This is a genomic window from Pseudoalteromonas sp. BSi20439, from assembly GCF_000241165.1.
In the GTDB taxonomy this organism is placed as follows: Bacteria; Pseudomonadota; Gammaproteobacteria; order Enterobacterales; family Alteromonadaceae; genus Pseudoalteromonas.
The window spans coordinates 115,344-155,876 of sequence record NZ_BADW01000099.1; the positions used below are offsets into that span (position 1 = coordinate 115,344).

37 protein-coding genes and 2 pseudogenes (1 of these 39 cut by a window edge) are annotated in these 40,533 nt (G+C 40.9%); 23 read left to right on the top strand and 16 right to left on the bottom strand.

Annotated features, from left to right (window positions below; all coding sequences use genetic code 11):
* Positions 1–1,290: pseudogene (gpmM, locus tag P20439_RS09445) on the bottom strand (2,3-bisphosphoglycerate-independent phosphoglycerate mutase); it reaches 254 nt to the left of the window's first position.
* A 188-nt stretch (positions 1,291–1,478) separates the two neighbouring features.
* Positions 1,479–1,676 (bottom strand): hypothetical protein, encoded by a 198-nt coding sequence (locus P20439_RS18500; RefSeq protein ID WP_131691717.1) that lies wholly within the window; start codon positions 1,674–1,676, stop codon positions 1,479–1,481.
* 323 nt (positions 1,677–1,999) lie between these two features.
* Here P20439_RS18500 and P20439_RS09455 point away from each other — a divergent pair, with 323 nt between their 5' ends.
* From P20439_RS09455 to gpsA, 4 genes are read left to right on the top strand one after another with little or no spacing between them, the layout of a single operon-like run.
* Positions 2,000–2,431 carry a rhodanese-like domain-containing protein gene (locus tag P20439_RS09455; protein ID WP_008114901.1) on the top strand — a complete coding sequence of 144 codons (432 nt, stop codon included), beginning with the start codon at positions 2,000–2,002 and terminating at the stop codon, positions 2,429–2,431.
* A gap of 33 nt (positions 2,432–2,464) precedes the next feature.
* The gene (gene grxC / locus P20439_RS09460; protein WP_008114903.1) at positions 2,465–2,722 is read left to right on the top strand and encodes a glutaredoxin 3; all 258 of its coding nucleotides are present in this window, start codon (positions 2,465–2,467) and stop codon (positions 2,720–2,722) included.
* Positions 2,723–2,760: 38 nt separating this feature from the next.
* A complete protein-coding gene (gene secB / locus P20439_RS09465; protein ID WP_008114905.1) occupies positions 2,761–3,249 on the top strand; it encodes a protein-export chaperone SecB in 489 nt (162 codons plus the stop codon).
* A gap of 3 nt (positions 3,250–3,252) precedes the next feature.
* Positions 3,253–4,260, top strand: a complete 1,008-nt coding sequence (gene gpsA, locus P20439_RS09470; protein ID WP_008114906.1) for an NAD(P)H-dependent glycerol-3-phosphate dehydrogenase — start codon at positions 3,253–3,255, stop codon at positions 4,258–4,260.
* A gap of 56 nt (positions 4,261–4,316) precedes the next feature.
* Here the strand turns inward: gpsA and trmL are convergent, their stop codons facing one another.
* Entirely contained in the window at positions 4,317–4,781 is a 465-nt protein-coding gene (gene trmL / locus P20439_RS09475) for a tRNA (uridine(34)/cytosine(34)/5-carboxymethylaminomethyluridine(34)-2'-O)-methyltransferase TrmL (RefSeq protein WP_008466410.1), read from the bottom strand.
* Positions 4,782–4,937: 156 nt separating this feature from the next.
* On the opposite strand from trmL, the gene P20439_RS09480 reads away from it, so the two are divergent.
* Complete coding sequence (locus tag P20439_RS09480) at positions 4,938–5,768, top strand: cation diffusion facilitator family transporter (protein WP_083834484.1); 831 nt, start codon at positions 4,938–4,940, stop codon at positions 5,766–5,768.
* A gap of 17 nt (positions 5,769–5,785) precedes the next feature.
* Here P20439_RS09480 and P20439_RS09485 read toward each other — a convergent pair.
* The 3 genes and pseudogenes from P20439_RS09485 to P20439_RS09495 all read right to left on the bottom strand — a co-directional run bounded on the left by P20439_RS09485 (position 5,786) and on the right by P20439_RS09495 (position 8,810).
* A pseudogene (locus P20439_RS09485) lies at positions 5,786–6,729 on the bottom strand (alpha/beta fold hydrolase).
* Positions 6,719–8,146, bottom strand: a complete 1,428-nt coding sequence (locus tag P20439_RS09490; RefSeq protein ID WP_036933442.1) for an ATP-binding protein — start codon at positions 8,144–8,146, stop codon at positions 6,719–6,721. The pseudogene P20439_RS09485 and the gene P20439_RS09490 overlap by 11 nt, the downstream one beginning before the upstream one ends.
* Positions 8,124–8,810 (bottom strand): response regulator, encoded by a 687-nt coding sequence (locus P20439_RS09495; RefSeq protein ID WP_008466417.1) that lies wholly within the window; start codon positions 8,808–8,810, stop codon positions 8,124–8,126. Before P20439_RS09495 ends, P20439_RS09490 begins: the two co-directional genes overlap by 23 nt.
* Before the next feature lie 160 nt (positions 8,811–8,970).
* Between P20439_RS09495 and P20439_RS09500 the strand changes: the two genes are divergently transcribed.
* A complete protein-coding gene (locus P20439_RS09500) occupies positions 8,971–9,435 on the top strand; it encodes a periplasmic heavy metal sensor (RefSeq protein WP_008466419.1) in 465 nt (154 codons plus the stop codon).
* A 315-nt stretch (positions 9,436–9,750) separates the two neighbouring features.
* On the opposite strand, the gene yacG is transcribed toward P20439_RS09500, so the two are convergent.
* From yacG to nadC, 8 genes are all read right to left on the bottom strand, one after another.
* Positions 9,751–9,981, bottom strand: coding sequence for a DNA gyrase inhibitor YacG (yacG, locus tag P20439_RS09505; protein ID WP_008466423.1), 231 nt, complete (start codon positions 9,979–9,981; stop codon positions 9,751–9,753).
* Between the two features lie 65 nt (positions 9,982–10,046).
* A complete protein-coding gene (gene pilB, locus P20439_RS09510) occupies positions 10,047–11,723 on the bottom strand; it encodes a type IV-A pilus assembly ATPase PilB (protein ID WP_008466425.1) in 1,677 nt (558 codons plus the stop codon).
* A 144-nt stretch (positions 11,724–11,867) separates the two neighbouring features.
* Positions 11,868–12,497: a dephospho-CoA kinase gene (gene coaE / locus P20439_RS09515; protein WP_008466428.1), complete on the bottom strand. Its 630-nt coding sequence runs from the start codon at positions 12,495–12,497 to the stop codon at positions 11,868–11,870.
* A 2-nt stretch (positions 12,498–12,499) separates the two neighbouring features.
* Positions 12,500–13,411, bottom strand: coding sequence for an A24 family peptidase (locus tag P20439_RS09520; RefSeq protein ID WP_008466430.1), 912 nt, complete (start codon positions 13,409–13,411; stop codon positions 12,500–12,502).
* Between the two features lie 272 nt (positions 13,412–13,683).
* Entirely contained in the window at positions 13,684–14,913 is a 1,230-nt protein-coding gene (locus P20439_RS09525) for a type II secretion system F family protein (RefSeq protein ID WP_008466432.1), read from the bottom strand.
* 2 nt (positions 14,914–14,915) lie between these two features.
* Positions 14,916–16,238, bottom strand: coding sequence for an O-antigen ligase (locus P20439_RS09530; RefSeq protein ID WP_008466433.1), 1,323 nt, complete (start codon positions 16,236–16,238; stop codon positions 14,916–14,918).
* 51 nt (positions 16,239–16,289) lie between these two features.
* Entirely contained in the window at positions 16,290–16,742 is a 453-nt protein-coding gene (locus tag P20439_RS09535) for a pilin (RefSeq protein WP_008466435.1), read from the bottom strand.
* A 508-nt stretch (positions 16,743–17,250) separates the two neighbouring features.
* Positions 17,251–18,096: a carboxylating nicotinate-nucleotide diphosphorylase gene (nadC, locus tag P20439_RS09540; RefSeq protein ID WP_008466437.1), complete on the bottom strand. Its 846-nt coding sequence runs from the start codon at positions 18,094–18,096 to the stop codon at positions 17,251–17,253.
* Between the two features lie 274 nt (positions 18,097–18,370).
* Here nadC and ampD point away from each other — a divergent pair, with 274 nt between their 5' ends.
* The 11 genes from ampD (at position 18,371) to P20439_RS09600 (ending at position 34,468) form a co-directional block, all read left to right on the top strand.
* Positions 18,371–18,916: a 1,6-anhydro-N-acetylmuramyl-L-alanine amidase AmpD gene (gene ampD, locus P20439_RS09545; RefSeq protein ID WP_008466438.1), complete on the top strand. Its 546-nt coding sequence runs from the start codon at positions 18,371–18,373 to the stop codon at positions 18,914–18,916.
* A gap of 287 nt (positions 18,917–19,203) precedes the next feature.
* Positions 19,204–20,055: a beta-lactamase regulator AmpE gene (gene ampE, locus P20439_RS09550; RefSeq protein ID WP_008466440.1), complete on the top strand. Its 852-nt coding sequence runs from the start codon at positions 19,204–19,206 to the stop codon at positions 20,053–20,055.
* Positions 20,056–20,918: 863 nt separating this feature from the next.
* Positions 20,919–21,668: a pyruvate dehydrogenase complex transcriptional repressor PdhR gene (gene pdhR, locus P20439_RS09560; RefSeq protein WP_008114937.1), complete on the top strand. Its 750-nt coding sequence runs from the start codon at positions 20,919–20,921 to the stop codon at positions 21,666–21,668.
* A gap of 83 nt (positions 21,669–21,751) precedes the next feature.
* The gene (gene aceE, locus P20439_RS09565; protein WP_008466442.1) at positions 21,752–24,418 is read left to right on the top strand and encodes a pyruvate dehydrogenase (acetyl-transferring), homodimeric type; all 2,667 of its coding nucleotides are present in this window, start codon (positions 21,752–21,754) and stop codon (positions 24,416–24,418) included.
* A gap of 10 nt (positions 24,419–24,428) precedes the next feature.
* Positions 24,429–26,345: a pyruvate dehydrogenase complex dihydrolipoyllysine-residue acetyltransferase gene (aceF, locus tag P20439_RS09570; protein WP_008466444.1), complete on the top strand. Its 1,917-nt coding sequence runs from the start codon at positions 24,429–24,431 to the stop codon at positions 26,343–26,345.
* Between the two features lie 163 nt (positions 26,346–26,508).
* Positions 26,509–27,936 (top strand): dihydrolipoyl dehydrogenase, encoded by a 1,428-nt coding sequence (gene lpdA / locus P20439_RS09575; RefSeq protein ID WP_008466446.1) that lies wholly within the window; start codon positions 26,509–26,511, stop codon positions 27,934–27,936.
* A 374-nt stretch (positions 27,937–28,310) separates the two neighbouring features.
* Positions 28,311–28,997 carry a tRNA-uridine aminocarboxypropyltransferase gene (locus P20439_RS09580; RefSeq protein ID WP_008466449.1) on the top strand — a complete coding sequence of 229 codons (687 nt, stop codon included), beginning with the start codon at positions 28,311–28,313 and terminating at the stop codon, positions 28,995–28,997.
* Positions 28,998–29,840: 843 nt separating this feature from the next.
* Positions 29,841–30,845, top strand: a complete 1,005-nt coding sequence (locus P20439_RS09585) for a Fe(3+) ABC transporter substrate-binding protein (protein ID WP_008466451.1) — start codon at positions 29,841–29,843, stop codon at positions 30,843–30,845.
* Entirely contained in the window at positions 30,845–32,476 is a 1,632-nt protein-coding gene (locus P20439_RS09590; RefSeq protein ID WP_036933451.1) for an iron ABC transporter permease, read from the top strand. The genes P20439_RS09585 and P20439_RS09590 overlap by 1 nt, the downstream gene beginning before the upstream one ends.
* Positions 32,477–33,529: an ABC transporter ATP-binding protein gene (locus P20439_RS09595; protein ID WP_008466455.1), complete on the top strand. Its 1,053-nt coding sequence runs from the start codon at positions 32,477–32,479 to the stop codon at positions 33,527–33,529.
* 39 nt (positions 33,530–33,568) lie between these two features.
* The gene (locus P20439_RS09600; protein ID WP_008466458.1) at positions 33,569–34,468 is read left to right on the top strand and encodes a Dyp-type peroxidase; all 900 of its coding nucleotides are present in this window, start codon (positions 33,569–33,571) and stop codon (positions 34,466–34,468) included.
* 55 nt (positions 34,469–34,523) lie between these two features.
* Here P20439_RS09600 and argR read toward each other — a convergent pair whose 3' ends face one another.
* Complete coding sequence (argR, locus tag P20439_RS09605; RefSeq protein ID WP_008466460.1) at positions 34,524–34,991, bottom strand: transcriptional regulator ArgR; 468 nt, start codon at positions 34,989–34,991, stop codon at positions 34,524–34,526.
* Between the two features lie 225 nt (positions 34,992–35,216).
* Between argR and mdh the strand changes: the two genes are divergently transcribed.
* Positions 35,217–36,149 carry a malate dehydrogenase gene (gene mdh, locus P20439_RS09610; protein WP_008466462.1) on the top strand — a complete coding sequence of 311 codons (933 nt, stop codon included), beginning with the start codon at positions 35,217–35,219 and terminating at the stop codon, positions 36,147–36,149.
* Between the two features lie 77 nt (positions 36,150–36,226).
* Here the strand turns inward: mdh and ispB are convergent, their stop codons facing one another.
* Positions 36,227–37,198, bottom strand: coding sequence for an octaprenyl diphosphate synthase (gene ispB / locus P20439_RS09615; RefSeq protein ID WP_008114958.1), 972 nt, complete (start codon positions 37,196–37,198; stop codon positions 36,227–36,229).
* A gap of 423 nt (positions 37,199–37,621) precedes the next feature.
* Between ispB and rplU the strand changes: the two genes are divergently transcribed.
* From rplU to P20439_RS09640, 5 genes are all read left to right on the top strand, one after another.
* The gene (gene rplU / locus P20439_RS09620; RefSeq protein ID WP_004587921.1) at positions 37,622–37,933 is read left to right on the top strand and encodes a 50S ribosomal protein L21; all 312 of its coding nucleotides are present in this window, start codon (positions 37,622–37,624) and stop codon (positions 37,931–37,933) included.
* 16 nt (positions 37,934–37,949) lie between these two features.
* A complete protein-coding gene (gene rpmA, locus P20439_RS09625) occupies positions 37,950–38,207 on the top strand; it encodes a 50S ribosomal protein L27 (protein ID WP_008114963.1) in 258 nt (85 codons plus the stop codon).
* 139 nt (positions 38,208–38,346) lie between these two features.
* Positions 38,347–39,498: an Obg family GTPase CgtA gene (cgtA, locus tag P20439_RS09630; RefSeq protein ID WP_008114965.1), complete on the top strand. Its 1,152-nt coding sequence runs from the start codon at positions 38,347–38,349 to the stop codon at positions 39,496–39,498.
* Positions 39,499–39,572: 74 nt separating this feature from the next.
* The gene (gene folA / locus P20439_RS09635; protein ID WP_008466466.1) at positions 39,573–40,064 is read left to right on the top strand and encodes a type 3 dihydrofolate reductase; all 492 of its coding nucleotides are present in this window, start codon (positions 39,573–39,575) and stop codon (positions 40,062–40,064) included.
* Between the two features lie 82 nt (positions 40,065–40,146).
* Positions 40,147–40,521 (top strand): DUF3718 domain-containing protein, encoded by a 375-nt coding sequence (locus P20439_RS09640; RefSeq protein ID WP_008466467.1) that lies wholly within the window; start codon positions 40,147–40,149, stop codon positions 40,519–40,521.
* Positions 40,522–40,533: the final 12 nt, after the last annotated feature.

A 40,533-nucleotide genomic window follows, 5' to 3' on the forward strand; every position in this document is an offset into this window, starting at 1 on the left:
CAACTACACGACCAATGCAGCTATCTACTGCTTCACAGGCTTTAACTGCCGCTTCAAATACACCTGAGTGGCCGACCATATCGCCATTAGGGTAGTTACAAATAATGGCATCATACTTTCCACTTTTTATTGCTGCAACGAGTTTATCGGTAAGCATTTTTGAGTTCATTTCTGGCTGTAAATCATACGTTGCTACTTGAGGAGATGGGATCAGCTCGCGAGTTTCGCCGTCAAACTCATTTTCGCGTCCGCCACTAAAGAAAAGGTAACGTGGGCATATTTTTCAGTTTCAGATATACGTAGCTGAGTTTTACCTTGTTTTTCAAACCATTCGCCAAGTACGTTATTAAGTGGTGTCGGGCCAAAAGCCACTGGCGCATCAATATCGGCGGCATATTCGGTCATCATCACAAAGGCACTAAGCTCAGGCGATTTTTTCTTATTAAAACCGTCAAAACCAGGTTCGACAAAGGCGCGAGTGATTTCACGTGCACGGTCTGCTCTAAAGTTGGCAAATATAATGGTATCACCATCATTTACTTGCACAGGGCTACAGCCTTTAGGAGTAATTGTGCTGGCTGCTACAAATTCGTCATTTTCATCGCGCTCGTAGGCAGCATTGAGTGCGCTTAAGCCATTTTCATAATCAAAGTCGCCTTCACTTAGGGTGATTAAATTATACGCTTTTTCAACACGGTTCCAGCGGTTGTCTCTGTCCATGGCATAATAGCGACCAACTAATGAGGCTAAACGGCCACATTTAAGTTCGCTAAATAAAGCTTCAATTCGCTCAATAGATGCTTTGGCACTTCGTGGTGGTGTATCTCTGCCATCTAAAAAGGCATGAAAGTACACCTCTTTAGCGCCGCGTTTTGCAGCCAGTTGTATACTGGCAACAATATGGTCTTCGTGGCTATGCACGCCACCAGGGCTTAGCAGTCCCATAATATGAACGGCTTTGTTGGCATGAACAGCTTTATCAATGTTTTCAACCAGTGCGGGGGTTGAGTCAAATTCGCCATCATCAATGGCTTTTGTGATGCGGGTAAAGTCTTGATAAACAATACGACCGGCACCTAAGTTAACATGACCAACCTCAGAATTACCCATTTGACCATCAGGAAGACCCACATCTAAACCCGATGCTGAAATTAATGTATGAGGACGCGTTGCCCAAAGCTCATCTAACACAGGGGTATTAGCAGCTAAAATGGCATTGCTTTGCTCATCTTCTCTGTATCCCCAGCCATCTAAAATCATTAATACCAGTGGTTTTTTATGTTCTGTCATAGTCACTCCTATTAGGGTCTGTTGACCTTTGCGGATTAAAATTTGTTCAAACTAGGGGCGGTTTAATCGCGGCGCGAGGTTTGTAACCTAGTGGGCTAAGTCAAAACCGAGCAACAAAGAGTAAATCGCCCCTAGGCAGAACCCTTCGGGCAGCACCTGTTTGGCATTGATGCTGCGTTATCGCCTATTTATGGGGAATAACCACACCACATAGGCTCTGCCTTGCCTAAATACCAAACAGGCTGCTGCAAATTTAACCTTGAAAGATCAACAGACCCTAGCGTTGCTAAAATACACGCTAACATTAATGCCAACATGCCAAGCCTAAGCATACCGTGTTTTATAGCTAGGATCAGCAATGAAAAGAAGATATTAAAAATTTTCAATGAGCTTCCTCTCTCAATTGAATATTTTAAAGGGTTAGGTTATTTTTCAGTTAAAAAGAGCAGGGCATTGTGGCTTTCAAGCGTGCTTAAACTCGCATTTTTAGCTGATTTGGGTATACTTGCGCGGCTAATCCCTATTTTATTCAAGTATTGAATAGGCTTGTGGGGTAAGTTAAGCCTCTGTGTAGGTAAAATTCAGAGTAGCCTAACAGTACTCTAAATTGATTTACTGATGAGTGACTGCTCATTATGTAAGTACAATAAATATGAATTAAATATCTAAAACACCCTGTTTTAGCATGTAACTTTATAGTGGAAGTCGAATGGATCAATATATTGAATTTGTCTCAAATCATCCAATTCTAAGCCTAGCTTGGGTTGCGATTGCGTTTCTTATTGTTAGTGGCGCAATAAAAAGTAAATTTTCAGCAATTCGTCAGATCAATCCTCAGCAGTTAACGTTACTTATTAACCGCGAAGACGGTCAGGTTGTTGATATGCGTGGGCAAAAAGAGTTTAAAACCGGCCATATTGCCGGTGCTGTGCATTTAAACCCTGAAAAAGCCAAAGAATCTGATTTTTCAACCCTTGAAAAGTACAAGAGCAAACCCATTATAGTGGTATGTGCTGCAGGTATGACTGCCTCAGGCGTTGCAACAGCAATGCATAAAGCAGGATTTGAACAGGTTTCTGTTTTGTCTGGCGGTATGGGTGCGTGGCAATCAGCAAGCTTGCCAACAACAACCGGTCGCTAATACGCCTTAGCTAAACCGATTAAGGATTATATTATGAGTAACGTTGTTTTATACACCAAAGGATATTGTCCTTTTTGTCATCGCGCATTAGCGTTGTTAGACAGCAAAAGTGTAAAATACACAAATATTGATATTGGCGTACAGCCAGAGCTTCGCGATGAAATGATCGCCAAAGCCGGTGGCGCAAGCACGGTTCCACAAATTTTTATTAACGATGAACACATCGGTGGCTGTGACGATATGATGGCACTAGAAGCACAAGGTAACCTTGATGCTAAGCTGAGTGCTTAATTTAATTAATTATAATAAATAACAGGTTAGGAATAACAATGAACGAACAAAATCAAAACGCAGCAGCAGAAGCTGATGCAGGCGCACAGTTTACTATTCAACGTATTTACACTAAAGATGTGTCGTTTGAAACGCCAAATTCACCCGCTATTTTTCAAAAAGAGTGGGCTCCAGAAGTAAAATTAGATTTAGATACACGCTCTAATAAGCTTGATGAAGGTGTTTACGAAGTTGTTTTAGCGTTAACTGTGACGGCATCTATCGGTGAAGAAACTGCGTTTTTATGTGAAATTCAACAAGCAGGTATTTTTACTATTGCTGATGTTGAAGAAATGCAATTAGCACATATGCTAGGTGCATTCTGCCCTAACGTGTTATTCCCGTATGCACGTGAAGCGGTATCGAACTTAGTAAACCGTGGTACGTTCCCACAGCTTAACCTTGCACCGGTTAACTTTGATGCATTATTTGCACAATACATGCAGCAACGCACAGCGCAAGCTGAGCAGGCTTCAGCAGACGCATAATTTATGAATACAGCAACATCAGCTGTTACTGTTTTAGGGGCGGGGTCTTATGGCACCGCCCTTGCTATTTGTTTAGCCCGAAATGGTCACAATGTGACTTTATGGGGGCGCAATAGCCAAGACGTTGCGACGCTTGCAGCTGAGCGAAAAAATCAACGTTACTTACCTGACATTCCTTTTCCTGACACCTTAACCCTTGAAGCCGATTTGCAGCAAGCAACAGCAGCTAGCGATATTGTACTGGTTGTTGTGCCAAGCCACGCATTTGCCGACACGCTAAAGCAAATTAAACCGGCTTTGCGGCCAAATGCAAAAATAGCCTGGGCTACTAAAGGGCTTGAGCCAGATACTGGGCGCTTATTGCAAGAAGTGGCAGTGCAAGAGCTCGGTGAAGAAGTACCATTAGCGGTGCTTTCTGGGCCAACCTTTGCAAAAGAAATGGCGATGGGTTCACCGACTGCTATTTCGGTGTCATCAACTTCATCAGCATTTGCGAAACAAATTGCCGATCTACTCCATTGCGGCCGCTCGTTTCGGGTGTACAACAATGACGACTTTATTGGCATACAGCTTGGTGGTGCGGTTAAAAACGTAATTGCTATTGGTGCAGGGATTTCTGATGGTGTCGGCTTTGGTGCAAATGCACGTACCGCGCTTATTACCCGTGGTTTAGCAGAGTTATCGCGTTTGGGTTGTGCCCTGGGTGCAAAACCAGAAACCTTTATGGGTATGGCTGGTTTAGGCGATTTAATTTTAACCTGTACCGATAACCAATCGCGCAACCGCCGTTTTGGTTTAGCGTTAGGTAAAGGTGAAAGTGTTGATGATGCGATTGCATCAATTGGCCAAGTCGTTGAAGGCTTTAGAAACACCAAAGAAGTGTATTTACTCGCGCAGCGTGCGGGTGTTGAAATGCCAATCACTGAGCAAATATACAAAGTACTTTATGAAAATAAAGACATGAAAGCAGCTGCTATGGCCTTATTAGGTCGTGAACAGAAATCAGAATAAAACGAACTGCTAGGTTTTAGGTAACAGGTATTTTTGTTTACCTAAAACCTAAAACCTTACTGGGCGTTTGGAAAACCAAGCTGGCGCCAAGACTCATACACAAACACAGCTACCGCATTAGATAGATTCATACTACGGCTGTCGGCTTGCATAGGAATACGTACTCGTTGCTCGTTTGGTAATGCTTGGATCATGTCATCAGGTAGGCCTCGGGTCTCAGGGCCGAATACTAAGCAGTCACCCGCTTCATATTGTGCTTGATGGTGAAACTGACTGCCTTTAGTGGTGCACGCATACACTTTTTTAGGCTGACACTTTTCTAAGTAAGCTTCAAATGAAGCATGGCGTTGCACATGGCTAAATTCATGATAATCAAGGCCAGCGCGTTTTACACGTTTGTCATCCCATTCAAACCCTAACGGTTCAATTAAATGCAGTGAATAGCCTGTATTGGCACATAAACGAATGATATTCCCGGTGTTAGGCGGAATTTCAGGTTGGTATAAAACAATATCCAGCACAATAAGCCCTATAAAATCTTTAATTTGACGGGGTCAGTATACACGAACAATGAATAAAAAATGATATACTGAAAACATTAAATACAGCTTACAACGGAAAGATACGTGCATAATCGCAGTTATGAATTTTGGGTCAAGGCCTCCAGCATAGTGACCATGATTATGGTGAGCCTAATGATTGCGACCAAAGCATGGGCGTGGCTTGCGTCGGGTTCGGCGTCAATGCTTGGCTCATTAACCGACTCATTAATGGATATAACAGCAACACTAATGAGCTTTTTGGTTTTATCGTATGCACTGCGTCCTGCGGATGACGACCACCGATTTGGCCACGGTAAAGCCGAGGCACTTGCAGGGCTTGGGCAGGCCGCTTTTATTGCAGGCTCAGGTTGTTTATTGGCGTTTCACGGTATTGAGCGTCTCATTAACCCCGTAGAGCTGACACATTCATTATTAGGTGTGTGGGTCAGTATTTTTGCTATAGCGTGTACTTTAGTCATTGTATTTGTGCAAAATAAAGTAGTGAAGCATACAGAATCAATCGCCATCAAGGCTGATTCTGTTCACTATAAAGGCGATTTAATTTTAAACGCGGCGGTACTAATTGCTATTTTACTTGCTTATTATGGGGTGCTGTATGCTGATCCTTTGTTTGCCATTGGTGTAGCGGGTTACTTACTTTATAACAGCTGGGATATAGCGACTGAGAGTGCCTCACACTTAATGGATAAAGAGCTGCCAGATGAAGAAAAGCAAAGTATTTTTGAAATAGCGCATGCCCATATTGATGTTTATGGGGTACACGGAATTCGTACTCGACAAGGCGGTAAAGTTAAGTTTATCCAACTGCATTTAGAGCTTGATGATCATTTACCGCTTATTCGTGCCCATAAGGTAGCCGACGAAGTTGAGCTGATGATCATTCAGCAATTTGAATCGGAAGTGGATATATTGATTCACCTAGATCCATTATCGCTTGGTCGTTAACCTAACCAGAATTTAGGTTAACTTAGCGACTCACAAAATTTATATAGGCTTGTTAGTAGTGGTTGGCGAATTTCATCACGCTCAAAAAATAGCTCGTGCTTAGCCCCTTTAAACTGCTTGATTAGCGTATTTTTATGCCGGCTTGCAAGCTTGTATTGGGCTTGATTATCAACCACTTCATCATTTTCTGCGCTAGCTATAAATAATGGGGTGGTTATGGATAGTTTATCAAGCGCTTTAATAAACGAAAAAACAGTATTCAGCCAGCCATAAGTCACGCCACCTAATTGTAATAGTGGGGTTTGCTGATAAGTTGCCCTAAATTGCTCGTAACGTATTTGGCTACTGGTTAAAGTATTAAGCGCAAACTCTTCAGGTGAGTAATCGTTTTGTCCTAGTGCATAACATCCTGAGAGCCCTAATAATGAGGCACTTGCAGCGATAAACTGTGCAATCGGCTTGGGTATTCCTTTGGTATGAATATCAAACATGGGCGCCGATAAAAATGCCCCACTAAAATCATGTGAATAACGTGCTAAGTAATCAAACGCAATGGCGCCGCCCATTGAATGACTAAGCAGTAACTTTTTACCTTGCCAGTGCTGCTGCACCACTTTTTCATTAAACTGGTTAAGATCGTGACTGTAATCTTCAAATTGTTTTACGTAGCCTTTATGGGGGTTTTTTAGTAACCGATAAGAGCGACCTTGGCCTTGGTGATCAACAATAAACACTGCAAAATTATTACAATAAAGCTCCCAAAGTAGCTCTTTGTATTTATCCAGTCCTTCAATACGCCCTGAACTAATAACAATGGCAGTATGAGCATCGTTAGGCTTGGCACAAGCATAAAATAATTCTCCTGCCGCTGTGTTTAAATACGCTTTTTTAGCGTATTAGTATAAAACTCATTTATTGCAGGCTGATTCTTTTCAAGCTCACTTTCAGTACTATAAAACATGATCTCTCTTTTGTATTGGTAAGCTTACCTCAACGCACAACCCGCCAGCGTCTTTATTTGATAAAGCTAAATTTCCACCATGCGCGATCACCGCATTTTTTGCAATGGCTAACCCTAACCCCGTACCACCGCTGAGGCGGTCGCGGGCATCTGATTGCCTGAAAAACGGTTCACACAACTTATCAAGTTGCGCCTTAGGTACGCCAGGGCCATCGTCACATATTTGTATGTATATGGTATCACTGTGTTTTAAGCTGATGCTAATAGTATGTTGTGCATATTTAATGGCATTGCGCAGAATGTTCTCTAAGGCACTGGCAATCAACATTTCGTCACATTCTATATTTACTTCAACATTACCGTGTACAAGTAAGGTTTTATTGTGCTGTTTCGCTTCAAACTGAGCATCGTTAATCACATGGTCAACAATCACTTGCAACGACTGTGCTTGCAGCGATAAAGGTTGGCTATTGGCTTCTAAGCGCGATACCTGCAATACATCGGCTATCATTTTATCCAGCTGATTAGCTTCTTTTTCAATACGCAATAAATACGATTGGCTTGCTTCACTTGCTTGCATTTGCGCCAGCCCCGTAGCCATTTTTAAACGAGTTAGCGGAGAGCGTAATTCATGGGATATATCGGCTAATAAGCGCTTTTGAGCGCTAAGTAGCTGCTCTAGTTGATCGGCCATGCGGTTAAAGTCGCGTCCTAAAACTCCAAGTTCATCTTTTCGCTGACTATTTATTGCCGCACGCGCACTTAAATCGCCGTTTGAGAGCTTGATTGCTGCTTGTTTTAAACTATTTATAGGGGCAATTAAGTTACGACTAAATAAAAAACTTAATGTAAGTGAGGCGATAATCGCGATGGAAATTTTTAACCATACAGGTAGTAACCTTAAACGAATAAAGAGCGGCCGCTGCTGATTTATATCGATTTCATATAACTCAAATTCCCCTTCAGGAACACGAATACGTATGGGGCCAAAAGCTTGATAGTATTCAGTAAAAATAACCTGTGGAGGCATCCCCTTGCTAAAGTTAAGTAAGCTTAAATCAATATTGTTCTCAACATCTTTACTGATCAAAACCTCATCGCTGTTTTGTGAATTTAAATAAAGTAATTTACGTTTAGTTAAACGCGGATGAGTAATAATGTCATTAATAGATCGCTTGTGTTTATGTGCGCTGCGCTCGATAGCTCGTGCTAGGTATTCTAGGTTTTTCTGCATTGGTCCTTGCAGTGGGTCATGGCTAATGGCATTTATTAGTGAAATATTACTCAAGAAAAAGAGCGCTGTAAAAGTGCCAATAATCGTCAGCCAAAACCACGTAAAGACCTTAAAAAATAAATAATGTCGTGGGTGGCGTAGCCAACTAAAACGGTGAGGTTTATTCTCCTTGGATGAAGACATACCCTGTTCCCCTCATTGTTTTAATTTTATCACCGTCTATGTGCTCGGCTATTTTTTTACGGATATTACTCACATGCATATCTATAGAGCGGTCAAAAGACGCTAACCGCCTGCCTAATACATCTTCGCTTATTTGCTCTTTGCTAATTACATTCGGGGCGTGCTTTATCAATAAGGCAAGTATCTCGTATTCGGTGCCCGTTAGTGTGAGGGAGTTGTTATTAATACTAGCTTCTCGCGTAGCAAAATTAACAGTAATACCGTTTGAAGATATTTTTTTATTACTATTAGACACACTATTAATGTGTTCAATACGCCGAGTAATGGCTTTAACCCGGGCAAGGAGCTCACGGTGATTAAATGGTTTTGCAATATAATCATCCGCGCCGAGCTCTAAACCAAAAATACGGTCAAAGTCTTCACCTTTAGCGGTCAGCATAATCACAGGGGTTAATTTACTTTGCCTGAGTTGTTTTAGCACTTCAAAGCCATCTATAGAGGGCAGCATAACGTCAAGTAATATAAGCGCGTAATCGTTCTGCAAGGCAAGCTCTAAGCCTTGTTGGCCATCGTGTGCGGTTTGAATGCTAAACCCTTGTGCGCTTAGGTACTCGCTCAATAACTCGCATAAACCGGTGTCATCATCAATCATTAATAGTTTCATATATAAAGCCTTACGCGCTGTTTATGGTTTTATTTTACGCGCTAAATTCATCAAAAGTTAGTCTTTACATAACCTTTACACTGCTTTGCGTTACTTTGTATTGAGTTAGTTATAGTAAACATTAGCAACCAACAACCAACCCAATATAAAGGTGATGATTATGACTAAAGTAAACACGTTATCGAAATTAGTACTAATATGTGGCTTAACAGCAGCAACGCTCAGTGCGGGCAGTGCACTTGCAAAAGGTGATGGCCATAAACAAGGCCACTCTCAAGCGCGCTTTTTACTTTCTGAGCGAGCAGCAGACAAGCTGGCGCTTACGCAAGAGCAACAAACACAATTAAAAGCGATTTTTACAGCGCAAAAAACGCAAATTAAAGCACTAAGAAGCCAAAATAAAGACGCGCGTAAGGCACAGCGCCAAGTTTATAAAGCGCAGATGGATGCGTTATTGTCAGCGCCAAACTTTGACGAAAATGCAGCGAAAGAGTTATTAACCGCACGCCAAGATAAGAAGCAGCAATTGGGGTTAATTAAATTAAAAACCCAGCATCAAGTAATGCAACTGCTTAACGCTGAGCAAAAAGAAAAGTTAGCTAAAATAGAGCAGCGCCGCAGGTAGAAGGGCTAGGTGCGAGGTTCGAGGGGCGAAGCTCGTCGCCCGAAGCCCCGCCTTGTATCTACAGAATATTTTGAACCACAGAGGGAGCAGAGGCGCTTCGCGCCCCACAGAGAGAAGATCATTTATTGTTACTTTCTCTGTGTGCTCTGCACCTCTGTGGTAGATAAATTACCTAAAACCTAAAACCTAAAACCTAAAACTAACGCGGGGTAAACCCGCTGCCACAGGTATAAAAAAACCTTGCGATTTTAACCGCAAGGTTTTTAAATTTCTCGAACCTCGAACCTCGAACCTCGAACCTCGAACCTTTAAAGGTTACTTAAAAAAGTCATCTTCATTTTTTGCCATCATTGCTTCAATGTCTTCAATCATGTCTTGATTGAACTCATCTGCAGCTGTAATCGGCGCGGAAATTTTATTATTTTCAAACGACCATTCACCTAAATCAATAAGTTGGCAACGCTTTGAACAAAAAGGGCGGTGCGGACTTTGTGCTGACCATTCTACTTGTGCTTTGCAGTTTGGGCAGTTAACCATAGTTGGCATAATTTACTCTCAAATTAACATAGGCTTAGCCGCTCAATTTATTGTTAAGCAACTAAGCACTTTATTTAAAAACTAGTGACACGGTTTATCTCAAGGAGTGAGGTCACGCCCTCTGCGGCTTTTCGAAGACCTGATAAGCGTATGTTATTAAACCCTGCTTTAAGTGATACCTCAGCAATTTCTAATGAGTTACCACCGCGCATTATAATTTGCGCTATTTCTGGGGTAACTTTCATGACTTCGTAAATACCAACACGGCCTTTATAGCCATCGGTACAGCTTTCACAGCCTTTCGGTGCGTATAAAATCATGTCCTGTATTTGTTGTTCATTAAAGCCTTGGCGAATAAGCTCTTCACGGGGTAAAGGCTCTGGTACTTTACATTTAGAGCACAATCGGCGCGCTAAGCGCTGGGCTATAATTAAACTAATTGAACTGGCTACATTATACGCGGGTACACCCATATTTAACAAACGGGTAATCGTTTCTGGCGCGGAGTTAGTGTGAAGCGTTGATAGCACCAAGTGACCGGTTTGCGCCGCTTTAATTGATATTTCAGCGGTTTCTAAATCACGTATTTCACCCACCATGACAACATCGGGATCTTGACGTAAGAACGCCCGTAAAGCATTAGCAAAGGTCATGTCGGCTTTAATATTTATTTGTACTTGGTTAACCCCTTCGAGGTTAATTTCTACTGGATCTTCGGCGGTACTAATATTTCGTTCCGGCTGATTAAGTATATTTAAACCCGTATACAAGGATACGGTTTTACCCGAGCCGGTTGGGCCGGTAACCAAAATCATCCCTTGTGGTTGTTCTAGTGCATCTAGGTAGAGTTTTTTCTGTTCGGTTTCATAACCTAATACATCAATGCCTAGCATAGCACTGGATGAATCTAGAATACGCATTACCACTTTTTCACCCCATAGGGTTGGCATGGTACTAACACGAAAATCAATACTTTTACGCTCAGTAATTTTAAGCTTGATACGGCCATCTTGTGGTTTACGTTTTTCAGCGATATCAAGGCGTGACATAACCTTTATACGCGCCGAAAGCTTGGTTGCTAAACTATTCGGTGGACTAGCTACCTCATGTAAAATACCATCAATACGAAAGCGAATACGGTATTTGTGCTCATAGGGTTCAAAGTGAAGATCGGAAGCACCTTTTTTTATTGCATCCATTAAAATTTTATTAATGTAGACAATAATAGGGGCATCGTCTTTGTCATCATCTTTAGGGGTGTTATCTCTTTGAGGCTCAGAGTCTAGTTCAGCAAACTCTTTAAATTCATCTTCACTTAAATTTAAGCTACCTGTGGCATCAAGTAATTGCTCAATTTTATGGTCGAGCTGTAGGTAGTCAACCACCACCACTTCGCATGATAAACCGGTGCTAAATTCAAAGTTTTCAAAAGCGCCGTAATCGGTAGGATCAGAGGCAGCAATGTATACTTTTCTGCCTTTTTGTACCAAAGGTAAAATATGGTGCTTGCGGATCAGCTTTTCTTTAACCAGCTCGGCAGATATTTGTGCAACATTAAAATCTTTTAAATCAAAAAAAGGCACTCTAAACAAATCAATACATTGCTGCGCTAAATCTTGGCTGTCTATTTTGCCACATTTAGAAATAAGCTCAGCAGTTGACGCAAACTCTTGTTGTTTTGCTTTTACGGTATCGGTATCAACCCGGCCGAGGGTAATAAATTTTCTTAATAACGGTGAGTTAATATTCATTGCGCACCTGATTTAATCCTTCATTTGTCAGCAATTTATCAGAAAAAAGAAAGGAATACATTAATCGTACCAATGCAGCAGGTATTTTTACTGATAAAAAATGCGCTGTTGCATGGTTTACTATCTAGCATTTAGCTTATCCAGTTATATTGTAGACTTAGCTTGCTGTAAATAATACTTATGCAGCTCAAGTAAGTCTTGTTTTACATCGTTTAAGTTGCGGTTATTATTTAAAATATCATCCGCTTTATGTTGTTTTTGCTCACGAGACATTTGTGCGTCAATAATTTGCTCGGCCTGTTCAATGCTTATATTGTCGCGCTGTGTAGTACGTGCTATTTGCACCTCTTTGGGGACATCTATTAGCAAAGTACGATGACAGTAGCCATCAAGCTCATTTTCAAATAACAACGGCGCAACTAACACCACGTAGTCGCTTTGCGCGTTTGTTAAATCAGTGATCAGTTTAGTGCGTATTAAAGGATGTAGCAGCGCATTCAGCCATGCTTTTTGCTCAGCGTTACTAAAAATACGCGCTCTTAGTTCGCTTCGGTTTAATGCGCCATGTTCATTAAGTATGTCAGTACCAAAATGCTTAACAATAGCATTAAGCCCTTCAGTGCCAGGCTCAACTACTTGGCGAGCAATAATATCAGCATCAACAATAGTAATGCCTAGTTCTGCCAGCATATTGCTTACGGCGGTTTTACCACAGCCAATGCCGCCGGTTAGTCCCAATACCCAGTTGTTTTTATGATGTTGTGTATTGTTCATAGTTAGTAGCCAATAAAATTAAAATAGCTGTTTTGCAGTTGCGTTCCCCATAGCATAGTGATCCAACCGGCTATTGCTAAGTAAGGGCCAAAAGGAATAGGCGTTGCTTTGTCTTTACCTTGAATACTCAGTAGGGCAATGCCAATAACAGCGCCAACTACGCTTGAGAGTAAAATAATGGTCAATAACGATTGCCAACCCAGCAAGGCTCCAAACACCGCCAGTAATTTAAAGTCGCCATAGCCCATGCCTTCTTTACCGGTTATTAATTTAAATAACCAAAACACACTCCATAAGCTTAAATAGCCACATGCTGCGCCAATAATGGCATCGCTAGGGGCAATGGTATAACCCATAACAGAGGCGATTAACGCTAACCATAAAAGTGGCAAAGTAAGCTGGTCCGGCAGTAGCATGTGATCAATATCAATAAAAGTCAGTGCTACCAACGCCCAAGTAACTACAATGTACAATAAAGCCTGCTCTGTTGCGCCAAAGGTGTAGGCAACCACTAAACTTAAAATAGCCGTAATGGCTTCAACGAGAGGGTAACGCACTGATATTGGGTTGTTACAGGTTGCGCATTTACCTTTTAATAATAACCAGCTAACAATGGGGATATTTTGCCACGGTTTAATGGCCGCTTTGCACTTAGGGCAGCATGAGTTGGGTTTAATTAAGTTAAACGTACCAGTAGTTTGTGCGTTGATTTGTTTCGCTTTAGCGCTGGTTAGTTCATCTGCTAATAATAAGCGGCATTCAGTTTGCCATTCTTTTTGCATCATTAGCGGCAAGCGGTATATCACTACATTTAAAAAGCTACCAACAGATAAGCTCACTAGGCCAACCGTGGTCAAATAAAACCATAAATGGGCCTGCATCGCGCTGGTGATATCAATAAAAAAACTTTGCATTTATTCTACCTAAAACTAAATTCTGTTATTGATAATACAGTGGTTTTACATAAGTGCAAAGTTAGGGTTTAGGATGTTAGGTTCGAGCGACGGGCGACGGGCGACGGGCAACGGGCGACGGGGAATCGCCGCGCTTTAATTGTTCTGTAGGCGGAGCTTTTTGCCGCGCAAGGTCATTATTCACAAAGAGGTTAAGAGACGCTTCGCTTTTAGAGGTATTTAAGGTTACGGGCGGCGAGCTGCGGGCCTCGAACCTCGCGCCTAAAACCTGTCTAAATAACTGAACCTAGTTGGAATATAGGTAAGTACATGGCCACGATTAAGCCACCGACTAGTACGCCGAGTACCGCCATTATTAATGGCTCTAATAGGCTAGATAAGCCATCTACGGCGTCATCCACTTCTTGCTCATAAATAGTAGCCACTTTTGCCAGCATGCCATCAAGCGATCCTGACTCTTCACCAATGGCGACCATTTGTACCACCATATCAGGAAATATTTTAGAGTTACGCATTGCCCAGTTCATTTGGTTACCTGAGCTTACCTCGGCTTTTATTTCCAAAATAGCATAACGGTAAACTGCATTACCTGAGGCACCAGCAGCAGAATCCAGCGCATCTACTAGCGGTACACCGGCAGCAAAGGTGGTCGATAGGGTGCGGGCATAACGTGCTACCGCGGCTTTATTAAGTATCATGCCTATAATGGGCAGTTTAAGTATGGCGCGGTCGGTTGCATCACGCAGTTTTAAACTTCTTAAATGCGCTTCTTTAAATATATAGCCAAATGCCATTACTGCTATTAGCGCCATCCACCAGTACTCTTGCATAAATTCAGAAATAGCAATTACAAATAGGGTAAAAGCAGGCAGCTCTGCGCCAAAGCCATTAAAAATATCTTGAAATTGTGGTACCACAAAAATCAATAATATGGAGGTTACAATCAGCGCCACCACTAATACCGCAATCGGGTAAAACATGGCTTTTTTAATTTTTGATTTTAGCGCTTCTGATTTTTCTTTATAGAGCGCAACGCGGTCGAATATTTTATCCAATGCGCCAGATTGCTCACCCGATGCCACTAAGTCACAATATAAATCATCAAAATAGCGGGGGTGTTTTCTCAGCGCAGTTGATAAGGGCTGGCCAGCTTTTACTTCATCGCCAATGGTGCCCATCAGTTTGGTAACACTTTTATTGGTCGAGCCTGAGCCTATCATTTCAATCGATTGAATTAGCGGTACACCCGCCATCAGCATAGTAGCTATTTGCCTAGTAACTAAGGCTATATCTTTTGGGGTAATTTTTTGTACGCTTTGAATACCAAACAAAGGTTTGGCTTTTCGTTTAACTTTTGAGGGCGTTATGCCTTGCTTACGAAGTTGGGCTTTAACTAGAGCAATGCTTGCACCAGTCATTTCACCTTCAAGGCGTTTCCCGCGAGCACTTACGCCTACCCATTCAAAGGTATCAAATCCTTTTTTGTCTGGTTGTTTTGCCATTATTAATCCTCGAAGTAAGTAAGCTTACAATTTTCAAAAGATAATTGCCCGTTAGACCAAAAGCTAGGACCGTGTGGTTTAGGGTCTAAACAGTTGTAGCTCAGTATGACTAATGCCGCGTAAAGTAAAGATGTTGTAAATGTAATAATTTGTGCTACTTTTTTATGTGTTTTGCTTTTTCTTTCAACTAAATTATAACCTAAATATCCAAGTAAAATCCCAACTAAAATAAATAAAAAGGTCTGCGGAATTGGCATGACTATTACGCCACTGACTAGTGAGTAAATCAGTAAGCTTACAAATGAAGTAAAACAGGTTAAAAACTCATTGTTATCTTTGTTTTTTTTAATGAAGGTAAGTGATTGAGTAATTAATTTATATATAAACCAAACAACAATAGATAAAACAATTGCTCCCCAGTTGTTCAGAATTTGAAGGATACTATTATGGGGATGGCCAAAATCGAAAACTTCAGATTTATATCCACCAGGGCCATTACCAAAAAGTAGTGTTTTAAGGTGTATATTATTGATGATTTCTAGCCATATCTCGTACCTTTTTGAGCTATCAGTTCTTATTGTATACTCGGCTGAGTGGTAAAAGCTAAGATAAAAATAATGAAGTGAAAATAATAAAATAGCAGCCAATAGACAAAAGAGTATCTCTTTTATCATACTTCTATTTATGAAATAGCAGTAAACTAATGTTGTCACCAATATTGCTATTGAAGCTCCTCGGGCACTACTGAAAAGTAACAAAAAGAAATTTAAAGTCAGAGTGACTTTTGCAACTCGATGTAAATTTGGGTGTAAAAGAAAATAGATAACAAAAGGTATGCTTAGGACTTGAAATTGATTAAAAAATCGAATGTTATAAAAACCATACAAAACACCATCAGGTAGTGGAAGTTCACTTGATAAAATAAAAAAAGAATAATTAAGTAATGAATAAGATACTAAAAATATGTTAGAGAATAGTATTGTATAAAATAAAATAGAGTTATCACTTTTTATTTTATACCCTAAAAAAACAAGGCTTATTAGCATTGTAGCGTGAAGATAGCTCAAGCTTGAATGTAATAGGTTGTTACTTAATAATGTGCTGATTAAACCAAGGAGTAGCACTAAAGTTAAAGTCAGATTTGCTTTTTTTTCTAACTTGAGTGAGGGAAAATAAAATAAGGCGCACATACTTAGAAGTATTGATTGGAAAGCTCTTTTTTCATTAAATAGACCAAAGAAGTATTCATCAATAAATGGAGTTAAACAAGCAATTAAGAATATAGAGAGGGCTATATGGTGGCTGTGAGATTTGATAAATTGCATGTAAAGAAAAGCTCTTATGTATAAGAGCTTCTACATTTGTTGAAATAGGAATTAACTACCATTTCTACAGTTTTGTGGAACATACTTATTTAAAGTTGCAGCGCTTATTTCACAAGTCCAGCTAATGTTTGTTGCATTTGTTGTGTTTGGGGTTAAAGTTAATGTAGCTCCAGTTAAATCTGTATTGATAGCTTTGATTGTTGTCGTTATCTCTCCTGCTGTTCCAACTACCACACTAGTCACATATGGAGAGGAGATATTTTCATCTAACCCTACCGCTTTATTAGAAGCACAGCTAGCAGAGCTCCCAGTTGATATAATACATTCACTAACAGCTGTTTTAGCTGATGCTGTGAAAGTTATAACTTCACTCATTTTAGCGCGAGCCGTATAATCTTGGTAAGCAGGCAACGCTACTGCTGCCAAAATACCGATGATTGCTACTACAATCATTAATTCAATTAGGGTGAAACCCTTTTGGTTTTGTTGTGTCATTGTTTGCATGTTTCCTCTCCTAAAGGATAATGTTGTGGTAAGCCAAACGGGTATAAGTTTTTAAACTGTAACTTATGTGTTTACTTAACCTGTTACTACAAAAATAAAATCATTTTGCCAAATTTAGTGTTGTGTTTAAACGGTAAAATATTCCCCGCAAACACACGCACTGTGTGACGGTTATTCGTTACTCGTCCCTTATTTGAGTATAAGCCTAACTACTAAAAGTTAGTTATAATCCCCGTAAGTTACAAGTTAATAGTGAAATAAATGTTTTCATTTATCTCAAGTTTGTACGTTTTTGTATTTTCTCATTCTTTTAAACTAATTTAATGCTAAAAACTAGTTACTCGGTATGAGTCTAACACTGTTTATTGCGCTTTTGTATGTAAAAAACTGATAAAAAGCGCATTAATTTAATAACTTGTTATAAATAATCCTTTTGAATTATTTAATGCCCTTTTTTAAAGGTTGTCAATCAATTAGCGCGGGAATATATAAATAAATTTTACATTATTTACTCAAATCGCATCGATAAATCGATTGATTGTAAATTTTTTGTAAGCGCCCCGCTTGAAATAAAGTCAACCCCAGCTTGCGAGTATGCTTTTAGCGTTTCTAAGGTCATATTGCCTGATACTTCTAATTTAGCGCGCTTATTTGTAATGCTAACCGCTTGGCGTATTTGCTCTGGGTTAAAATTATCTAACATTATAATATCGGCGCCTGCGTTAATGGCTTGCTCTAACTCAGCAAACGATTCAACTTCAACCTCTATAGGTTTATCGGCATGATTTAGCTTAGCTTGAGCCACTGCGTTATTAATTCCTCCACAGGCTGCTATGTGGTTTTCTTTAATTAAAAACGCATCAAACAAACCAATTCGGTGGTTTGCACCGCCGCCACACTTAACTGCATATTTTTGCAATGCTCTTAGCCCCGGAATGGTTTTACGGGTATCGAGTAGTTGCGTGCTAGTGCCACTTAGCTCTTTTACATAGTGCGCTGTGGTGGTGGCTGTACCTGAAAGCGTTTGTACAAAATTAAGTGCAGTACGCTCTGCAGTTAAAATAGCGCGAGCAGAACCAGAGGCAGTAAATAAAGTACTATTGGCACTAACAAAGTCGCCATCGTTCACGCATATGTTTACAACCACACTTGGGTCGACTTGTTTGAATACTTCAATGATTAGGTCTTTGCCACAAAAAATGCAGTCTTCACGGGTGATCACTTTCGCATTGGCTTGCTCTGCTTGCGAAATAAGCTGTGCGGTAATATCGCCTTGTTCTGCGCTTTGGTAATTTAGGTCTTCATCTAGCGCTAAGGTAACAAGTTGGCTAATTAGGGTATGCGAAATAGACATGAAAAAGCTCATAATAGATAATAAATTAACTAAATTTTACTCTGTTTAATTACTAAATAGAAGCAGCTAACAACTAAACTAAAAAGCCAGCGCTTAATTAACACGTTAATCATATTTTATCGTTTGGTATTACGCTATCTTTATAGGCTTAAATCTATTAGCATCTTGATATACATCAATTTTGGTTGATTAACCTGAGCGCTGCGAGCTACGGGTAACGGGATGCGTGTAACGGGCTATGGGCAGCGGGCTACATAAGTTTTAAATAAATAGTATGAAAATAGATTCTTTAGGCGTTATAAATAATATTAGCCAGCGGGCGTGTAGCCACTTTGACGAGCGACCTGCTCACAGTGATATATCGCTGTTGGTTATTCATAATATTTCATTACCTGCAGGGCAGTTTAATACTCCCTATGTTGATGACTTATTTATGGGGAATATTGATTGCAATGCACACCCTAGCTTTACTGATTTAGCAGGGCTTAGAGTATCAGCGCATTGTTTTATTAAGCGCTGCGGCGAAATTATACAGTATGTACCTTTTGAAAAGCGTGCATGGCATGCGGGGCGTTCCTGCTTTGCTGGACAACAAAATTGTAATGATTTTAGTATAGGTATAGAGCTTGAGGGCACAGACACAACTAATTATACCAGTGCCCAATATCAAAGTTTAGCTGCATTGGCGCAGGCTATTATGCAGCGCTACCCAAAAATAATAGCCAGTAATATAGTTGGGCATTGCGATATAGCCCCTGGGCGAAAAACCGACCCTGGGGTTAGTTTTAACTGGCGTAAGTTTTTTAACCTAATTAAATAACTAGGGTCTGTTGACCTTTCAAGGTTAAATTTGCAGCAGTCTGTTTGGTATTTAGGCAAGGCAGCGCCTATGTGGTGTGGTTATTCCCCATAAATAGGCGATAACGTAGCATCAATGCCAAACAGGCGCTGCCCTTCGGGTTCTGCCTAGGGACGATTTACTCTTTGTTGCTCGGTTTTGACTTAGCCCACTAGGTTACAAACCTCGCGCCGCGATTAAATCGCCCCTAGTTTGAACAAATTATAATCCGCAAAGGTCAACAGACCCTAAATTAAGCGAGTAACAACATGATTTTAGTTTCAATAATAATTGCACTGATACTTGAGCGTTTAGGTGCTCGCTCTGCGCATTGGCAAATGAGTTATTACGCTAATGGCTACTTAACTCGCTCTGTTAATTTATTGACCAATAAAGGTTTATTTGGCACAGCAACAGGTTTTTTAATTTGGCTATTACTGCCTGTGATTGCTGTTGGGTGTGTGTATTTTTTATCTGACTTTGCACTTTGGCAACTTGTTTTTAATGTAGCGGTGTTATTAGTGTGCTTTGGTTGCGCTAAGCAACGCGCTTTGTATAAGTCGTATTTAAATGCACTGACTCGCGGTGATCAAACCGCTGCGTCTTTGTATGCTTTGCAATTAGGGCAAAAACGCACCCAAGATCAGCAAGGCGGCGAAACCGTTGGGCAAACATTAGCTTGGGTTAACTTTCGATTTTATTGCGCGGTTATATTTTGGTTTGTGGTATTGGGCGTTGCTGGTGCTGTTTTTTATGCATTAGTGCGTACTTTTGCCGACTTAGTGAGTGACAACCGTGATGAAGTCATTGCTAAGCATTTTAAGCTAATCCACCGTTTATTGTTTTGGCTAGATTGGCTCCCAGCGCGTATTACCAGTTTTGGCTATTTAGTGATTGGTAACTTTAATAAAGGGACTAGCTGTTGGCTGCATTACGTGTTTGACTTTTCAAGCCCTAATCGCAAGGTGGTTACTTATACGGCGCTAGCGGCTGAACAAGTTGAAGAGCGCTATTATGGTTGTACCTTTGAGGCCACCTGTATGATCAAACTGGTTAAGCGAAATGTACTTTTTTACTTAGTGTTAATTGCCTTGATGACTTTATTTGGTGGTTTAAGTTAAAGACTAGGGGTTAGGTAATAGGTAATAGGTATTAGGTAATAGGTATTAGGTATTAGGTGTTAGGTGTTAGGTGTTAGGTAGAAATTAAGCCAAGCACCGTGTTTAGCTTGGTGTTGGCGGGCTGCGCGAGCAACGGGGGGCGGGCTAAAACCTCTTTACCCCCATTATCTTCTCTTTGTGTAATAGCTTTTAAGTAATTTATTTACCACAGAGAATGCAGAGCACACAGAGAAAGTGACAATCAATGGTTGTTCCCTCTGTGGTTCAAAAAATAAATATATTTGGTGCCTAGAGTTTTAGGTTCTAGGCAGAGATTAAGCTAAGCATAGTGTTGGGTTAATCGTAGGCGGGGCTTTATGCCGCGCACTTTACTTTTTTGTGACGGGCTTCGAGTTGCGGGCTTAAAACCTTTAACCTAAACATGCGCGAGGTAAACTCCCGCCTACAATGTAAAAACATGTTTGCAAATTACTCTACATTTTATCCTATTGCGAACCCCGAACCCCGAACCCCGAACCCCGAACCCCGAACCCCGAACCCCGAACCCCGAACCCCGAACCCCGAACCCCGAACCCCGAAACCCGAACCCCGAAACCCGAAAATTAAAAACAGCTGGTCTGACCATTTGTTTTTCATCTTATTAACCTTTCTTTATCCTCTGCATTCTGTGTATTATTTGAACTTTGTTTAAATTACGTTACGCTGGCCTTAGGGCTTTAAAACTGCTGTAAATTGACAGTAATTACGGTTTTTGATAACGTATGGCAAAATTTGGTATGACCAATTTACCTTTTGGTCAGGTCATTCAGTTAAAAGCCTTATTTAATGGGCTGCTAGCACTTATACAACGCGGACGTTGATTGATGTCTTTAAAAATTAAAGCGGCAAAATTATCTGATGTTATTTTACAACAACTTGAGAACATGATTCTTGAGGGGTCGTTAGCACCAGGAGAAAAGTTACCACCGGAGCGTGAACTCGCTAAGCAATTTGAAGTGTCGCGTCCGTCGTTGCGTGAAGCCATTCAAAAGCTTGAGGCAAAAGGGCTTGTAACCCGTCGTCAAGGTGGTGGAACGTATGTAAAAAATCAATTGGAAGAGGGGCTGACTGATCCGTTGTTTGATTTGATCAGTAAACACCCCGAATCGCAATTTGATTTATTAGAATTTCGTCATGCGCTAGAGGGAATTGCGGCTTATTACGCAGCACTTCGCGGAACAAGCAACGATTTTGCAAAAGTAAAACAGAGCTTTGATCAGATTGCATTAGCTAAAGATGAATTAAAGCAAAAAGCCAAAGCGATTAATGACTTTCATTTTTGCATCGCTGAGGCGTCTCATAACGTAGTGTTACTGCATTTAGTAAGAGGGATGCAAAGCTTACTTGAGCAAAATGTTTTACAAAATTTAACAGTGTTACTTAAAAAGTCAGATATAAGCAGCCAATTAGCCGAACACCGGCGTTTATTAATGGATGCAGTGATTGACGGTAATCCTGAACAAGCTCGCTTAGCGAGTAATGCGCATTTAGCCTATATTGAAGAAGCATTGCTTGAAGCGGGTAAAGAGCATTCGCGAATTGAACGTAGTTTAAGACGCACCAAACAAAATTAAGCAAGTACATTCACTGTTAACTTGATTCAACAGTGAAGTATTCAATACATACATTAGTATTTTAAACATAAGGAAACCTCCATATGTCTGAAGTCAATAAAATTGACGTAGACGCGCTAGAAACACAAGAGTGGTTACAAGCTCTTGAATCGGTTGTGCGCGAAGAAGGTGTTGAACGAGCTCAGTTTTTACTTGAGCAAGTGTTAGAGCAAGCCCGTTTAGACGGTGTTGATATGCCAACAGGCATTAACACAAACTACGTTAATACGATTCCGGTTGATCAAGAACCTGCCTACCCTGGTGATGTAAATCTTGAGCGCCGTATTCGTTCAATTATTCGCTGGAACGCGATTATGATTGTATTGCGTGCATCGAAAAAAGATCTCGACTTAGGCGGCCATATGGCGTCTTACCAATCGTCTGCTGCATTTTATGAGGTGTGTTTTAACCACTTCTTTAAAGCGCCAAATGATGTTGATGGCGGCGATTTAGTATATTACCAAGGTCATATTTCTCCGGGCATTTATGCGCGTGCATTTGTTGAGGGGCGTTTAAGCGCCGAACAACTTGATAATTTCCGTCAGGAAGTAGATGGCAATGGCCTACCTTCTTACCCTCACCCTAAATTAATGCCTGAGTTTTGGCAGTTCCCAACGGTATCTATGGGTTTAGGTCCAATTTCTTCAATTTACCAAGCGCGTTTCTTAAAGTACTTAGATGGTCGTGGCTTAAAAGACACTAAAAACCAACGTGTATACGCGTTCTTAGGTGATGGTGAAATGGATGAGCCAGAATCACGTGGTGCTATCTCTTTTGCTGCGCGTGAGAAGCTAGATAACCTATGTTACTTAATTAACTGTAATCTACAGCGCTTAGATGGCCCTGTAATGGGTAATGGTAAAATCATTCAAGAGCTAGAAGGGCTATTTAAAGGCGCTGGCTGGAATGTTATTAAACTTGTTTGGGGTAGCGGTTGGGATATTCTGCTTGCTAAAGACACCACAGGTAAACTACTACAGCTAATGAACGAAACTGTTGATGGCGATTACCAAACATATAAAGCAAAAGATGGCGCGTACGTACGTGAGCATTTCTTTGGTCGTTACCCAGAAACAGCGGCACTTGTTGCTGATATGACCGATGACGAAATTTTTGCGCTTAAGCGTGGTGGTCATGAATCGTCAAAGCTTTATGCTGCATTCAAAAAAGCAGAAGAGACTAAAGACCGCCCAACAGTGATCCTTGCTAAAACAGTAAAAGGTTACGGCATGGGTGAAGCGGCTGAAGGTAAAAACATTGCGCACCAAGTTAAGAAAATGGATATGTCGCATGTGGCTCACTTACGCTCACGCTTGGGCTTAGATGATTTAGTATCAGAAGAGCAATTAAAAGAGCTGCCTTACTTAGAGCTTGAAAAAGATTCTCCAGAGTACAAGTACCTACATGCTCGTCGTGATGCGTTACAAGGTTACACGCCAACACGTATCGCTAAGTTCTCTGAAAAATTACAGTTGCCAGAAGTAGATGCGTTTAAGCCGTTACTTGAAGAGCAAAAACGTGATATTTCAACCACTATGGGCTTTGTACGTGCACTTAATATCTTATTAAAAGATAAAGGCATTGGTAAAAACATTGTGCCAATTATTGCCGATGAAGCACGTACTTTTGGTATGGAAGGTTTATTCCGTCAAATCGGTATTTATAATCCGCATGGCCAAAACTACACGCCTCAAGATCGTGATATTGTTTCTTACTACAAAGAAGCAACCTCAGGACAAGTACTACAAGAAGGTATTAACGAGCTAGGTGCAATGTCGTCATGGGTTGCTGCTGCAACATCTTACAGCACCAACGACTTACCGATGATCCCATTCTACATTTACTACTCTATGTTTGGTTTCCAACGTGTTGGTGACATGGCATGGATGGCAGGGGATCAACAAGCACGTGGTTTCTTATTAGGTGCTACAGCAGGTCGTACAACGCTAAATGGCGAAGGCTTACAGCATGAAGATGGCCACAGCCACATTCTTGCAAACACGGTACCTAACTGTATTTCTTACGATCCTACTTATGCATTTGAAGTAGCGGTTATTGTGCAAGACGGTATTCGTCGTATGTACGGTGAAGATCAAGAAAACATTTACTACTACCTTACGTTAATGAACGAGAACTACCATCAGCCAGCCATGCCAGAAGGCGCTGAAGAAGGCATTCGTAAAGGTATCTACAAGCTAGAAAGCTACGAAGGCAAAAAAGCCAATGTACAGCTATTAAGCTCAGGTACTATCATGACTGAAGTGCGTAAAGCAGCGACAATTTTAAGCGAAGAGTTTGGTATTGCGTCTGATGTTTACTCAGTAACTTCATTCAATGAACTTACCCGTGATGGACAAGATGTTGAGCGTTTCAACATGCTTAATCCAGAAAGCGAGCAAAAAACGCCGTACATTACTAGCGTATTAAACGACTCAGTAACCGTTGCTGCAACGGATTACATGAAAAACTACGCAGAACAAGCGCGTTCATTTATCCCAAGCAGTAACTACAAAGTATTGGGTACAGATGGTTACGGTCGTTCTGACAGCCGTGAAAATCTACGTCGTCACTTTGAAGTTAACGCAAGCTACGTGGTAGTTGCGACATTATCTGAACTTGCTAAACGTGGTGAAGTTGAAAAGTCAGTGGTTGTTGAAGCTATTAAAAAATTCAACATTGACACTAACAAACTAAATCCACTGTACGCATAAGAGGTTTGCAATGAGTATTGAAATTAAAGTACCTGATATCGGTGGCGATGAAGTAGAAGTAACCGAAATACTAGTGAGTGTTGGCGATAAAGTTGAAGTTGACCAGTCACTGTTAAGTGTTGAAGGTGATAAAGCTGCGATGGAAGTACCTGCTGAGCAAGCCGGTACGGTAAAAGAAATTAAAGTGAATGTGGGTGACACTGTTACCACAGGCACTTTAGTGTTCATCTTTGACGGTGAAGCGCAAAACTCTGCTGCTGACTCTAAAGAAGCTGAAAAAACCGAGGAAGCAGCACCTGCTGCGTCATCGGCTTCATCAACTAAAGAAGTCACTGTGCCAGATATTGGTGATGACGAAGTTGAAGTGACTGAAGTGATGGTTGCGGTTGGCGATAGCGTAGAAGAAGAGCAATCTATCTTAAACGTTGAAGGCGACAAAGCGGCAATGGAAGTACCAGCCCCCTTTGCCGGTACAGTAAAAGAAATTAAAGTAAATACTGGTGACAAAGTGAAAACGGGCTCATTAGTGTTTGTTTTTGAAGTCGCTGGTGGTGATAACCAAAGTGCCCCTGCAGCTGATTCAAAAGCACAAGAGAAGCCTGCTGAACAAACATCGGCATCAAGCACTAAAGAAGTTAGCGTGCCTGATATCGGTGATGACGAAGTTGAAGTAACAGAAGTTATGGTTGCGGTTGGCGATAGCGTAGAAGAAGAGCAATCTATCTTAAACGTTGAAGGCGACAAAGCAGCTATGGAAGTACCGGCGCCGTTTGCAGGTACTGTTAAAGAGATTAAAGTAGCGACTGGCGATAAAGTTAAAACGGGCTCATTGATTTTTGTATTTGAAGTGGCGGGTAGTGCACCAGCTGCAGCACCTGCAGAAAAATCAGCACCAGCGCCTAAAACAGAATCTAAGCCGGCAGCTCAGGCTGAGTCAAAACCAGCATCATCATCTGCTAAAGCAAGCTCTGAAAGCTTTGAAAACAACAGCGCTTATGCTCATGCATCGCCCGTTGTTCGTCGTTTAGCACGTGAGTTTGGTATTAACCTTGCGAACGTAAAAGGCACAGGTCGTAAAAACCGTGTTGTTAAAGAAGACGTGCAAAACTATGTTAAGCAACTGGTTAAGCAAGTTGAATCTGGTCAAGTACCTGCAGCTAAAGGCAATGCGGGAGGCGGTGAGCTTGGTTTAATTCCATGGCCAAAAGTTGATTTTGCTAAGTTTGGTGAAATTGAAGAGAAAAAACTTTCTCGTATTCAAAAGCTGTCAGGTAAAAACCTACATCGTAACTGGGTGCAAATCCCACATGTTACTCAGTTTGATGAAGCGGATATCACGAGTCTTGAGCAATTCCGTAAAGAGCAAAATGCCCTTAACGAGAAGAAAAAGCTAGGTGTTAAAATTACGCCACTCGTGTTTGTAATGAAAGCAGCAGCTAAAGCGCTTGCTGAGTTCCCTACATTTAACTCATCGCTTTCTGAGGATGGCGAAAGCTTAATCCTTAAAAAGTACATTAACATTGGTGTAGCGGTTGATACCCCGAATGGCTTAGTTGTACCAGTGTTTAAAGATGTTGATAAAAAAGGCATTATTGAACTCTCTCGTGAACTAATGGAAGTGTCTGTTAAAGCGCGTGATGGCAAGCTAAGTTCATCAGATATGCAAGGTGGTTGTTTTACTATTTCAAGCCTAGGTGGTATTGGCGGTACGGCATTTACGCCGATTGTGAATGCGCCTGAGGTGGCTATTTTAGGTGTGTCAAAATCTGAAATGAAGCCTAAGTGGAATGGTAAAGAGTTTGAACCTAAGCTAATGGTTCCACTTTCAATGTCTTACGACCATAGAGTGATTGACGGTGCACTTGCTGCACGCTTTACTGTTACTCTTGCAAGTTACATGAGTGATATACGTCAGTTAGTGATGTGATCACTTTAGAGTGAATAAAATCAAATCCCAGCCAGTTGTTTTTAGCTGGGATTTTTATCATTTGCAATGATACAATATTTGCACAAATGCCCTTTTCTGCCTTGCAGAAACATGGCAGTTAAATTTTGGGGCTGTGTCCCGTTCAAACAATAAAGGTAATAGCATGAGCAACGAATTAAAAACTCAAGTTGTTGTACTAGGCGGTGGTCCTGGTGGTTACTCTGCGGCTTTTCGCGCTGCTGACTTGGGCTTAGAAGTTACATTAGTAGAATCTCGCGAGACATTAGGCGGTGTATGTCTTAATGTTGGTTGTATTCCTTCTAAAGCACTTTTACACGTAGCTAAAGTGATTGATGATGCTGCAGAAATATCATCTCACGGCGTTACTTTTGGCGCACCAAAAATTGACCTAGATGAAGTTCGTTCTTGGAAAGAGTCTGTTGTTGGCCAGCTTACAGGTGGCTTAGACGGTATGGCTAAAATGCGTAAAGTAAAAGTTGTATCTGGTTACGGTAAATTTACTGGTAGCAACACTTTAGACGTTGAAGGCGCTGACGGTAAAACAACCATTACCTTTGATAACGCAATTATTGCTGCGGGTTCTAAACCTGTAAACTTACCTTTCATCCCAGAAGATGATCGTGTTATTGATTCAACGGGTGCGCTAGAGCTTAAAGATGTTCCTGAAAAGCTACTCGTTTTAGGTGGTGGTATTATTGGTCTAGAAATGGGTACGGTTTACCGTGCACTAGGTTCTGCAATTGATGTTGTAGAATTTGCAGACCAACTAGTTCCTGCTGCTGATAAAGACATCATTAAAATTTACCAAAAGCATGTTAAAGACAAGTTTAACGTGATGCTTTCAACTAAAGTAACTGGCGTTGAAGCAAAAGACGACGGTTTATATGTTACGTTTGAAGGCAAAAATGCACCAGCAGAGCCAGTACGTTACGACAAAGTACTTGTTGCCGTAGGTCGTACACCAAATGGTAATATGTTAGACGCTGATAAAGCGGGTGTGAATGTTGATGAGCGTGGTTTTATTAACGTTGATAAGCAATTACGTACTAACGTAGAACATATTTTTGCAATTGGTGACTTAGTGGGTCAGCCTATGCTTGCGCATAAAGCGGTTCATGAAGGCCATGTTGCTGCTGAAGTTATCTCTGGTCAAAAACATTACTTTGATCCTAAGTGTATTCCTTCAATTGCTTACACTGACCCTGAAATTGCATGGGCGGGTGTAACTGAAAAAGAAGCGAAAGAGCAAGGTTTAAGCATTGAAACAGCAGTATTCCCTTGGGCTGCATCGGGTCGTGCAATTGCTTCTTCACGTACTGAAGGTTCTACTAAGCTTATTTTTGATAAAGAAAGCGGCCGTATTATCGGTGGTGCTATGATTGGTATTAACGCAGGCGAAATGCTGGGCGAAATCGGTCTAGGTATTGAAATGGGTGCAGATGGTGAAGACTTAGCGCTGACAATTCATGCTCACCCAACATTGAACGAATCAATCGGCCTTGCAGCTGAAATTTTTGAAGGTTCAATCACTGATTTACCAAACAAAAAAGCAGTTAAAAAGAAGAAGTAATTTCTTTTAGTTAATCGCGATAAAAAACCCAAGCCTCGGCTTGGGTTTTTTGTTTTTATAGCCTCAGCGTTTAGCAAAAGATTGTTCTATCTAGCGCAGCGTCTCTATGGTGCAAAAACAAAGACTAAAGCATGTCGAGCTGCGAGTGCCGGGCAACGGGCTTAAAACCTCAAAATTAAACCTGCGCGAGATAAATTCACGCCTGCAATATAAAAGTTATGCTTGCAAAAAGCTCGGTGTTTTATTTTACTAGCGCCCGCAGCCCGCAGCCCGCAGCCCGCAGCCCGCAGCCCGCAGCCCGCAGCCCGCAGATATCTATTCCCTTTTATTTTAGCTACAATGCTCAGCCATCAGTTTATAGGTAATTAACCACAGTGACTCAGAGTTTAAAAAATTCAGTTTTAGCATTACGTGCCCAGCAAATAAGTGAATCTCGACGTGAGTTTAATGCCCGTGGTGGAAAAATGGATCGCTGTGAACAATGCTTAATTGCCAAGCATTACTGTATTTGTGAGGGCGCTGAGTACGCAAGCTGCGATGCTGCTGTATGTTTATTGATGTATCACAATGAAAGTTTTAAACCGTCTAACACTGGGCGTTTAATTGCGGAAATAGTTCCTGATAATTATGCGTTTCGTTGGGATAGAACCTCCCCAGATCCGGCATTGTTAGCCTTGTTGAATAATGATAAGTATCAGCCTTTTGTGATTTTTCCGGCAGAAGATGTTGAAACTGACAGGGTAGTAACGCAGGTTGAAACGCTTGCAGGTAAACAGCCATTGTTTATATTTTTAGATGGTACATGGCGTGAAGCTAAAAAAATGATCCGCAAAAGTCCTTATTTAGATAATTTGCCCGTGCTTTCTATTACCGCACAAAAGCTCTCAGATTACCGATTACGTGTAGCACCCCATGCTCACCAGTTAGGTACGGCAGAGGTGGCTATTATGGTATTAGCATTGGCTGGTGAAGTTGATGCGAGCACTAAATTAGAACAGCATTTTATTAAGTTTCGCGACGCTTATTTACTCGGTAAGCGTAACAAAGGCAGGCCGGAATAAAGTGCAGGGTATTAATACGAAAAAGCTGGATTTAATGCTTGTTCATAGTTTGAATATATATAATTCTGGCTGACCGCTGATTTTCAGGCAAAAGAAAAGCGCGAACCATCTCTAGTCGCGCTTGCGGAATCTTCTAACTTTGTTGCATCCTGCAATTGAACCTAATCAACTCCAATTTTTACGTTCCGTGTTATTACAATATTACTTTCTAGTTCTATGTAATATAGGCTATCCGAGCCTGTCTCCCTAAATCCCTGAAACATCCTGTAAGGTAAAATCTATTACCAATCCTTATTGCACATCCGAGTGCATTTCCATTGTTATCATTCCATTGTGTTGCCTTAAAGGCCTGTCCTTTTATTCCCTATCCTTTATAAACAACTATTCCGGTGTTGTTATCCATTACGCATCATCCTGATGCTATCCCTTATGCAACAATCCATTGCGATACTCATCCTGAGCCTGTCCTTAAATCCCTGTTATCCTAAAAACCAAACCTTGGTACTCGAGTAGTTAGTCCGTTTCCATTTACTCGGTAAGCGTCGTTGCTTATTTATGGGTTAATTATAGAGAGTGATTTGCAGTAAATGTAGGATAAAACCGCTTATGGTTTATGTTCTTACAAATGAAATATATTTAAATAACTTAAAATACAATAGCTTAGTTTATTTTTAGGGTGTTGTGCAGGGTGTTTTTACTCATTTGCTGTCATAAGCGTAAGAGATATCTTACAGGGGTTTTCTTTTTTGGGCGTATTTATCACTAAGTAATTATATAAAGTGTGCACTTTTTGGTTCATCGCGGTAAAATTAATGATAATAATTATTAATCAGGTAAGAAAATATGAAAAAAACACTCGCGCTTGTTGTTGGGTTAATTATCTCAGCACCTGCTGTTGCAACAGATGTTGTGAATATTTACTCATTTAGACAACCTTTTTTAATTAAACCTATTTTAGATGATTTTACACAGCAAACAGGCATTAAAACCAATGTGGTGTTTGCTAAAAAAGGCTTAATAGAACGTGTTAAGCGTGAAGGTAAGCATAGCAAAGCAGATTTAGTATTAACCTCTAATTTTAGTGCGTTAATTCAGTTAGAAGAGCTAAAGCTAACGCAAACTATTGAGAGTGAAAACGTTAATAATAATGTGCCGGCTGCATTTCGTGATGGCGATGGCCAGTGGGTGGCACTCACTAAGCGAGTACGTAACGTTTACTCTTCAAAAGAGCGCTTAGGTCCATTGCCTGAGCTGAGTTATGAAGATTTAGCTAAACCTGAATATAAAGGTCAAATCTGTACTCGCTCTGGTAAGCACCCGTACAACTTAGGGTTAGTGGCTTCTATGATTGCTCATCATGGTGAAGCGCAGACTAAAACATGGCTAGAGGGTGTAAAAGCGAATTTAGCGCGTAAGCCGCAGGGAAATGACCGTGCGCAAGTGAAAGCCGTTAAAGAAGGTTTATGTAATTTAGCCTTAGGTAACAGTTACTACTTAGGTAAAATGTTGCAAGATGAAGCGCAAAAACCATGGGCAGATGCGGTTAATATTAATTTTCCAAACCAAACTAACCGTGGTTCGCATATTAACGTATCGGGTGCGGTAATTACTAAGTATGCTAAAAACCCTGAAAATGCCTTGAAACTCATAGAGTATATGACCGACAATAAGGCGCAAAATATGTATGCCTCGCTCAATATGGAGTATCCGGTTAAGCCAGGTGTTAAGCTTTCAAGTTTGGTTGCATCGTGGGGAAGCTTTAAGGAAGACAGCTTACCGCTTGATGAAATTAGCAAATATCGTCCGTTAGCCCTTAAGCTAATTGATGAGGTGAAGTTCGATCTTTAATGACTTATAAATTTCAGCTGTCGAAGTGGCAGCTTATTGCGTGGTCGACGGGTTTGTTACTGTCGACCCCGTTGTTTTTTCTACTAGTAGAATCTTTACAAGGCGACTCAGAGGTATTTACCCACCTGTGGAATACTGTGCTGTGGGACTATATAAGTAATACCGTATTACTGGTTTTAGGTGTAGGGTTACTTAGCTGTCTTATTGCGTTACCACTGGGTTGGCTCACCGCTTATTGCCGTTTTCCTGGCAAACAACAGTTTGAATGGGCATTGATGCTGCCGCTTGCCATGCCTACCTATATTATTGCTTATGTATATACCGATTTACTCGACTACGCGGGGCCGGTACAAATAACACTTAGAGAGTGGTTTGGTTGGCAGTCACCCAGTGATTACTGGTTTTTTGATATACGCACTTTGCCAGGGGCTATCATCATGATTGCGCTGGTACTCTATCCGTATTTATATTTAATTTTTAAAACTGCACTACGTGAACAATCTTTTAAGTTAGTCCAAGCAAGCCAGTTAATGGGATTAAGTGCATGGAAAAGCTTTTTTAAAGTAAGCCTGGTGCTTTCTCGTGGTGCTATTGTTGCTGCGCTGGCTTTGATCAGTATGGAAACCATGGCTGATTTTGCTACCGTTAGCTACTTTGCAGTCAGTACACTAACCACCGCAGTATACGATACCTGGTTTGGTTATTATTCATTAACTGCAGCAGCAAAAATTTCAGGGGTGATGTTGTTACTGCTGTTCTTAGCATTGATCACCGAGCGTTTTAGCCGTCGTAACCAAGCTGTATTTGAACGTCAATCGAGCGTGAACAGCGAGGCGCTTTATATCCTAAAAGGTAAGTCTGCATGGTTAGCAACGGGATTTTGTAGCCTTATTTTAATAATCTCATTTATTATTCCTATGTTTGTATTACTTAAATATGCAGTGATGTATTTTGACCAAGCGTGGAATAGTGAATTTTTTAGCTATGCATGGCAAAGTTTAAAAGTGGCTGCAGTGGTTAGTGCAGTGACGATAACACTGAGTGTTTTAGTGGTGTTTTATCAGCGCATTGCAAAACAAGCAAACCCACTTATACCTGGGCGTTTAGCAAGTACGGGGTATGCGTTACCAGGTACAGTATTAGCGATTGCGGTATTGTTGCCACTCACATTATTAGAAAATACCATTAACCGTATTCTGACTCCTTATGATTTAGACATTGGTCTATTACTGACTGGCAGCTTACTCACTATTATTTTTGCTTATATAGTGCGGTTTTACGCCGTGGCTCATGGTGCCATAGAATCAAGCTTTTCACGTATTAGCCCCTCGCTTGATATGGCAAGTCAGTCAATGGGGAAAAGCCAAGGCCGCACATTACGCTTAGTGCATTTGCCTTTATTACGCCGAGGCTTATTAACCGCAGGTTTATTGGTATTTATCGAGTGTATGAAAGAGCTGCCCGCAGCCTTACTGCTAAGGCCTTTTGACTTTGAAAGCTTAGCAACGCACGTGTTTCAATATGTCAGCGACGAACAATTAGAGCTGGCCTCTATATCAGCTTTATTTATAGTGGTGGTGGGCTTTATTCCGTTATATTTTATTAACCGTTCAATGGAGCAACGTAGTTAAATGAGTAGTTTGATTTTACAAGGCGTGAGCTATGCATATAACGGGACTAAGGTTGTAGATGATTTAGACTTAACCTTAGGTAAAGACGAAATAGTGTGTTTACTCGGTGCCAGTGGCTGCGGCAAAACCACCACACTTAAAGCCATTGCAGGATTAATTGAAGCCAAGCAAGGACAGGTATTTATTGATGGTAAGTTAGTCAGTGATGCCAATACGTTTGTGTCACCAGAGCATCGTAATATTGGTATGATGTTTCAAGACTACGCACTATTCCCACATTTAACGGTAGCGAATAATATTGGCTTTGGTCTAAGCGATATGAGCAAAGCGGATAAACAAGCTCGCGTGGATGAAATGTTAAAGCTTGTGCATTTGGTTGGCTGCGCCGATAGGTACCCACATCAACTCTCTGGTGGTCAACAGCAACGGGTAGCGATTGCGCGTGCATTAGCTTATAAACCCAGTTTACTCTTGTTAGATGAGCCGTTTTCTAATATTGATACCCAAGTCCGATTTGAATTAATCGCCGATATTAGGCGTATTATTAAAGCTCAGCAAGTGTCGGCAGTGTTTGTTACTCACTCAAAAGAAGAGGCGTTTGCATTTTCAGATACGCTTGCGGTTATGCATCAAGGTAAAATTGCGCAGCAAGGCACGCCAGAGCAGCTTTTTGCCAAACCAAGCTCAAAGGAGGTTGCAGAATTTCTGGGTCAGGGCATATACTTAAGCGCAACTGTATTAACAGCCACTGAATATAAAACACAGTTTGGTGTGGTTAAATCAATACTGCCACAGCAATGCGCAGTGGCTAAAAAGGGTGTTATTTATGTGCGCCCACATCAACTTGAACTTGCCAGTAATAATGATAACGAGCTGGAGTGTGAGTGCGTAACTATACTAAGTAGTCGCTTTATTGGCTCTGCTTATGTATACACTGTGGTTATTGCTGAACAAGAAATAGAAGTTGCAGCTCAGTATGGCCAGTCATTTGAAATTAATGAACAGGTTATAATAAAAATAAAACCGCACACGGTGAATTTTTTTGAATCGTAATTAATCACTGTGTTTTGCTCTAAAAAGTAAGGAATAACAATGGCGCAAGCGCAATCAGGGATTTGTGCTGAAGCAAACTTACACGGTTTGCACTTATTTTTTAATGTACTTGATGGTCACGACGAATCACTTCGCGCTAAGCTTAAACAAGTGAGCGATATTGAAGATGAGTTTAGTGATCAGTTCTCTGAATCTATGCTTTCTTGCATGGTGGCAATTGGCGCCCAATATTGGCCGCATATTTTACCTGACTTCATGCCAAGCGAGCTGCAAAGCTTTCCTAATATTACCCATAGCGACTTTGTTATGAGTGCAAGGCCATGTGATTTGTTTGTGCAAATCCGCTCAGACAGAGAAGATGTAAACCATTTGTTTGCACTACAAATACTCAAGCTATTCACCCCAGATGTTGAGCTAGTTGAGCAAATTTGTAATTTTCGCTTTTTAGATGGCCGAGACTTTAATGGCTTTATTTATGCGGGCGATACTCCCCATGGCCGTCAAAAACGTGTAACGGCGTTAGTTAATAAGCCTGATAGTTTTGAAGATCAAGGTAGTTACATTCATGTGCAGCGCTATAAGCACGACTTGAGCTTGTGGCAGCATTTGTCATTACATGAACAAGAGCAAATAATGGGTCGTACACGCCTTGATAATACCTTGCTCAGCCCCGCACTTGAAAGTAGCCATGCAACCCGCAGTGAATTAAAAGATGAACAAGGTCAGGCACTGTTACTCAACCAAAGCATGCCTTATGGCGATGTATATGAGCAAGGTATGTTAGTGATCACGTGCTCTGCTAAAGGAGATGCATTCGAAAAAGTGCTAACTAGCCGACTAGGGCAGGGGGAAGATTATGACCACTGGCTTGATTTTACTCAGGCGGATATGGGCTCTGCATTTTTTGCCCCTTCAGTGCGATTTTTAAAGCAGTTATAACAGTTGTAAAACGGCTACGTAGTGATCATAGCCGTTTCAATCACAGCGTTAGTGGTTAAACCGTATCAAATAAAATACGCACACGCTCTAGTGTGAGGTCTATTTCTGAGATTTTAGCTGGTGCGATAAAAATAGTATCATCGCCGGCAATAGTGCCTAGTACGCCGTCTGCTTTGCCTAATGAATCAAGTAAACGCGCAATGAGTTGAGCAGCCCCTGGGCTGGTGCGAATAATAATCATCATTTCGTTATGCATAATATCAATAACGAGTTGGCGCAACGGGCTCTTAGCGGTTGGTACTCCCATTTCGGCGGGTAAACAGTACACCATTTCTTGTTTTGCATTACGGGTGCGTACCGCGCCAAACTTACTTAACATTCGCGACACTTTACTTTGGCTAATATTATCAAAGCCTTGTTCTTTTAACGCATCAACTATTTCGCCCTGTGAGCCAAAGTTTTCTTCTTTTAAAAGTGCTTTAAAGGCTTTAACCAATGCTTCTTGTTTATCTTGTGGTTGCATAGTGTCTAATTAGTTATGTAATAGATACCGCAAATTCTACACAAAAATGCATAATTATGCAGCAGTTGTTTGCTTAAGTTGCCATTTTGCTGCGTTTAAACAGCAAAGTTTACAACTATGGTCGAAAATATAGCTAAAATAAGCAGGATAAATTTGTTTTTAGTCGTTAATTTCTTTATCTTATGAACCACAAATATTTCCTACCTCAAATCACGGAGAATTCCAATGAAAGTTGCTGTATTAGGTGCTGCAGGCGGTATCGGTCAAGCGTTGTCTTTATTATTAAAAACAGGTTTACCAGCTGGCTCTGAATTATCACTATATGATGTTGCGCCAGTAGTTCCTGGTGTTGCTGTTGACCTTTCTCACATCCCAACAGATGTTAAAGTTGCAGGTTTTGGTGCTGACGATTTAGATAAAGCATTAACAGGTTGTGATATCGTTCTTATCCCAGCGGGTATGCCACGTAAGCCAGGTATGGATCGTGCTGATTTATTTAATGTTAACGCTGGTATCATCAAAACACTAGCAGAAGGCATTGTTGCTAACTGTCCTAAAGCGCTTGTGGGTATTATTACTAACCCAGTTAACGGCACTGTACCAATTGTTGCTGAAGTATTTAAAAAAGCAGGTACTTATGATGCTAAACGTGTATTCGGTATTACAACACTCGATGTGATCCGTTCTGAAGCGTTCATTGCTGAGCTTAAAGGCGTTGACGTAGCAAGCGTTAAAGTTCCAGTAATTGGTGGCCACTCAGGCACAACTATCCTACCGTTACTTTCTCAAGTTGAAGGTGTTACTTTCACTGATGAAGAAGTGGCTGCACTGACTCCACGTATCCAAAACGCGGGTACTGAAGTAGTTAATGCTAAAGCGGGCGGTGGTTCTGCAACATTATCAATGGGTGCTGCTGCTGCACGTTTTTGTATGTCTTTAGTTAAAGGCTTACAAGGTGAAGACGTTGTAGATTATGCATATGTTGCTGTTGAAAATGGCGATGCAGAGTACTTCGCACATCCAGTACGTTTAGGTAAAAATGGCGTAGAAGAAATTCTTTCTTACGGCACACTAAGCGCATTTGAAGAGCAAGCAAAAAATGACATGCTTGAAACTCTGAAAAAAGACATTAAAGAAGGTGTTGATTTTATGGCGTAATAGCCAAAATTAACCCAATAAAAAAAGCCTGCATTTGCAGGCTTTTTTATTGCTCGGAATTATCTACACAGTATAACTTAGTGGTCGCGATCAACCGCTATTCTAGCTAAGCTAATTAATGCTTGCTTGTAACTTGATTCAGCTAAGCAATCTAAACAAGCAATTGCTTTCTCTGCTTCTTGCTCTGCTTTTTGCATAGTGAACTCAAGGGCATTGGTATGTTTAAGTGCAGCGAGTATCTCATCTAGATGCTCCATACCATTACAGTGCTCAATAGCGTCTCTTATTAACTGTGTTTGATGCTCACTACCGTGTTGCATTGCATATATAAGAGGTAACGTCGGCTTACCTTCAGCTAAATCATCGCCAATGTTTTTACCAAGTTGGTCGGCATCAGCGTTGTAATCTAAAACATCATCCACTAACTGAAAAGCAGTGCCTAAATGCATACCATACAAATTAAGTGCGTTTAATACACTGTCATCTTGCTCAGTAATAATAGCAGCTAGCCCGGTTGCAGCTTCAAATAACTTGGCGGTTTTAGAGTAAATAACCTGCATATAACTGGCTTCAGTAGTATCTGGGTCATTACAGTTCATTAATTGCAGCACTTCGCCTTCAGCAATAATATTGGTTGCATCGGCTAATACTTGCATTATCTGCATTTTACCAAGGCCTACCATTAGCTGAAACGAGCGAGTATAAATAAAGTCTCCCACGAGAACACTGGCGGCATTACCAAACTCGGCATTTGCTGTGGGTGTGCCACGGCGCAAGTTAGATTCATCTACTACATCGTCATGTAAAAGCGTTGCGGTATGAATAAATTCAATAATTGTTGCTAGCGTAATGTGATCTTTACCTTGGTAACCTAGCGCTTTAGCCGCCAAAATAGCCAACATGGGGCGAACACGTTTGCCACCGCTGTTAACAATATACAAACCAAGTTGATTAACTAACGCCACATCTGAGCGCATTTGCGCATGTATTAGTTGATTGACGTCATTCATATCGCTTTCGATTAACGCCTGGATAGCTTTTATATCCATTGATCTCCGAGCCAATTTTAATGTGTGAACGGCGCAGATTGTACAACAAAAAACGCATTAGCTCGATATTTTGTGATGATTCCTTAAAAAAACACCCTTAAGTAGGTTAAATGACCTATTAACTTGGTGAATAAATGATTAAACAGCGTGGTTTAAATTTGAATCACCCTTGACGGTTAATTGAACTACGTGGGCTTGCTTTGCGATTGCTAATTTATTTTCTCTAACCGTTAAAAAGCGCTTGGCAAAGGGGGATTTTAATATAAAATAGGGGAAATATTGAATTGCTCTCAATGCAGCTACTTTTTATTCATTTAATTACAAAAAGAGGCTTGCTAGTTTTTTCGCATTAGCGTAAACTTCGCGCCCTATTGAAGAATATTTTAGTTGCGTCGATTTGAGGGCGCACAGACGGAGTTAATTATGTACGCGGTTTTCCAAAGTGGTGGTAAACAGCACCGTGTGACTGAAGGTCAAACAATTCGTCTTGAGAAATTAGACGTTGAAACTGGTGCAGCAGTTGAATTTGATTCAGTACTTTTAGTTGCTGATGGTGAGAAGATCGAGATTGGTGTACCGTTCGTAAACGGTGGTAAAGTAACAGCTGAGGTTGTTTCACACGGTCGCGGTGAGAAGATTAAGGTTGTTAAATTTAGACGCCGTAAGCATTCTCGTAAGCAAATGGGCCATCGTCAATGGTTCACAGAAGTTAAAATCACTGGCATTAGCGCTTAATTAGAGGTACTTAGAAATGGCACATAAAAAAGCAGCTGGTAGTACTCGTAACGGTCGCGATTCAGAAAGCAAACGCCTAGGTGTTAAGCGTTTTGGTGGCGAATCAGTTCTAGCGGGTAGCATCATTGTTCGTCAACGTGGAACTCGTTTCCACCCTGGCGCAAACGTAGGTATCGGTAAAGACCACACTATCTTCGCAAAAGCAGATGGTAAAGTTCAGTTTGAACAAAAAGGTCCTTTAAACCGTAAATACGTAACTATCGTAGCTGAGTAATCAGCAAGGTAGTTAAAAAACCCCGCCTTTGCGGGGTTTTTTGTTTTAAGCAAAATATATACCCAAGCCCAGCCTGCAATCAGCACGGCTTGGGTATATAATAGAGTTATTAACAAGCCAATCCCTAAAGTGAGTAATCATGAAGTTTGTAGATGAAGTAGAAATTCGCGCAGAAGCTGGTGACGGTGGCAGCGGCATCGTGTCTTTTCGTCGTGAGAAATATGTTCCAGATGGTGGACCTGATGGCGGTGACGGTGGAGACGGTGGTAGTGTTTATCTACAAGCTGATGAAAACTTAAATACCCTTATTGACTATCAATTTGAGCGTTTTCACAGAGCTGAACGTGGTACTAACGGTCAAAGCCGTAATTGTACTGGTAAAAAAGGTGAAGATCTGATTGTAAAAGTGCCGGTAGGTACACGTATCCTAGATGTTGATACTCAAGAATCATTAGGGGATTTAACCCAAGATGGTCAACGAATTGTGGTTGCAAAAGGCGGTTTCCATGGCTTGGGGAATGCGCGTTTTAAATCAAGTACTAATCGTGCTCCACGTCAAAAAACACTCGGCACACCAGGTGAAGTACGTAACCTTAAATTAGAGCTAATGCTATTAGCTGATGTAGGTTTACTGGGTTTACCAAATGCAGGTAAATCGACCTTTATTCGCAGTGTATCCGCTGCAAAACCTAAAGTAGCAGATTATCCATTTACTACGCTTATCCCTAATTTAGGCGTTGTTCGTCCTGAAGCAAATAAATCATTTGTCATTGCTGATATTCCTGGCTTGATTGAAGGTGCGTCGGATGGTGCGGGCTTGGGTATCCGATTCTTAAAGCATTTAGAGCGCTGTCGTGTGTTATTGCACATTATTGATGTTATGCCAGTTGATGGATCTAACCCTGTTGATAATGCTTTTGCAATCATCAACGAGTTGCATCAGTACAGTCCTAAGCTTGCTGAAAAGCCACGCTGGTTAGTATTTAATAAAATTGACTTATTGCCTGAAGATGAAGCCAAGGCCCTGTGTGAGCAAATTGCAGAAGAGTTAGGTGAATCTGAAAATATTTATAGTATTGCCGCAATTAATAAATTAAATACGCAGCCATTAATTCACGACATCATGACGCTACTTGATAACATGCCTAAAGAAAAGTTTGTTGAAGTTGCAGACGAAGAAGTTGAATTTAAATGGGATACCTACCATCAAAAAGCCACTAAAGGCGATGATGATGACTGGGATGATTGGGATGAAGATGATTACGACGTAGAAGTTGTCTACGAGCGTTAATGATAATTGTATATATTTAAAAGGAGCTAACGCTCCTTTTTTATTTTTTAATAATAAAGAATTAGGTGTTTAGTGTGATAATTTCAATGATTGCAGCAATGGCAAACAACCGTGTCATTGGTTTAGATAATAAAATGCCATGGCACTTACCTGGCGATCTTCAGCACTTTAAAAAAGTAACCTCTGGTAAGCCCGTTATTATGGGGCGTAAAACATTTGAGTCGATAGGTAGGCCGCTGCCTGGGCGTCGCAATATTATTATTACTCGCAACACTGAATATAAAGCAGCGGGAATTGAAACAGTAACCACGCCTGAGGCTGCACTTGAGCTTGTTAATGATGTTGCAGAGGTGATGATTATTGGCGGTGGAAACATTTACCAGCAGTTCTTAGGGCAAGCACATCGGTTGTATTTAACCTTTATTGACCTAGATATTGAGGGGGATACACAGTTTCCTGATTACCAAAATGTTGCAAGTTGGCAAATTGAAGATGAAATGTTGATGGCTCCTGATGATAAAAATAAATATAGTTATAAGTTCGTAACTTTGAATAAAATCTCTTAACATTATTGCCAAAATCTGAGCGTGTTGGTACAATATTAAACAGTCGAGTACGAAAAAAGTATTAATATAGGGTGTCCAATCAATGATTAAATTACCGAAGCTAGTTGTAATTGCTGCTATTGCAGCGGGTTCGTTTGCTTATACTGCGCCTGCAAGCGCTAATGATCAGTTAGCTGTTTCAATCTGTGAATACATTGCTGGTGATGATAAAAACCGTCTACGTAGTAAATTAAAAAGCTCACGTGTTAAGATTCGTAATATCTATGATGCAGTTTTCTGTAACGGTAACAACTTGCTACGTCACGCTGTTGCAAGTAATGCAGTTGATGCGGGTGAGTACATTGTTAAAAACTTATCAAAAAGCTCACTTGAAGATGGTGCCGATATTGCCTGGGCTGAGGCAAATCATGCAGGATCAGCTTTAATCCCTATTATTAAAGACCGTGCAGGTCTTTAAATAAAAGTTTAA

What these genes read in the sequence shown, in the direction of transcription:
- argR (WP_008466460.1), bottom strand. Translation starts at nt 34,991, where the DNA reads ATGCAACCACAAGATAAACAAGAAGCATTGGTTAAAGCCTTTAAAGCA.
- pdhR (WP_008114937.1), top strand. Translation starts at nt 20,919, where the DNA reads ATGTCTTTAAAAATTAAAGCGGCAAAATTATCTGATGTTATTTTACAA.
- P20439_RS09590 (WP_036933451.1), top strand. Translation starts at nt 30,845, where the DNA reads ATGACTTATAAATTTCAGCTGTCGAAGTGGCAGCTTATTGCGTGGTCG.
- P20439_RS09495 (WP_008466417.1), bottom strand. Translation starts at nt 8,810, where the DNA reads ATGAAACTATTAATGATTGATGATGACACCGGTTTATGCGAGTTATTG.
- P20439_RS09500 (WP_008466419.1), top strand. Translation starts at nt 8,971, where the DNA reads ATGACTAAAGTAAACACGTTATCGAAATTAGTACTAATATGTGGCTTA.
- P20439_RS09600 (WP_008466458.1), top strand. Translation starts at nt 33,569, where the DNA reads ATGGCGCAAGCGCAATCAGGGATTTGTGCTGAAGCAAACTTACACGGT.
- P20439_RS09455 (WP_008114901.1), top strand. Translation starts at nt 2,000, where the DNA reads ATGGATCAATATATTGAATTTGTCTCAAATCATCCAATTCTAAGCCTA.
- rpmA (WP_008114963.1), top strand. Translation starts at nt 37,950, where the DNA reads ATGGCACATAAAAAAGCAGCTGGTAGTACTCGTAACGGTCGCGATTCA.
- aceE (WP_008466442.1), top strand. Translation starts at nt 21,752, where the DNA reads ATGTCTGAAGTCAATAAAATTGACGTAGACGCGCTAGAAACACAAGAG.
- P20439_RS09480 (WP_083834484.1), top strand. Translation starts at nt 4,938, where the DNA reads ATGATTATGGTGAGCCTAATGATTGCGACCAAAGCATGGGCGTGGCTT.
- coaE (WP_008466428.1), bottom strand. Translation starts at nt 12,497, where the DNA reads ATGAACAATACACAACATCATAAAAACAACTGGGTATTGGGACTAACC.
- cgtA (WP_008114965.1), top strand. Translation starts at nt 38,347, where the DNA reads ATGAAGTTTGTAGATGAAGTAGAAATTCGCGCAGAAGCTGGTGACGGT.
- rplU (WP_004587921.1), top strand. Translation starts at nt 37,622, where the DNA reads ATGTACGCGGTTTTCCAAAGTGGTGGTAAACAGCACCGTGTGACTGAA.
- P20439_RS09530 (WP_008466433.1), bottom strand. Translation starts at nt 16,238, where the DNA reads ATGCAATTTATCAAATCTCACAGCCACCATATAGCCCTCTCTATATTC.
- gpsA (WP_008114906.1), top strand. Translation starts at nt 3,253, where the DNA reads ATGAATACAGCAACATCAGCTGTTACTGTTTTAGGGGCGGGGTCTTAT.
- P20439_RS09525 (WP_008466432.1), bottom strand. Translation starts at nt 14,913, where the DNA reads ATGGCAAAACAACCAGACAAAAAAGGATTTGATACCTTTGAATGGGTA.
- grxC (WP_008114903.1), top strand. Translation starts at nt 2,465, where the DNA reads ATGAGTAACGTTGTTTTATACACCAAAGGATATTGTCCTTTTTGTCAT.
- nadC (WP_008466437.1), bottom strand. Translation starts at nt 18,096, where the DNA reads ATGTCTATTTCGCATACCCTAATTAGCCAACTTGTTACCTTAGCGCTA.
- P20439_RS09535 (WP_008466435.1), bottom strand. Translation starts at nt 16,742, where the DNA reads ATGCAAACAATGACACAACAAAACCAAAAGGGTTTCACCCTAATTGAA.
- aceF (WP_008466444.1), top strand. Translation starts at nt 24,429, where the DNA reads ATGAGTATTGAAATTAAAGTACCTGATATCGGTGGCGATGAAGTAGAA.
- lpdA (WP_008466446.1), top strand. Translation starts at nt 26,509, where the DNA reads ATGAGCAACGAATTAAAAACTCAAGTTGTTGTACTAGGCGGTGGTCCT.
- P20439_RS09640 (WP_008466467.1), top strand. Translation starts at nt 40,147, where the DNA reads ATGATTAAATTACCGAAGCTAGTTGTAATTGCTGCTATTGCAGCGGGT.
- secB (WP_008114905.1), top strand. Translation starts at nt 2,761, where the DNA reads ATGAACGAACAAAATCAAAACGCAGCAGCAGAAGCTGATGCAGGCGCA.
- P20439_RS09520 (WP_008466430.1), bottom strand. Translation starts at nt 13,411, where the DNA reads ATGCAAAGTTTTTTTATTGATATCACCAGCGCGATGCAGGCCCATTTA.
- ampE (WP_008466440.1), top strand. Translation starts at nt 19,204, where the DNA reads ATGATTTTAGTTTCAATAATAATTGCACTGATACTTGAGCGTTTAGGT.
- P20439_RS09595 (WP_008466455.1), top strand. Translation starts at nt 32,477, where the DNA reads ATGAGTAGTTTGATTTTACAAGGCGTGAGCTATGCATATAACGGGACT.
- P20439_RS09585 (WP_008466451.1), top strand. Translation starts at nt 29,841, where the DNA reads ATGAAAAAAACACTCGCGCTTGTTGTTGGGTTAATTATCTCAGCACCT.
- yacG (WP_008466423.1), bottom strand. Translation starts at nt 9,981, where the DNA reads ATGCCAACTATGGTTAACTGCCCAAACTGCAAAGCACAAGTAGAATGG.
- pilB (WP_008466425.1), bottom strand. Translation starts at nt 11,723, where the DNA reads ATGAATATTAACTCACCGTTATTAAGAAAATTTATTACCCTCGGCCGG.
- mdh (WP_008466462.1), top strand. Translation starts at nt 35,217, where the DNA reads ATGAAAGTTGCTGTATTAGGTGCTGCAGGCGGTATCGGTCAAGCGTTG.
- ampD (WP_008466438.1), top strand. Translation starts at nt 18,371, where the DNA reads ATGAAAATAGATTCTTTAGGCGTTATAAATAATATTAGCCAGCGGGCG.
- P20439_RS09490 (WP_036933442.1), bottom strand. Translation starts at nt 8,146, where the DNA reads ATGTCTTCATCCAAGGAGAATAAACCTCACCGTTTTAGTTGGCTACGC.
- ispB (WP_008114958.1), bottom strand. Translation starts at nt 37,198, where the DNA reads ATGGATATAAAAGCTATCCAGGCGTTAATCGAAAGCGATATGAATGAC.